The following is a 57,671-nucleotide window of genomic DNA, read 5'->3' on the forward strand; positions in this document are numbered from 1 at the left end:
ATTCATGATCGCCGATCACGATGCCATGCTGATTCACAAAAGGAGCGCGGCTTCCGCGCCCTTCGCGAAATTGCGGCAAAAACTCGATCTCAAACGGATCCAGCGCCGGATCGTCAACATGCTTATTGCTCTCATGCTTATCCGCAGTCACATGATCACCTCCGTACTAGATAGACGGACGGTTAGGTCCATCCAGCTTTTTGTCAAAACCAGCGGACTCTGGCGACTTGCCCTTATCTTCCGCGTTTTTTGCAGCCTGCTGCGCTTGCTCAGCCGAACGGTTTTTTCCTTCTTTTTGCTGTGACAATGCCAACGCCTCCTCCCAACATACTCATAACCTATAATGCGGGTTATCGTTCAAGGGTAGTATGCGACAATCGTTCCTTCCTTATAAATCCTGAGAGAGACGCACCATATCGACAACCTGAATCCCATTCTCATAAATCGATTCCGAATAATGCCTGACAAAAAAATCGCGGTCAATGCTCGTCATTCTAAAACCGCATTTCTGATAAAGGGCAAGCTGGGCCATACCCGAATTTCCGGTCCCAATTTCGATCGTTTTATAGCCTTGAAGCGCTGCATTCTGAATCGCATGCTTTACCAGCTGTTTCCCTATTCCCTTTCCTTGCTCGGGCTCAGCGACTGCAATATTCACGATTTCAACCGTGTCCGGCCTTGTTGGCAACAGAACATATTCACCGACAATTTCGTTATTTATTTCGGCGACGAAGCATTTACCACGCTTTAAATATTGGGAAACGAGCTGGATCGAAGGATCCGCGAGCAACAGCAGCTCCATCGGAGGCTGCTCAGCGTCAGTCAGCTTGCGAATATCCATCTTCAACACTCCTTACTTCTGTTTTTCTATGCAAAAGAACCGTAAATGAACAACATTCATTTACAGCCCAATTCAGGGTAGTCCGCTTAACTGGCCTTCTCCTCTTGCAGGAAGAAGGTTACGACAAACGCCGTTCCTTCGCCCTCCTTGGATTCCACGTCGATCCGTCCGTTATGGCGCTCCGCGATGCTGAGGCAAAGCGGCAATCCCAAGCCAGTACCCTGCGTTTTCGTAGAAAAAAACGGCTCGAACAAATGCTTCATCTGTTCAGGTGAGATTCCAATGCCTTGATCAGCAATTCGCATTTCTACTTTGCATTCATAATAGTTGGTGCTAATAAATAACGAACCTTTATCGCTCATCGATTCCATGCCGTTGCGGGCTAGGTTTAGAAACAGCTGCTTAATTTCTCTTTTGTTCATCATAATGAGCGGCAAATTCTCACAAAGCTCCACTTCAATCGTCTGGCCGCGCAAATTCGCGTCCGCATTGAGCAGCGGAATGAGATCGTAAATAATATCATGCAGCGATGACGGCTCCATCGTAAGCGCCCTATTCTGCGCCAGCGACAAAAAATCGCTAATAATCATATTCGCGCGGTCAAGCTCGTCAATGACGATTCGAAAATATTCCTGCTGATTATTCGGACTCCGTTCCTGAATGAGCTGGATAAAACCGCGAATGACTGCCATCGGATTGCGAATTTCATGCGTGATGCTTGCTGCCATCTGACCGACTAAACTGAGGCGCTCCATTCGGCCAACCTCATCCTTCAACTGACTCAGCTCCGTTATATCCTGTGCTATAAGCGCTGCTCCCGCATTTTGATCCGTCAGAGACGTTCGCAGCGAGATGGTCGTTAACAGCATTATTTTCTCGCCATCTGCAAACGGAACAAGCGAAGACTTCTTGCCATTAAGGGCTTGATTGAGCAGCTTGACACAAGCATCTCCGTATCCGCTCTGAAATACGAGCGGGAACGCAATTCCAAGCATCTGCTTTGCTTCATTATATTCTGGACGCAAGCTAAGCATCAGAGTCGCCATCTCGTTGGAATGTGTGATTTGTCCTTCACGATCAACGACGATCACGCCAAAGGACGTCTCGTTTATAAATTGCTGCAGCTTCTCCACTTCATTTCGATAATTAGCCGATACTCGCTTCACCTCATCATTGAGCAGCTTCTTTTCCTTTACGCTCTCAATCATGAAGATGGACAGCCAAGTGGCCGTTAATGAAGCGGATACAGATAGGATAAGAGCTATGACCATCCTATACGACCATGACACCTCGCTAAAGGAAATAAAGCCGATAATCGTAATGATGAAATAAAGCATTAATACAGACATCAATAGTATGCTCTTATACTCCTTGCGAAGTGCCGAAGCTCGTTGAAAAGGACGTATCGAAAACAGCATGAGCGTTACAAAACCGACGATGAAAATAATGAAGCTGACTATTTCCCATACGCTGTCCAGCATCGAAAATCTTATGGCTATATATATGAAGGTAAGTACAGTCAGTGTTGGCAGCCCTCCATAAAGCGAGCCAAGCAAATAAGGAATTAGCCGAAAATCAACATCGTAGCCGTATACATTTGTAGTTGTCAGCATACAAAGTATCATTGATATACTGCAAAAAATGCCCATAAACAGAGGCATACCCTTCCTGCCCTGCTCTTTATCATGCCAAAGTTGGAAGGCGAAAACAGGCAATAAGGATAAAATGAATTGTAACAGCAATTCCTTTAACACATCTGATCGGTTCCCCCTACTCGCGCTCTGAATGCATGCCTCATATTAAGTTAATAATTCATTACCGAGTATACGTATCTTTAATCCGATTAAAGCATAAAAGGCATCTATTTACAATTGCTCTTCAAGCCAATTTAACATTTCTAAAATCGCTTTCTCTCCTTCGATATCATTGTGAAGCTCATGCATTCCGCCATCCCAGCGTCTGAAGCGGCACTGCTCGCCAAGCGTTTCAGCTAATTGACTGCTTGCATCAAATGAAGTCACACGATCGGCAGTCCCATGCATAAGCAGCAAAGGAACCTGAAGATTTGCTGCATTAGCAAGCGCCCATTCTCCGCCAGCGCCTACCTCCGTAAAAGTATGGAGCGTAATTTTTGTATGACATAACGGATCCTCTACGATTGGCGCTGCCTGATCGTAGCCAGGGCGGTATAAATCAGCAGTTTTTAAGCCGGTCGATTGGTGCATCGTCGGAACAACGGCTGCGAGCTTGCGCCCGACCCACTCCATCGCCGGATGCGGCCTGAACGCCAGTTGCAGCCACGGACTTGTCAGAATGAGTCCTTTGATCGGCGGATGGAGTCGCAGCGCACAGTTAAGCGCCACATTGCCCCCCATGCTATGGCCGTATAAGAAAACAGGCAAGCCAGTGTGCCGTTTGCCTGCGGCTTCAATCATAAGAGCAGCATCGCTTGCAGCTGCGCCTATCGAAGGCAAATGCCCCCGCTTGCCAGTTGAGCGGCCGTGTCCGTGCTGGTCAATCGCAATAAGCGCAATTCCTGCATCCGTAAAGTGTGACGCCACATGCTTATACCGATCGCCATGCTCGCCCATTCCGTGCACAAGACAGACGACAGCTTTTATTTCATGCGCTTCGGGCTTCCATTCCCTCATAAATAATGTGGAGCCCTTTGCACCAGTTAATTGCCATTCATCACGCAGCATTATAACGCCGCCTTTCTTTTATGGTATTATATATACTACTAATAATATAGCAGGTGGAAATAGATGCAATATGATGTAATTGTTATTGGCGGAGGCTCAGCCGGGCTAATGGCCAGTATAGCCGCGAGCAAGGATGGCGCTATGGTGCTTCTTCTCGACAAAGGCGATAAATTAGGCCGCAAGCTAGGCATCTCGGGCGGCGGGCGATGCAATGTAACGAATAATAAAGATTTGGACGAGCTAATCAAGCATATTCCCGGCAATGGACGTTTTCTTCACAGCACCTTCTCGAATTTCAACAACAAGGACATTATCGCTTTTTTCGAAAACCTCGGAATTGCCCTAAAGGAAGAAGACAACGGGCGCATGTTCCCGGTATCGGACAAGGCTAAGACTGTCGTGGATACGCTTGTTAATCAGGTTCGTAACCAAGGTGTCAAAATCATATTAAACGCTCCTGTCGATCATATCATGTATGACGAAGGAAAAGTGACGGGTGTACGCATTAAATCCGGCGAGACGTTCATCAGCCGGAGCGTCATCGTCGCCTCTGGCGGCAAATCTGTCCCTCAAACCGGATCAACCGGCGACGGCTACGCTTGGGCGGAAAAAGCCGGACACTCGATTACGGAGCTATTCCCAACCGAGGTTCCGCTCACGTCGAATGAGCCCTTTATTACAAGCAAGGAGCTGCAGGGCTTATCGCTTCGCAACGTGGCGCTGTCGGTTTGGAGCCCTAAGGGGAAGCAAATTATTCAGCATTATGGCGATATGCTATTCACGCACTTTGGCATTTCAGGCCCTATCGTGCTGCGGTGCAGCCAGTTCGTGGTCAAAGCCTTAAAGCAGTTTAACACAGGCAATATCGAAGTAGCGATCGATCTTATGCCGGAGAAAAGCAAGGACGAGGTCTACAAGGAAACGCTGAGGCTCACCGAGCTCGAATCCAAAAAAACGATAAAAAATGTGCTTAAAGGCTATCTGCCCGAAAAAATGATTCCGATTCTGCTTCAGAAGGCCAGCTTGGCGGATAGCCTTACTTACGACAATATTCCAAAGCAGGATTGGATAGCGCTGTCCCAGCTCATTAAGCATTTTCCAATAAGAGTGTACGGCTCGCTTTCTATAGAAGATGCATTCGTAACGGGCGGAGGAATCAATTTGAAGGAGGTCGATCCAAAAACGATGCAGTCAAAGCTGATGGCTGGGCTGTATTTTTGCGGAGAGATATTGGACATTCATGGCTATACCGGAGGCTACAACATAACCGCAGCGTTCTCGACCGGCTACACAGCAGGCTTAAACGCCGTGCTTCGATAAATGCAGCAAAGGCTGTACCCATCGTCCCAGGACAATGGATACAGCCTTTTTATTATTGTTTATGTAACGAACAGGCAGCTAAATCCGCACATCACCCGAGAAATGGCCATATGTACCGGGATCAGGCAGAAACTCCTCGTTTAAATCCGCTTCATCGTCACGATTGTGCAGCTCCTCGGAAAATTCAGTATCTCCATAGGATGAAGCCCAATCCTCATTCACTAAATGAGCTGGAATGGCGATTGCATCAAGCGAATAAGCGCTGTCCGTTACAGCATCTGCATCGATTTGGGCTTGCTCGACAAGCTGTCCGCCATGCGATTGCGCGATCTCAAGGGCAGATGTCAGGTCGCTTCCCTCCAAATGCACATGCATGCGGCTCCCTTCATGAAGAACGGTCTCGTAGCCGAGCTCCCTCAGCGTTTCACAAGCAAGTGACGCGCTGCCTTCATCATTAAAATCAAATAATAAGGCTGAGTTAATAGACAATTGTATTCCTCCTTTTTTCATTTTGTTTAGCGTGCCCAAACGCCGCAAAATCATGTTAAAAACAAGTGATAAATCACATGTCATTGTTTATTCACAAAAAATGATGTAAGTATGTTAGGTTTTATGACATAATAATTACATTAGGATTGGTATACGCTTTATGATGGGAAGGTGTCATCGATGAATCATTTATTTTATTTGCTTTCAGATCCCATGCTTATCGTCGAGCTCGACGAATCCCGCTGGTCTATTCGCGATGTCAATCAAGCGTTTGCAGTCTTTTCTGGCTTTAAAAAATCGGACCTCATGCTGCTCGACCCAACCACAATCATCTCAACGCAGACGTCAGGGTTTTCCTTCAAGGAAGCCGTTGATCAGCTCTCTGACGAGGATGCCTACTCACCACAGCTCGAATGCAAGCTTGTTACCAAAACATCAACTCCAGCGGATGTGCGCCTATCTTGCCGCAAGCTGCAGCTTGGAGAACGTATGGTTTATGTCATCATATGCAAGGATTTGCGCGAAGCCAAGTGGATAGACGAATATATTATGCACAATAAAATTATGGTCTCATCCATCGTAAATGAACGTTATTTTATTATGAACTTAAAACATTATTACGCGCCTGTGAAGCAGCCTTCTTCCTTGTATATAAACAAATCGATATTTGATCTCGTTGCAGACCACGATCAGAGTAGAATTAAACGGGTATTAGAATTTGCCAAAAATAATCGTACAGTCGAATCCATTGACTTTCAGCTTAAGTTTGATGACCGATATTACAGCGCCGATGCCGTTATCCAACCTTTTTACAATGGCAATCGCAGCTTCAAAAACTTTGTTCTCATCTTGAAGAACCTGCATGTGAACAATCCGGAAGAGGACCCGTCGTACAAGCTCCGGCTGCTTATGCTAAGCAAAAACGTTTCCGTAACCTCTCTCGCGCAATCAACTTTAATCTCGCTTACGACCATTTCCAAAATACGCAACGGAAAAATTAAAAAACCCCAGCGCCTAACGGCTGAATTGATTGCCGGAGAGCTGGGTGTGAGACCTGAAACGATATGGAGCAGCTTTAAGCGGTAAATATCTGCTCTTAGCTCTCCATGATCAGCCGCGATATGGCGCGAGCGCCTCGTTCAAACCGCGCGTCTGCTCATATACCTGCTGATATACCTTGAAGATGCCTGCGTATGCAGCAACCGCATCAGGCTGCGGTGAATACGAAGCCGCATGCTTCACGAATTTATCCGCACATGATTCCAAGCTGTCAAACCAGCCGCTGCCGTAAGCAGCCAGCATAGCTGCGCCTAAGCCTGGACCCTGCTCATTCTCGAGCGCTACGACCGTCGCGTCAAAAATATCGGCTTGCATTTGAAGCCATACCGGATTTTGCGCGCCACCGCCGATGGATATGACGGTATCGACCGTTTTGCCAGCCAGTCTGAACATATCGACCGACTCGTTGAGCGAGAAGGTAATGCCCTCCATAACCGCACGCGCAAAGTGAATGCGCTCATGCGAGCCGTCAACGCCGATAAAGCTCGCGCGAATAACGGAATTCGCATGCGGCGTGCGTTCGCCAACGAGGTAAGGCGTGAACAGCAGTCCGCCCGCTCCCGGCTTCACAGCGCCTACTCCTTCAAGCAATTGGTCAAAGGATTCGTTTGGCGCGAACGTTTTCTTAAACCAGCTAAGGCTGTAGCCAGCAGCTAGTGTAACGCCCATCGCATAAAAGGAATCCTCTTTGCCATGGTTAAAGAAATGCACCTTGCCCGCAAAATCCTTCGATTTATCATTCTCATAGGATAGAATAACGCCCGATGTGCCAATGCTGCAAAGCGTCAAACCTTCGGACAGGATGCCCGATCCAATCGCTCCGCATGCGTTGTCCGCGCCGCCCGCAAACACTTTAGTTGCTGCTTGCAAACCTGAGCGCTCAGCAAACTGCGGCAGCAGCGTTCCGACTAGTCCATGAGACTCGACAAGCGGCGGACAGAAGCTAGCTGGTAGAGCAAAGGCATCAAGCACCTCGCTGCTCCACGCTTTGCCGGCCACGTCTAGAAGGAGCGTGCCTGCTGCATCGGAATAATCCATATGAACCTCGCCGGTAAGCCGGTAGCGGAGATAATCCTTTGGCAATAGGAACAGCTTTGCCTTCGCAAATGCTTCCGGCTCATTCTCACGAACCCATAGCATCTTCGGCAGCGTAAAGCCCTCTAGTGCCGGATTGCGAGTGATGCTAAGAAGCTTATCGCCAAGCGTACGCTCGATTTCACGGCATTGCTGCGTCGTACGCGTATCATTCCAGAGTATTGCATTCCGAACGGGATTGCCTTCTTCGTCCAGCAAGACAAGCCCGTGCATCTGGCCGGAGAAGCTGATGCCTTCAATTGCGCCGGCATCGATGCCAGCATTTGAAGTCAGTTCTCTCAGCGCTTCAATCGTCCCGTCCACCCAATCATCTGCACGCTGCTCGCTCCACCCCGAACGTTCATGGAGAAGCGGGTAGCTGCGAGATGCTTCCGCGGCTACCGTGCCATTGCGGTCAACGAGCAGCACCTTGACTGCGCTCGTTCCTAAATCTATCCCAATAACATAGCTCATTTGGCTGTAATCCTCCCGACCTTAAACGCTGAAAATAACTTCGCTCAGTACGAGGCGAATCCGCTCTTGACGGCCTGACTCGTTTTTGATCGGATTGTTTTGAAGCGCATATTGCTCAAGCGATGCAAGCGTCGCTTTGCCGGACACGACTTCTGCGCCGATGCCTTCTTTGAAGCTGCGGTAGCGGTTATCGACGATATTGTCGAGAATTTTCTCTTCTGTCAATTTCGCAGCTGCTTTCAGCCCCCATGCGAAGCTGTCCATACCCGCAATATGTGCTAGGAACAGATCTTCCGCTTCGAATGAGCCGCGACGAACTTTTGCGTCGAAGTTAATGCCGCCGCGGCCGATGCCGCCAGCTTTCAATACTTCAAACATCGTCAGCGTAGTCGAGTAAAGATCAGTAGGGAATTCATCCGTATCCCAGCCGAGCAATAGATCGCCTTGGTTCGCGTCAAGCGATCCGAGCATGCCGTTGATAGCCGCTGTACGAATTTCGTGCTCAAACGTATGGCCTGCTAGCGTTGCATGGTTCGCTTCAAGGTTCAGCTTGAAGTGATCTTTTAAGCCGTATTTTTGCAGGAATGAGATCGTTGTAGCCGCATCAAAATCATATTGGTGTTTCGTTGGCTCTTTTGGTTTCGGCTCGATCAAGAATTGAGCGTCAAAGCCGATTTCCTTCGCATAAGCAATTGCCATGTGGTACAAGCGGGCAAGGTTATCAAGCTCAAAGCCCATATCTGTGTTAAGCAGCGTTTCGTAGCCTTCACGGCCGCCCCAGAATACGTAGTTTTCTGCGCCAAGCTCTTTACCTACTTCAAGCCCTTTTTTCAACTGTGCGCCTGCATAGGCATAAACATCAGCGTTGACAGCTGTTCCAGCGCCATGCACATATCGCGGGTTCGAGAACATGTTAACCGTGTTCCAAAGCAGCTTTTTGCCCGAGGACTTCATGTTGTCCTTCAATAGCGCCACGATCACGTCGAGGTTTTTGTTCGTTTCCTGCAGCGTTTCGCCTTCCGGCGCAATGTCCACGTCATGGAATGCGTAGAAAGGAATGTTCAATTTATTCATAAATTCAAAATTGGCTTCAACGCGCGCTTTCGCACGGTCAAGGCCGCTATATTGATCCCAGCCGCGAACCATAGTAGGTGCGCCGAAAGGGTCTGTACCATTTGCATTAAACGTATGCCAATAAGCAACCGCGAAGCGAAGGTGCTCTTCCATCGTTTTGCCTAAAATAACTTGATTAGGATCGTAATGTTTGAATGCCAGCGGATTGTCCGAGCCCTTGCCTTCAAACTGGATTGTGTTGATATTTTTAAAATAGCTCATAGAAAATAAAATCCTCCTTCACGGAATTCGATATTTTTGTTAGTGCTTACATTTAGAATAACATGCCTCAACTTAGTTTGTCTATTAAACAAACTAAGATTTTGTGTTACACTAGCCATAACTTATTTCCAGCTTATATCGCCTTAAGGATGAAGCGTCTCTAGCTGCCTCCTTAACCGGCATTTCGTGCTACAATGATAAATATCGTGACTTGGACGGAGGCTTCCAGTATGAAAGTAAAACCAACAGGAGACTTAGCGCTCATCAAAAAAATAAACACGGCTATCGTGCTCGAATCCGTACTGAAGCATGCGCCGCTCTCGCGAACGCAAATATCAGAGCTAACCGGACTTAATAAAGCGACGGTATCCAGTCTCGTTCAAGATTTGATCGACAACCATCTTGTTTTAGAAAATGGGCCAGGACAATCGAGCGGCGGACGCAAGCCTGTCATGCTGTTATTTAATGGAACCGCAGGATACGCTGTCGGCATTGATCTTGGGGTTAATTATATACGCGGCATGCTGGTCGACTTGGAAGGGAAGGTAGTTGCAGAGCATCAGAGCAAGCTCAAGCAGCAGGATGCCGGGCCTGTCATTGGGCAGCTGGAAGCATGCATTGAGCTGCTTATCAATGAAGCGCCCGAAAGCCCTTATGGCGTTGTCGGCATCGGAGTAGGCGTACCAGGCATCGTTGACGATAACGGAACGATTCTGTTTGCTCCGAATTTAAAGTGGCGTCAGGTGGAGCTGCAGTCGCAGCTTGAGGAGCGCTTCAAGCTGCCGGTAACGATAGACAATGAAGCAAACGCAGGCGCTCAGGGCGAACAGAAATATGGCGCAGGGCGCGGCATTCCAAACCAAATTTACGTCAGCGTTGGAATCGGAATCGGAACGGGAATTATTTTGAGCAAGGAGCTGTACAAAGGAGCTTCCGGTTTCTCCGGCGAGCTAGGCCATCTCTCGATTGAGTATGACGGCAAACCTTGCAGCTGCGGCAATCGCGGATGCTGGGAGCTGTATGCATCTGAGAATGCTTTGCTTGAGCGCGCGGCATCGCTGGGCTTCGAAAATTTAGAGGAGCTGCTCCTCGCAGCGGCTGCTGGAGATGAGCGCGTGATCGAGCTTATAGGCTCGGTTGGCGACTATTTGGGCGCGGGCATTGCGAATATCGTCAACGTGTTTAATCCGAATGTCGTCATCATCGGCAACCGCATGAGCCGAGCCGCCGAATGGTTGGAACCAGCCGTACAAGCAGCTGTCGATCAGCGTACGCTTCCGTATCACCGTGAGCGAATGCGCATCCTTTTCGCAGAGCTTCAGGATCAATCCGCTGTGAGAGGGGCTGCATATTACGCCATTAGCAGGTTTTTCACAAAAATTAAAAGCTAAATAGGAAGCAGGAGCTGCCCCGTCGTCTTTTGAGACCAATCGGGACAGCTCCTGTTTGTTTATTGGACACGATGAACGCCCACGGTATTCAGCGCATTCCCATCCATTGATACTTCGACAACCGTCTCCTTGATGGTCCCATTCGAGTAGTAAGCTGTAAATATAAACTGAAGTTTTCCTTGCTCGAGCTCAGCAAAAGCATGATCCCATAGCTCGCCGCTCCAGCTCGTTTGCGCTGCATTGCCCTTATCTAGCGCTTCTGCATAGCTCGACATCTTAACTTCGACCCGCTCAGCCTTCGTCGCTGTTCCTGTCAACGTCGTATCCGCCTCCAGCACAAACTTCTCGCCAGCCCAAAAAACCGAATAACCGCGCGGAGAATCAGGTCTTCCTGTCTTGTCCAAATTGTAATCAATCCGTCGCTCATCCCATAGATCCGTATGCTTCACAAATCCCGTAACATGAAGCGGCAGCACCTGCACCTGCTTGGTTATACTAACCGGATCGGCAATCCCGTCGCTTACCATAATCTTCATGCTCCAGACACCTGCCGCTGCTAGCTTTAGAGAAGGACCTCTTGCCGGATAGGTTGGTCCATTGACCGTGTAGGAATAGCTGCTTTTGACTCCCAACGGGCTCGTCAGCTCATAAGCAATCGAAAGCGCATTGCCGTCCGGATCAGCCGCATTTGAAGAAAAGGTGGTCAAATCTCCCTCGTAAACCGGCTTTGGCGACCAATCAAAATCTGCGGTCGGCGGACGGTTGGTCACAAAATGAATATACGCGTAGTGTCCTTCATTGCCAGCTTCGTCATAATCAAGAACGGTAAGACGATATTGCTGCCCGGCAGCTAAACCTGTTACCTGGTAGGACAGACGGTCTAGCGCTAGCGGGATGCTATACTCTTTTGTTCCATCATTGTTTAGATCAATATTGGCAATACTGCCATCTGCATTTACCTTTTGCAAGTAAAAGGTTCGAGTTGCATGTCCAGAGGATGGAGCAGCATCGCTAAAAGCATTGAACTGCACCGTTACCGCGGTCGGTTCAACAAGCAGCTGTTCATCAACATCAGCCGGTTTAACCGTATCTACAAAGAAAAATCCATTGCTAGAGTACGGCCCCCATAAAAAGCTATCGTTTGCCCTGGCGCGCCAGTAATGCAGCCCTTCCGCAAGAGCTGTCGTTGTGTAGCTGGCTGTAGCTGTGGCCGCGTTCGTGTCTATCACTGTTGCACCGCTCGATGCGCGGAACACCTCATAATCAATCGCGGCAATCGGATGATTCTCAGGATCAACTACAAATGTGCGCAGCTGCGGACGATTCGAATTAGTAAAAATCGGATTGTCTCCATCTGGTCCGTTATACGAGAGTAAATAAGTCGCAGGAGGCAAGTCTAGAACAAAGTATCGAACGTTGCTTACATTCGACCACACGCCTGCAGAGTACACTTGACCTTGTACTTTTACCACGCGGCCAGGTGTGATGGTTTCAGCCAACATTTGATAGCTTAGCGCATTGCCCTCATGCTCAATGTACAAAGCTGTCTCATTATTGTCTACATACGTCATGGATAGACGATAGCTCTCTTGCGGATTTCCCTCTGCATCAAAGTAAGACCATGTAATCGTTGGCTCTTTGATTAGTACGTTTGGAGCTGCTGCCGTTACGCCCGAAGGATATGTGATCGTCATAACGGGCTTCGTTTGATTGATTGGCGGTAAAACGTCCTTATAGACGATATACTCACCCCAATACGACCATGCGCCGTGTATGTCTCTTACTTGCTCCTGTACGATCAACTCCACACCTGGACGGTTGTAATATTCTCGTTTCCCTGTTGTCCATGTGCTTTCATCGGCCCAGCGTGTGCGGAATAGCTTGTCCGATAATAGATGTGCGATGTCAGGATCATAAGAGGTGTCATACGTTTCATAATCAAGCGACTCGCCTTCTGTGTACACTCGCCCAGTGAAACGCACGTCAGGCTGCGCTAGTGGTCTACGGTGGGCGTAAATAATCTTTTTAACCGGCTGTGACCATTTGCGATAGGAGGCTAATCCAGGATTATCCTGCCCACGGAATGTAATCTCATATAAGCCCGCTCGGTCTAAAGCATTGATGGTGCTTGGGAAAGATTGACCAATATACGCACTTAGAGCATCGGGATTCTCGAAAAAGTTTGGATTATGGCTATAACTCCACTCTTCAGCCCCCATTACGTCTTTATCAATATCATTGAAGATTTTCTCATATAGGAGTGGTTCGTTTACTAAAACTGTTTCATACGTTTGTTCGGTGTACGTGTCACCGTAATTTGTTATTTTCACACTAGAGAAGATTGCGTTTGACTGCCCCAGCGCCATAAAACCAGCCGATCCTTTCACATAAGTACCATCGGAAACTTCAAGCAGTTTAGCGTAATTCACATAGACGCGCTGGATGCCGTTGATTGATTCTACCTTGATCGGGTACGTATTGAATGCTGAACGTGCTAATGGTGTAGATTGCAAAAGCGTCTTGTTCCCGTTCACAACACGGTACATGGAAAGGGTATTATTGCTCCACTCCACCGAGTACATATTCCGTTCATTTTGAATCTGAAAGCCAGCACCGATTGTTTTGTCGTTTTTGATGTCGTTTACACTGACGTTAAATTCGAATGCGTAATTTTTCTTTACGGCATTTTGATCGTAAAGCAGGCCGCCCCATTCATCGCCAGATACGCTTATCGTGTTAGGATCAACAGGATTGATTCCGCTTTTGCCCGAAGTAGAGGCAAAAGGGATAACCACAAGGCTTTCGTCAGTTAGATGGAAAACATAGAGTGAACCATCCGGTAAAATAGGAGAATCTTCTTCAGAGCTATTAAAATACCCCGTAACGAGAGTTCCTTCACTTATTAAAACGTTCTTAGTTATGTTAAATAAGCTGTAAATAGAATGCGGATTATCATTTCCGCTAGGTATATATTGTGTGTTTATGGAAAATAGATCACCATTCGGTAATTGAGATACACGCTCGGCATTTTTAAATGTATTAGGATCATAAGGACTCATAATTTTCGTTCCGTCCTTTTTAAAAACAAGAGCATCAGCTCTGTTTCCAGATACGAGTACGTCATCGTTTTTCATCACAAGTATTCGATTCGGCATTTCATCTTCCCTTATTGGATTGCTATAGGTTTGCCCTCCCGTTTTTACTAACGACAAGTTACTAGAATTATAGGTCTTAACTTGAAATGCTAAACGGTAATCGGAGGCTCTCACATAAGTAAATACATATAAATACTGTCCATCGTTTGATATGGATACAGGAGAGACTGTTGGAGCTGATCCCGAATACGCTGTAGTTGTACTAATAAGTCCTGAATCAAGTCTAATACCGTTCGGCGTAATCTTAGTCAATACACGTCCCGAAATATAGGCTGTACCATCGTCCTTATAAGTTATGTTATAATTTGCTCCTTTTAAAGGGATAATATTTCCATTCGCTTCCCATATCAATTGTTGGCTCTCGACCGAGTATTTATAATACTTCGTTTCAACCAATTTATCATCCCAATTAATATACTCAATGCCAATGATAACGTTTTTCAAATCAGGGGTTAGTTTATAGAGAACTAACTTTTGCTGCCTTCCGTCATTTAATATTGGAAAGCCGTTATCCTGCACAGTAGTACCTTGTGGATTTATGATTCGGTATCTGAATTGACTGTTTTCTGTCCAACTTACATGTAGTTGCTCGTCTTTCTGCATCCCTATAATAGTTTGATAATAAGGAACTGACTCTGTAACTGTAAGTGCTGGCCCTATAGGACTTCCTGTCTTTGCGTCTCGTTGATAGTAAGTAAACGTTTTGAGTCCGGTATCGATATCATAATAAATCTGTTGGTACGTATAGATTCGCTTGCCGCCAAAGACGATAGGAACATATTCATGCTTACTCGTACCTCCACCGAAAAGCATCCATTGCGGTTTCGCCACAGTATCGGAAGCATAAGCATTTATATTACGAAAATTAAGTCCTGCGCCAGCATCAGGATACTGTAAATTAAAGTTTGCTTGAACAGCATTTTTTGTCCGAACGTTAGAGTCGGCAAGCCACGCTAGTTTATCAGCATTACCGCCTACATATGGATTCTTTAATACCCATGACCGCAGGATCGATTGCGGTGCAAATTGCGTAATCGGCGGTGAGCTATCCTCTCCTTGACCAGGCTGCTCCGTGATCCCGAATGCATTAAAGTTGACTTCGGGTGCATAGTTCAGAATGTCCGTCTTCGCTAGATTAGAACTGCCTTTTTTGCCGTAATCTTCCGTAACAATAGCGCGGTATTGTCTTTGGCCAACAGACGTATATGTAACGGTATGCGTTGTTTTATATACTCCGTTATAGAGTGTCGTCCATGGCTCTTCCTCAAAATTTCCATTGCCGTTCGAATCGTATCGCTCCTCAAGCATCAAGTGATTGATAGTATCTCCGTCTGGACTTTCCGCTTCCATATAGAGCATGAATGCGTTATTCCGATAGGATTCTTCTGGAGCTGTGATCTGAACGGTTGGCGGCATATCGGGAACAACACTCAGCTGCAGCGATGCCCAATCACTGAAACGGCCTGTCGTGTCGTAAACCTTTCCTTCCAGTATGTAATCCCCTAAAGCAAAATTATTGACCGTAGGGAAGCCGGAAACATAACTAGATCCACTTGCAGGCTTGTATCTTTTTTCTGATTTACTATGATCAATCGTTGCACCACGAAATTCGAGCGGCGTATAGGAATCATTGAGATGAAACGGGACAGGAAATGGCCGACCTTCCGTGATCCGAGTCACCCCTGAGACAATGGCTACAGGCTTTGGATCAATTACCGTTAGTCGAGCCGATGTACTCATTGATCCTCGGTCATTAGTTCCTGTAAATTTGGCTGAATAATCGCCCACCGTGTTATAGGTTACATCTTTAAATTCAAGATTGCTCTTATTCGGAAGGACTGCTTCAAGTTCTGGCGAAAAGTCCCACTCAAAAGTATCGTAGCCGGAAGATGTGTTTAATAATGAAGACTTTTCCCCTGCAATAATCATATCCGGCACAAACCGAATAGCTAGATCCATCGGATTAGGGGTTGGTGAAGGGGGAGAGGTGGGCGTTGCTATAGGCGTGCTGCTCGGAGTTGGCGTTGCGCTTGGCTTCGGCGTAGCTGGAGCGGTTGACACGTTAACGATCAATTTTGCCCAGTCTGACACTTTGTTTTTGCTGTTGGTTACGCGAAGTTCAACAAGGTATTTTCCTAAAGTTGCAAAGTTATTTGTTAAAGGTTTTTTGTTGATGGTATTCCCGTTTGGTGTCTTGTATTTCCACTCGTAAAGCGTGATCGGTTCTTTGCCGGGTGAATAGGATAGCTTATCGTCCAGCTTGGGATCGATCGATGGTTTGATCGTAATTTCAGGCTCGGTTCGATGATCGCCCTGCAGGTGACTTATAATGGCGATTGGCGTTGTTGGCTCGTTTTTCTTGTTAAAAGCGATTTTGAAATCATTTGTGTTGTTCGTCTCATTTGATTCAGCAACGGCTTCACCAAAATCCGCTTTAGCGGTGAAGTTCTTAATACCGCTTGTTGTTGAGGAAACATTCACGGTAACCGTTTTAATCTGTCCAGGAGGTATGTTTGAAATGACTTCTGATTTGATGTTTGTTCCGATGATGCCTACTGTAAATGAACCACTGCCTACCTTTTTACTTTTATTTTCTGTTGTAATTTTTACTGGTACTGAGTCGCCAACCCAAGCATCCGCCGGAATAACTATCTCTTTAATGACAAGATCAGGTTTTGAAGGCGGTGGATCAATTTTTTCTGCTGGTATTGTAAAGACTTCATACCACCAAGAGCCGTCAGGCTGCCATATATTCCACATTTGAACTACGCCTGGAGAGAACTTTGTACGGGCTTGTTGTATAATAACGTAGTCCATGAGAATATCAGCTGTCCAGTTTGTGTTCTTTAATTTGTTATAGCTTTCTAAGAATGTTTTAGAATGCCCATATGGATCTTTCATTTCTGTGAGCCATTTAGTAACATCAGGATGCTGTGATAAGTTTGTAACCTTTATATTTTTCATTTGCCCTGTTGCTGTTTCCCAAGGCAATTTAACCCAGTTTTTCGCTACACTTTTCGTAGCATTTAAATCACTTTCAAACATCCAATTCCGATATAAATTACCTTCAATATCCCATCCAAGATATCGATATTGCCCTTTTTTTATATCTTGGACAGTTTTATCTACATCGGAAGGACAACCGTATACGATGACATTTGAACCAATGTTAGAATGGTTTAGTAGAAACTTCTCATTTAATGCCCGCTTTTTTGAATCCTCTAATGGAATATTATAATATTCCATATATTCTTTCGCCAATTCGCTATATTCAGAAGGTGCCAAGCAATTTGTTGCAGCCTCAACATTAATTGGTAAGATTAGCAAAAAACAAATTGACAGGGCATATAAAAGGGTTCTTTTCCGTAAATTTTTCAACAGATTTAACCTCCAATTTTAATTGAAACACCCATCTCATCACTACCTTTATACACTATGAAAATTTTTCCGTCGTAAGTTGTTTGTATATTACTTCCTTCATCTGTGGATTTTAATTTTTCTACTTTAATATAATTACTATATGCCTTTTCAAAACTACTAGGATAATAGAATTTTAATATATCCTTTACTAAATTTCTAACTTCAGGTGAAGAAATGTATGTGTTAAGTGATATTCTCTTATATTCTTCAACATATTCAATTAAAACAGTGTTATCTGAAAATACATCTGTCCCTTTTAAATTAATAAGTAGCGCTTGTTTCCTACCGAATGTTGTATTCCCCTTAAAACTAGGCAACGACTGAATCAACGCATTCAACTGCTCCTTCGTTTTTGGATAAGCTGTCACTTGCGCGAGAGGATTCTTCGCCGTCAACGTATTCGCAATCATCACCACAGCCTCCGCGCGGGTAGCATTCTTCTCCCCGCCCATCGTTCCATCCGGATAACCCTTCATAATCTCCAGCTTCTTAGCGACTGCCAAATAACCCGACTTTACTCCCTCTGCATCCTTACCAAGCGCACGAATCGTCATGCGAGCGATCTCCTCACGCGTAATCGGAAGATTAGGCTCAAACGTATTCTCTTTATAATCGCCAACCTTAATAATCGATAGCTTCAATCCAGAAGCGATGTAAGAACGAAACCAGCCGGCATCATCCGCAAATGGCGTATCCGTGTCTTCTGCTTTGATTTTCAATGCGGCTATAAGCGATTTTAAAAATTCAGCCCGCGTTATGTTTGAATCTGGTTTAAAGGTTTTGGCATCATAACCATTGATCCAGCCCTGAGCAACTGCTGTATCAATCTCCTTTTTCGCCCAATGGGTCTTCGTATCTATAAAAGCCGCTGCTGCAGCTGCTGCCTGCACGCTCATCAGCAATGTCACCAGTAAAGTTATCACTAGTATGACTCGTCCTATTTTTTGCATATTCAACCACTCCCATTTATATTGTTGACAGCTCTTAAAATACACATTTTTTTACAGCACAACATACCATTTCTTTCCGCCTATCCCTTTTCCCTTCTTTTTTCCTCCCTTCCATCACCAGCTTTTGTCATTTTTCGACAGTCTCGCTTCTCCACCCTCAGCAGGCCCCTCTCCCAGAGACACTACCGACGCAGCACAAAAAAGCACGCCCCTCCCCCATCCGAGGGTGTAAGCGTGCTTCGCCATACGTCATATTCATTAAAATAGATGTTACTTCACAGAGGCAGAATCTGTCAATATCCTCCAATAGACTAATTGGTAGATTGAGCGACAAGCGGCTTATGCTTGAACAACGGGATTAGCAGCAGCATGCCCAAGAACATAATCGAACCTGCTACGATGTAGATGCCGACTAACGGGAATACCACCTTCAGCTGTCCGGAAACGAGCGTCATAATGACCATCATTCCCATAAACATCGGGGTAAGCACGCCATTAACTCGACCCGTATAGGATTCCTCCGACCACTGCAAAATCATCGTGCTAATACCGATTTGAATCATCGGGAAGCCTAGTCCGCTAATAAACTGCAGTACCAGTGTAATTGGAACACTCGTCGATAATCCAGTGCCGATCATGCACAGCGAGCTAAGTACAAGGCCGAGTGCAAGCAGCTTTTGCGGCGCAATCTTTTTGGCAACGACCATGACCGCTCCGCCGCCAACTAGCATTGCAATTCCGTTGACCATCAACATATATTGCAAAAATTCTTTCGGCTGACCCAGTCGTTCAAGCACGATGAACAAGCCAAGCGTTTGGGCAATACCGACCGCCGTCCCAGCCAGAGCGAACGTTCCGCCCAGCGCCTTCAATACCGGACTGCGCCATACATAGTTAAATCCATCCTTAAGCTCCTGCCAAAATTGTCGGTTTGCAACTATTTCGCTTTTCTCTACCTCACGGTCGCGAGGGATACGGAACAAGACGACAGCCGACAATAGAAAGGCAACGCCCATGACGCCGATCGAAATTTCAATGCCGAATTTTTGATAGGACATTACGCCGAGCGACGGCCCGAGTACCATGAAGATCGCAATAAGCGATTGGAACATCGCCATTGCAGATTGCACCTGCTCCGCCGGAATATGCTGCTTAAACAGCTTCATGGCCGATGGCTGCGAGAACTGCGATAATATCGCGGACACGAATGTAGCTAAATAGACCATATGCCATGATCCATATAGAAGCGTAATCAGCACGATAAATACGGATAAGGCGGATAGGAAATCACACCAAATCATCGTTAGACGCGGTTTCCAACGGTCAGCAAACGTTCCGCCAATAAACGAGAATACGAAAATCGGCAAAAATTCCACAAACCCCATCAAACTAATCGCGAACGGATCTTCGTTCGTCTTATCTGTTACATACATCAAAATCGCAAAGTTGCGTACCCAAATCCCGATTTGCAGCAATACATTTGACAGCAAAATCGTTTGAAAAAACTTGTTGCGGAGCAAGCTATCTCCCGCTCCAGCTACCACTTTAGCAGACATACTCTTCCACACTCTCCCTCTTCAAAAATGTTTCTTAACCGTTGCCTTTATCGGCAAGGCCATGGTAGCCTTTTTCCCCGAAGGGCTGCAGCTTCTCTACCCACTGCTCCTTCAAATCTCCCACTCCCCGATTATATTGACGAACCAAATCAACGGGCTGACGGCCTACTGGGTCCAAAACGTCTTTATAATCATAACGAATCTTTTGCTCAAGTTTAACGGTCTCTAGTATGAGAAAAGAAAAATTTTCGCCGCCAAATTGCTTCCATTCCTTCTGAAGCTCACGATTCGGATGTGTATCCATATTAAGAACAAATTGTTCTTTTCCCCATAGCGCATCTAAATTAGTGGAGCCTCCCACATAGATTTTGCCATTGGCATTATTTTTTATCTGAAATACACCCATTGTCCGTTCGCGTTCCTGGTAATCAGCCGTCAGTTGCTTACGCCTTGCCTTATCCATTTTTGTTTCAACCTCCCGTACTTCCTCCTGCTTCTGCTCCTGCTTCTGCTCTTCCTTCGCCGCCTTTTTCTTCCCAGCCTTCCCTTGCTTGCCTGCCGAGGCTGCCTTCGGTACCGCCTGCTCCTGCTGCACTCCGCCTGCGTCCTTGATCCAATAAGTGCTGCCATCGTCCTTGCGGTCCAAGTAACCATATTCAATCAAGTAGCGGCGAAGCGTCGCGTAATCCTCTTCCCAGAAGGTGCTGAGCCGCGCATTCACTTCCTTCTCCGTATATCGGACCCCTCTCTCGAAATATGAAGCAATATGGCGCAGCAGCACAACTTTGCGCTTCTCCTTGCGCGGGAATGATTCCAGCGGGCCTTCCGGTCCATTCGGCAAATATTGCTTCAATAGCTCGTCATACTCAACCTCGGTAATCGCATATCGCTCATCCACCTGCTTCGCCGTGCGGTGCACGGGCACGAAGCGCGGCGCTGCAACGGCGCCTTCCTCCATCATTTCCATAATGGCGAGCAGCAGCTTCGCCTGCTTCGCCTTCTCCTTCAGCACGAACCGATGGTTTCGAATCGTCGAGGCGCTGCCCGCGCCCGTACGGCTCATCATCTCGGTGTCGGACAAATGATCGGCAAACCCGCGGATGAGCTCTTTTTGCAAATCGGTTAAACCCGTCTGCTTCTTATCGAGCTCAAGCAAATAATCAAGCATGGAGCCATGCTCCTGCTTCACATGAAGCGCTGCATATTTGCGAGCCTCATACGAGCGTCCAGCTTGTGCGTCATGAAATATTTCGCCATCCTCGAAGCGCTCACCGCATATGAGGCAATAATAAAAGCCTTCCGCTTCCTCAAACACATAACCCTGTTTCAACTCTTCTATCGTCGATACCCAAAACCGTTCTTCATGATCCATATGCAAACACCTCATTATTCCGTTTGTTAAATTTATAGACATTATATAATTTTGTTTGGTTTATTTCAATATATTAAATTTGCAAACAAAAAAAAGCCGCCCAAAGGAATACTCCTTCAAGCAGCTGTTATTCATTACAATCCACATTACAGAGCTTCTTTCCGGTCCTTTGGCAGCTTAATGGCTAACAGCCCAATCAGCGGCAAAGCGCTGCATGCTAACATAATAAAGCTGAGTGAGCGCGAATCTGCCAAATAGCCGAGAACAACAGCGCCAAGTCCGCCCATACCGAACGCAAGACCAGTGATAAGGCCCGAAGCGGTGCCAACCTTGCCTGGCATAAGCTCCTGCGCATATACGACGCTGACCGAAAAGCCGGTTTGTAAAATAAAGCCTAGCACGACGATCAACGGGTACACCCAGGCCAACGGCAAATGCGGAAGGAGAAGCGCGAACGGCGCTGCTCCGAGAATCGAAATCAGCATCATTTTTTTGCGTCCGATCCGATCCGCCAGTATGCCTCCTAAGAAAGTCCCTGCCACGCCGGCTGCCAAAAATAAAAATAGCGGAACCTGCGCTTGCTTAATCGTCAAATGATAAGTCTCTACTAGGTAAAACTGATAAAAGTTTCCGATAGCGGCAGCATACCAGGAACGAGCAAAAACGATTGCAAACAAGATGGCGAGCGCGAATGCTACGACCTTGGGCGCAAGCGCCGCCTTTACTTTGCCGGCAGCCTTACGCTGCTGCATTTTCCCATCATGTACGGCTAGCTGCGTCTTATACCAAGGAACTACCTTCATTAAAATAATAATGGCCGTAACAGCAAGCAAAGTGCCCCAAATCGCACCCTTCTGCCCAAATGGCAAAAAGATCAGCATCGTCATTAGTGGTCCAAGCATATGGCCAAAGTTGCCGCCAACCTGATAGATCGACTGGGAGAAGGCTCGGCGGTTTCCGGCAGCCAAATGCACGACGCGAGAGCCCTCCGGATGGAACACGGCCGAACCAAGTCCTACGAACACAACCGCAAGCAGCACCATGTAGAAATTGGGGGCAAAAGCCAGGCCTATCATTCCCAGCATGCTGGAGAACATTCCGACCGGGAGCATCCAAGGCGCAGGCCTTTTGTCCGAAATCAAGCCGACTACGGGCTGCATGACGGAGGAGGTCATATTGAGCGTAAAAGCGATCCAGCCGATTTGCGCTAAACTAAGGCTCAACGATTGTTCAAGAACCGGAAACAAGGCAGACACGACCGATTGCATCATGTCATTCATGAGATGCACCGAACTGATGCATATTAATATGGCATATACGGTAGCGGATTTTATTGCCGTTTTATTTGTGCCTGTCGTCGCAAGTGGCGCTGACATAATAAATAGGACCTGCCTTTCCTAACGAAAACATCTTATTTCCGTTGCCTTGTCAAAGTGATTGCTCATGATTTAGAAGAAAATTTAATACATACGGGGCTTGTTAATTGTAGGGACGAATCTGTTTTTGAAAGCAGACCGCTCTCCTCATCTACCGTAAATACGACAACATTGCCCGTCTTCTGATGTGCGACAAGCAAATGACCGCCATCCGGCGAAATGGCAAAATTGCGCGGTGAATCGCCTCCGCAATCGATATGCTGGATCAGCGCGAGCTCCCCGCTGCCTTGATCGACAGCAAATACGGCTATGCTGTTGTGCCCGCGGTTAGTGCTGTACAAATAACGCCCAGACAAGCCCAAATGAATATCTGCGGCATCGTTATAGCCATCAAAGTCAGACGGCAGCGCAGAAATCGTTTGGCCTGCCTTTAAGACGCCGCACTCTTTATCGACCTTAAGCACCGTAATGGTGGAATCCAGCTCATTCATCACGTAACCTGCCTGCAATGCCGGATGGAAAATCAGATGACGCGGTCCAGCGCCGCGATGAACCTTGCTGATCCCATGGTGAGCAAGCATGCGCCGCTCATTATCGTAGCGATAAATCACGACTGCATCGATCCCTAAATCAACTGCGCATACAAAGGGCGAACCATCAAGCGGCACGATGCAATGCGCGTGCGGAGCATCCTGTCTCGCTGCGTTTGGCCCAAGCTCGCCAGTATGCTGCTGAACGGAAGCAGCCGCTTCCAGCTCGCCGCCTGCCGCAATTGGCAATAAGGCAACGTTACCGCCCGTATAATTGGCAGCGAACAGCGCCTTTCCTTCCTCATCCGTGCTTATATAGCAAGGGTGCGCGCCATGCGTTAGAAAGCGATTGCTTGTTTTGCTTAGCAGGCCTGTCGATTCATCGATTTCAAACGAAGCGGCCGAGCCTCCGATTTCGTCTCCCGTTGCTCCCGTCTCGCTTGCCGCATACAAACGGCTGCTGCTAGGATGAAGCGTTAAGTAAGAAGCGTTCTCCAGCCCGTTAACTTGCTGTATAACTTCCAACGCGCCTGTCTTGTTATTGAACTTGCATACGTGAATAGTCGACTCTTCCGCGGTTCCATACGAACCTATGTAAAGAGTCCCGCTTGATGTTGGTTGTCCATTTTGGTTTGTCATTTGCACTCAACCTCTCTGTCTTTTTGGCATTACAGTGACCATAGCACATGCCGCTCCAGCAAACAATGTCTTTTTTTTATAAAAGACTTCACAAAATTCATTGTAACATGTTACAATGTAAGCGCTAACAATCAGTGGTTCACATTTCTAAAGGGGGAAAATGAGATGATGAATGAAGTACTGAGCGGACGGAATGTCTATGAGGATTTCGAGCTTGAGTCGGATGTGCTTTACTTCAAGCTTGGCATGCAAGGGCTCGTAAGCTTCCACGGCAGAAACTATAATATAAAGAAGCGTATGACTGCCGAGCAGATTGACCAGTTAACTCATGAAAGCAGCTTCTACCCGGTCAATTCCAATTGCTACATTAATATCGGCAAAATCAAGACGATCGAAGGCGGCACCATCCACTTCGATTCTGAGATCGCCGATTCGAAGCAAGTTTCGGTTAATCGCCGCAAGCAGTTTGTCATTCAGCAGCTGTTCTCGCAGCGCGCTTCGAGCAACGATTTGCGCATTACGCCGTAGTACACAAACAACCGCCATATTCCCGCATCTTGGGAAGTATGGCGGTTGTTTGTTTGTCCCCGTCCTGCTATTCTTAGTTTGAATATGATTTTCAAACGAATACAACGACGAATAAAGTTTTTCTTCAAAAACTTTTTAGGAGGATTTTCATGTCTACGCAAGGACAAGCATTCGAGCAATTATTTAATGACGAGCAGGCTGTTTGGCTGCAATGGGGAGCTTATGAAGCGGCTGTATTGCCGGCAGTTGGAGCTAATCTCATCGCATTTCGCGATAAAGAAAACAACTTTACCTTTTTGCGTGAGCCTTCAATAGAGGAAATGGACAGCTTCAGAGCAAACCCGGGCATTCATGGCATTCCTGTTCTGTTCCCTCCTAACCGCTATGAGGATGGCACCTTTACTTGGAACGGCAGAACCTATACCTTTCCTGTCAACGAAGCGAAAACCGGCAACCACCTGCACGGGTTTTTCCATACAGCTGCATGGAGCGTAGAGGATTTTGGCACAAACAAAACAGAATGCTACGTATCGCTCAAAATTACCATTGACGAGAGCCACCCGATTTATACGTATTTGCCGCATCGCTTCACCTTGAAGCTTCGCTATTCGTTGAACGAAACAGGACTTCTCCAGCATGTATCGGTACATAATGAAGGAACGGATGCGATGCCATGCTTGATCGCTTTCCACACGGCGATCAATGCGCCGTTCGATCCGGGCAGTACATCTGATGATTATCGCTTCACCCTCACGATCGGCAAGCGCTGGGAGCTTAATGAGCGGATGCTGCCGACTGGCAATTACCAACCGCTTTCTGCTAAAGAAGAAGAGATGAAGACGACAGGCCTCTCGCCTTTCTGGGAGTCGATGGACAACCATTACACAACCGAGCCGCAAAACGGCCGCAACACGATGGAGCTTACCGATACACGCAGCGGCGTTACGCTCGTTTACGATGTCGGAACGGCCTACAAGCAGTGGATGATCTGGAACAACAATGCTACGCCTGGCTTCTTCTGTCCGGAGCCGCAGCTTAATCTGGTCAATGCGCCTAACGTCAACCTTCCAGCCGAGCAAATCGGACTTGTGTCACTTGAGCCCGGCGGCATATGGGAAGAAACGAGCCGCTTATACGTTAAAAAATAGGAAATGCTTTAAGGATAGCAGCGAATTCGCTGGTATCCTTTTTTTTCGGTGATCTATAATCAGCCAAATATAGGACAAGAGTGACTATTGTCGAGAAAGACTGTAAAATGTAAGCATCAGCCCCTCTTATGTCGAAAACTGAAGGGAGAATATGATGCGACAGCCATCGATGAAATCACTCTCGCTTTTATGCTTCTTATCCTTTATTCTCATCGCTATTCCGCAGCCTGCCGCGCACGCTGGCTTCTTTGATACAATCAACGACATTTACAATACACCTAAGAAAATAGAAGAGCTTGAGCAAAAATATATCGAAGCGAAGGAAGCCCTTGCAGGTCAACAGCAGCAGCTCGAGGAGTCTGCCAAGGCAGCAGCGGAATATGCTTTAACGCAACAAAACCTGCTTAAGCAAAATGAGCAGATTCGCCAGCAAAATGAACAGCTTATCGCGCAAAATGCGAGCATGCAAGCAGAGATGGAGCGTATGAAGCAGGACCGTCACTCTGTGTTCAACAAGCTGATCAATACCATTGTCATTATTGTAGCCTTATTTATTTTTTATATCGCAGCGATACGCGTCTGGCGGTATATGGCATGGCGCAAGCATCGCGGCACCCGCGGAAGGGGAATTAGCGGATGAACATAACCGTCCCCGCCCAAACCGGGCATGTGCAGGTCAGCCTTGAAGGCGCGGACAAGCTCCATGTGCTCCATCCAAAATCAATAATTGCTTATCAGGGCGAGCCGTATCATCGGGAGGATCGCTTCATGGATTTGGCCGGAATGTATCGCAAGAAACGTTGGATTCGTTCCCAGATATCCGGTCCCTCCGAGTTCATCATCGGCTTGCCTGCCGGCTGCTCGCTTGAAACGATACAAATCGAAGCGAAAAGCGATTTGCTATTCGATTTTCGCCATGTCATCTTTTTCTCAGATGGCATGCAGCTGAAATCCGTTATTCAAAAGCTTAAAAACGCATGGATCACGAAAGAGTTTGTCCGTATGCGCTTCTCCGGTCCAGGCATGCTCGGCATCATAACAGCCGGGGACGTCAGGTCGATTCAGCTTCAGCCGGACTGCCCTCTGTACGTAGAGACAGGAGCGCTTGTTGCATACCCCGAGCATGCATCCATACAGCTGTCTGTCTACGGCAATAAGCTTGCAAGCCAGCATATGAATGTGCAGTGGGAAATTCGCGGCAGCGGCCCCGTGCTTATTCAAACGGGCTCGCGCGATGCGGAGCTTGAGGAGCAGCTGCAAAACGGCGGATTTATCAAAAGAATTTTGCGCGAGGTGCTGCCCTTTGGAGGCATCTATATCAAATAAAGAGAGGCCAGCCGACCGTCAGCAGACGGAAGACCAGCCTCTTTTTTATCTCCGCTCACCGTATAAATCATGGATAGCAAGGAGGCGGCGGTAGTTGACAGGGGGACAATAGATTAATTTTTTTCTCATAATCGCCTGCATCTCATCACTATAAAATTCACTATATTCACATTAAAGTGTATTGATAATGATAGTTTAATTGCACAATTTTAATATGAAGTATAAAGATATGAATACAAAAACATCGACTGACCAAAATCGTTGACCTGCGAACGCCCAATATTTACCGCTAAATATAAAACGCTTAAGCTATTAAAATGGTAAAGGTGGACACATTTGCTACTTTGAGAGGACGTTACTGCATGAATAAGAGAATAAAACAGCTCGTTTGCAGCACCGCTTTGTTAGCCCTCCTAACCGTTTCACCTGGAATTGGCTCCGCCGCTTCCTACACCGTACAAAAAAATGACACGCTATGGTTAATCGCGACGAAGAACAGCACGAGTGCTGAACAATTAAAAAAACTGAACGGACTTAAATCAGACTCGCTAGTAATTGGCCAGAAGCTCATCTTACCTGACCCGCAACAATTTACGACCACTGCCGTTCTTCCGAACGATTTGATGTGGAAGATCGCACAGCGGCACAATGTTCCACTCGATAAGCTGCTTGCGGCCAACCCGCAGACGAACCCAAACAATATTTGGGCTGGGCTTAGCATTCGAATTCCGAAAAAGCCCAGCCAATTCTTGAACGGTGTGTTCCCGCTCGCAAAAGGAACCTATACGCCATTCTCGAACAGCTACGCAGATGCTCGCTCTTGGTCGGATGCTGGCTCAAAGGTGCGCCCCCATGAAGGCGTTGACGTAATGGCTGCCAAAGGAACAGCTGCTTACAGCGCGATGGCTGGCACGATTGTCAAAGCAGGCTGGAATGACCTTGGCGGCTGGCGGCTTACGATTCGAGTCGACGATAACACCGATTTTTATTACGCGCACTTATCCAAATATGCTGCTGGCATCAAGGAAGGCGTCAAGGTCAAGGCTGGCCAGCTTATTGGCTATGTAGGCAGCAGCGGATACGGTCTCGTAGGAACGGAGGGCAAATTCGTTACCCACCTTCATTTCGGCATTTACAAGCGGACGCCGGACTATCGCGCCATTGATCCATACCTCTATCTCAAATGGTGGGCATTGTAGCATGCTATCTGCATACTTACATTGGCTATCCCAAAAGTAACAATCGTCATAACCTTGGTATCTAGTTCCATTCTTGATGAAAACGTGCTCAGTCAAACAAGTGGGGGGGTAAATGAGTAAGTGTCAGGGTGAGCATACGTTAGCGTCAAACTACACTGGATATAAAGAAAAGAGGCTGTCCCAAACCTTTATCATGGTTTCTTTCGTCCACCGTTGAAGCGTGGATCATAAGAAAGCTACGCCTCCAACTCCACTTTCAAGGTGTGGTTGGAGGCTTTTTCAATTCATATTTGAGACCGTCTTATCCGGTAATACGGTTTTGTGTCAGGGATTTTGAACTCATGAATTTGTGATGAGAGGACTGTAGTTCCGATGAGTGAATTTATCCGATTTTGCTACCCGCTTACCGGTGCTTGCCCTTGTAATCCTTAGGCGTCACTCCCACCATTTTTTTAAACAGCTTATTGAAATAAACCGGATCGCTGTAGCCGACCAGCTGCGAAATTTCGTAGTTTTTCAAATTCGGATGATCGGTCAAAAACTGTTTCGCCTTCTCAATCCGAATGTCGATCAAACAGTCAGTCAGCGTTATACCCGTTTCCTGCTTAAACAGTCGGCTCAAATAATTGGCGCTCATCCCTACCGTTTCCGCCATTCGCTCCATTTCGAAGTTTTTGCCGTACTCCTCCTCCAAAATGGCCTTCATCTGCTCGATAACATGATGTTCTTTTTCCTTCGTAATGGTTTCCTGCGACAGGTCAATTGCACCCGCCGCCGCTGAAGCAGATTCCTGCTCGCTGCGCTCCAGCTTGATCTTAACCAGCAGGTCATATAAATTCGCCTTGTCGATCGGCTTAAGCAAATAATCGCGCACGCCTTGGCGCAGCGCCTTCCGCGCGTATTCGAATTCGCTAAAGCCGCTCAGAACGATGGTCGCAATGGTTCTGCCGCGCAAATGCTCGATGAGCTTCAGCCCATCCATCATTGGCATTTTGATATCGGTTATAAGCACATCCAGCTCGCCTTCCCCCAGCTTTGAAATATGCGACCACGCATCCATTCCGTTGCTGTATGAGCCGATGACTTTAATGTCCAAATCCATTTTCGTTAATATCTTTTCGAGCCCTAACCGTATAAACTCCTCATCATCTGCTATCATGATGTTCATTCCTGCTCGCTCCTTCCGCATATCCCTCCTAGTTTGCGCTAAAATCGGCACCTCCGCAACGTGAAACAAGCGGGCGGCTTATTTCACCGCACCGCTTGTCACACCCGCGAAAATGTACTTTTGCAAGAAAATATAAAGAATGGCAGTTGGAATCATAATAATGAGAATCGCTGAAGATATCATTTGCCAATCGCCGCTATTGACCCCGAAGAAGCGCATAAGCGACGTAGATACAACGACATGCTCAGCCCTCGGCAAATAGAGCAGCGGGATAAACATATCATTGTAGATGCTGATCGTTTTCAAAATAATGATGGTTGCCGTCGCTGGCGCCAGCAGCGGGAAAATGATGGAGCGGAAAATTCGGATAAGCGAAGCTCCCTCCAGCATGGCGCTTTCATCCAGCTCGTTTGGGATATTCCGAATGAATTGCAGATAGATGTAGATTTGCAAAATATCCGCGCCTACATAAATGAGCACAGGGCCCAATAAATTGTTCGTCAAGCCAAGCGCCTGAATCGTTTTGTAGTTGACGACCTGCGTTGTAATGGCCGGGATGATCGTCGCAAACAAGAACAAGCCGACAATCGGTCCCTTGAATTTGAAATCAAAGCGTCCAACCGCGTAACAAAACGCCGATCCGATCAAAATATTCAAAATAAGCGTTATCGCAATGATGAACAAGGTATTGCCAAACGCGTTGATCATATCGGCTTGCTTGAACGCTTGACCGAAGTTTTTGAAATAGAGGAAGCTGTCAGGCAATGAGATGGTTGATTTGCCATGAAATTCATCCTTCGTCTTGAAGGCATTCACAACGATAATATACGGCGGGAACAATATCGCAAATGCAACCAATATGAGGCTGATATATTTGATCGTGTCCCAAAGCTTATTGGATTTATTCATCGATCATTCCCCCTTTCCATTCAACAAGAAGCGTTGAATCGACAATACGATTACAACAAATAGCAACAAAACTACGCTCATCGCGGATGCTAAGCCATAGTTGTTAAACTGGAAGGCCGTCTCGACGATTTTCATAACAAAGGTTTCGCTCGATCCGGCAGGCCCGCCCTTCGTAAGAATATAAGGGAGATCAAACACTTCCAATGCGCCGGTAACGGTCAGGAACAGATTAAGCTCGATAATTTTGTAAATGTTCGGCAGCGTAATGCTGATGAACTTCTGCCAGCCATTCGCGCCGTCAATCGATGCCGCTTCATATATATCGCTCGGAATGGACTGAAGCGCCGCCAAATAAATGACCATGTTGAAGCCCATAAAACGCCAGAAGCCGATGGAAGCCAGCGTATAATTGACGAATGACCCGTTCCCAAGCCAGCTCGTTTGGGACAAGGCGTCAAAGCCTAGCTGTCCAAGCAAGTAATTCAACGATCCATTTGTCGTATCGAACACGTAACCGAATAAGTATGCTACAGCAACGCCATTAAGGATGTACGGCAAGAAGAGCAGCAGGCGAAAAAAGTTTTTCCCTCTCAGCTTGCTGTTCAGCACGACAGCGAAATAAATCGCCGCAATGTTTTGTACGATTCCTACAGCGAAATAGGCAAAGTTATGTTTAAAGACACCGAATATGGCTGGATTTTCAAATACCTCTTTATAATTCGACCAGCCGATCCAAGGTTTATTCGGACTTAGTCCGTCCCAGCTTGTAAAACTTAAACGAATAAGCTCAAGCGCCGGATAATAGGCGAATGTCAGCAGCAGCAGCAGCGGCAATGCGACAAATCCAATGATTACGTAATTCTTTTGCGTTTTAAAAGGCAGCCTGCTAAACATGAGACAACCCCGTCCTTCCTGCGTCTTTCTAATCGGAAGATGCAGGATGAATAACCTGCTTGCTGTCACCCATCCTGCACGCTACCCTTACAGACCTAGATCTTTTTTCGCTTTCGCCCAAGCGGTATTCACTTTGTCGAGCACCTTCTGAGGATCTTTGGACAATACGAACTCTTGAACGACAGCAGCTTGGTCAAGCTGTGCTTTGTTTTGAATTTCTGTCGCAGCATCTACCGGTGCTGCTGGCTCAAAGAATTTAGGGCTTAAGCTGTTGAACTCAGCAAGCTGCGGCAGCTTGGATTCTTTGTCCTTCAAAGTCGGGATGAAGCCTGCAAAATCGTCATAGCCGGATTCCTCGATCATCCATTGAACGAATGCCTTGCCTGCTTCAACGTTTCCGTTTTTGTTAACCGCATAGAAGAAATCCGGGTTAAGCGGCGCTTTCGCCTCGCCGGAGTTGTCGGCAGGGAATGGGAAGAAACCTACGTCCTCGGCTGGAGCGCCGTTCTCGATAACTTGGTTGATAACCCAGTTGCCAAGCAGGTACATGCCGAATTTACCGGATGCGATATCTTTTTTCGATTGCTCCCAGTTCGTGGAGTTCACGTCTGTTTCCAGGAAGCCTTTTGTATACAATTCACGAACGATGCCCCATGATTTGCCGTATGCATTGTCAAGCGTGTAAGGCGTATCGGATTCTGCCCGTTTGTTTTGGTGATCGGATGCTCCGCCGATAAGCGTCGGAATATCGTATACCCAAGTATCAAGCGGCCATTTGTCTTTAAAGTTCGAAGCTAGCGGCACGATGCCTGCATCTTTCAGCTTTTGCGAAGCGGCAAGGAACTCGTCGTATGTTTTCGGGAGCGCCGCAATGCCCGCTTTCTCGAACGCTTTTTTGTTGTAGACGATACCGACTGTCGAGCCGCCGGAGGATATGCCGTACATTTTGCCTTCCTGAGCCTTCAAATCCTTGAAATGAATGTCGCCGGAGAACGCGATGTCATCAAGTGGAGCAAAGTAATTAGGAAGCTCTGCGTTTGGAATTGTCGGCGTGAACACGACATCCGGGAAATCGCCGGAAGCGATGCGGATTTTCAACGTTTTATCGTAATCCGTAATCGCCTCGAATTTAAGATCCACGCCAGGATATTTCTCTTCAAAGCGTTTCTCGTAATCCACGTATTGCTTGTCGATCATGTCTGTGCGGTTTGTCAAGAATACAACCTCGCCTGTTACTTTGGATGCTTCTTCCGCCCCGCCATTTTCCGGCTTGTTCGTTGCTGTGTCGTTAGCAGCCGGCTTGTTCGTTGCTGCATTGGAGTTCGAATTCGTATTGTTTTCACCACAAGCAGCTAACGTTGTTAGCATAACTACAGAAACAAGTGCTAACGAAATAGTTTTTTTCATTTTGTAAATCCCCCTCAGCTCGTTTTGATTCCGCTTACATTTGAATGATACTGCATAAAAAACGGTTCTAAAATGGTTTAAAATATTATTTATAGTCTTCAACTGACATTTGTTGAAAACGCTATCTTCCGTTTAACAGCTCGTTTTACTAACTAAACAGGCCATTAATCCGGTTATTAAAGGAAGCTAAATTATGAAGTGGCACAGGGTTGAAGAAAGGTATTGCAAACAAAGCAGGAATCATGTTTACTTGGTACATAACAAAATTATTTATTAGCGATAACAAAAATATCAAAATTAAAGCGAGGCGACTCAAATGACGAGCAAAGCAGCCTATATAGGCGGAATGACATGGGGCTGGACAGGCGTGCGCGGCACATGGACTGGAGCTTTGGCAGACCGCTCCATGGAGCTGATGACCGAGCGTTTAAGCGTGAATTGGACAGCTATTGCACTTGGCGCCCTTCAGGACCATGCGCAATCGACAGAAATCAAATTTCGGGAAGCGCCTACCGTCACCGATGATGAGGTACGTCATGCTATTCACAAAGCGAAAGAGCTTGGGCTTCAGGTTTGCTTGAAGCCCGTTGTCAATTGCGCAGACGGCACTTGGCGCGCGCATATCAACTTCTTCGATCTCGACGTTCCGTGCGAGCCTAAATGGTCCGATTGGTTCGCTTCCTATACCGAATTCATTTTGCACTACGCGAGAATCGCCGAGGAAACCGGCTGCGAAATGCTGTGCGTAGGCTGCGAGATGGTTCAAACCGATCGGCGCGAAAACGAGTGGCGCCAGCTCATCGCCGCGGTTCGCGAGGTGTATTCCGGCATCGTGACCTATAACTGCGACAAATACCAAGAGAGCCAAATCAACTGGTGGGATGCTGTGGACTTCATTTCCTCCAGCGGCTATTATCCGATCGATGCTTGGGAAGAGCAGCTGGATCGAATCGAGAAGGTCGCAGCCCAATTCGATAAGCCTTTCTTCTTCATGGAAGCAGGCTGCCCAAGCCGTGAAGGCTCTCAGCATATCCCAAATGACTGGGGACTTGAAGGTGCGCCAAGCGAGGACGTACAGCGCCGTTTCTATGAGGCCATGTTCGCCTCCTCCGATAAACGCGATTGGGTCGGCGGCTTCATGCTATGGGATTGGCCGGCTCGTCTTTATGAAGAAAGCGAGGCTGCTTCCAATGACGATTATTGCATGTACGGCAAGCAAGCCGAGCAAACCGTTCGTGACTACTACGCTGCGAAAATTGAACAATCCATCAAGGAGGGCTCTGCCAAATGAGCGACAGCAACCAGCAGTGGCTAGACAGTATTAAGCATGAGCTTGAATCGAACATTCTCAGCTTTTGGATGGAGCATACCCTTGATGAAACAAACGGCGGCTTCTATGGCTTTATCAGCAGAGATCTGCACATTAGTCGAGGCGCTGGCAAGAGTCTGGTGCTCAACACGCGCATTTTATGGACCTTCGCCTCTGCTTATCGGATAACCGGAAACGAGCAATATTTACAAATCGCCGAGCGTGCCTATCGTTATGTGAACGAGCATTTTATGGACCCGGAATACGGCGGTTTATATTGGATTGTGGATGCAGCGGGCAAGCCATCCGAAACGAAGAAGCAAGTATACGGCCAAGCGTTCGCGATCTACGCTTTCTCCGAGTATCACCGCGCAACAGGCAATGAAGCTGCGCTTCAGCAAGCGATCGAGCTGTTCCATACGCTCGAGAAATACAGCTATGATCAGCAATATAAGGGCTATTTCGAAGCGCTGACCCGCGAGTGGCAGGAAACCGACGACAACAGTCTGAGCGAGAAGGATTTGAACGAGAAAAAATCGATGAACACTCACCTTCATGTCATGGAGGGCTATACGAATCTATACCGCGTGTGGAAATCAGATGAGCTTCACGCCAAGCTGAAGGAGCTCATTGAAATTACGATGAAGCACATTATTAATGAAGACAACGCGCACTTTATTCTTTTTTTCGACGAGCAGTGGAACGGCAAATCGAAGCATATTTCATTCGGGCATGACATCGAGGGAAGCTGGCTGCTGGTTGAAGCTGCCGAGGTGCTTGGCGATAAGGAACTGCTTGCCTCCGCCAAAACTATTGCAATCCGTATGGCTGAAGCGACGCTAAATGAAGGCGTGGACGAAGACGGCGGTTTGCTTAACGAGGCAGGCCCAAAGGGCTTCATTGATACGGACAAGGATTGGTGGCCGCAAGCTGAGGCGGTCGTCGGCTTCTATAACGCCTATCAAATGACTGGCGAAGACAAATATCGCGAGGCTGCCATGCGGTCATGGCGGTTTATTGAAAGCTGCATGGTAGACAAAGAGCATGGCGAATGGCATTGGAGCGTAAAGCGCGACGGCACTCCTAGCGAAAATATCGAGAAGGTCAGTCCTTGGAAATGCCCTTATCATAACGGCCGCGCATGCTTTGAAATGATTGAGCGCCTAAGCGGCACATCAACTTCACATTAATGGAGGTTTAACCCATGAGTAAGTTCAATGAACGAAAGCAGCTGCTGACTGAGCGCTATGAGGCGCTTGTGCAGCGCAAAAACGAGCCGGAAGCGCTTGGCAACGGTATTTTCGATCGATACATTCATCCTGTCCTGACAGCAGCGCATGCTCCGCTTGTTTGGAAATATGATTTTAACCCGGAGACAAATCCTTATTTCATGGAACGGCTTGGCGTACACTGCGTTTTTAATCCCGGCGCGATCTTGTTAAACGGCAAGTACCACCTCGTTGCGCGCGTAGAGGGCAATGATCGCAAATCCTTTTTTGCCATCGCAGAAAGCGACAGTCCAGTTGATGGCTTCCGCTTCTGGGAGCGTCCGATCCTGCTGCCGGAAACGAGCGATCCCGATATTAACGTCTACGATATGCGCCTCATTCAGCATGAAGACGGCTGGATTTACGGCCTATTCTGCACCGAGCGAAAAGACTCATCTGCGCCGAAGGGAGATCTATCAAGCGCCATCGCGCAATGCGGCATCGTTAGAACGAAGGATTTGAAGCAGTGGGAGCGTCTTGCCGATCTGAAGACCGCCTCCAATCAACAGCGCAACGTCGTGCTTCACCCTGAATTTATCGATGGCAAATATGCCTTCTACACGCGTCCGCAGGACGGCTTCATCGACACCGGTTCAGGGGGCGGCATTGGCTGGGGTCTCTCCGAAAGAATCGAGAACGCCGTTGTTGAAAGTGAAATCATTATTGACGAGCGTCATTATCATACGATTAAGGAAGTAAAAAACGGCCAGGGACCCGCTCCAATCAAGACGGACAAAGGGTGGATCCACATTGCCCATGGCGTTCGCAACACGGCGGCAGGCCTGCGCTATGTGTTGTACGCATTCCTCTCTGATTTGCAGGAGCCTAATAAGGTTACGCATCGCCCAGGCGGCCATTTGCTCGCGCCGATGGGCACCGAGCGCGTCGGCGACGTATCCAACGTTGCCTTCTGCAATGGCGTGATCGCACAGGATAACGGCGATGTATACATTTACTACGCTTCATCGGACACTCGCTGCCATGTTGCCGCAACTACCGTCGATCAACTGCTCGACTATTGCCTTCATACGCCGGAAGATCCGCTCCGCTCTCACGCTTGCGTCGAGCAGCGCATCGCATTGATTGATCGTAATTTGCAGCTTCAAGCATAGAAGCACAGAAAAGGGAGTGCTTGCATGAAGTCATAACAGACTTTATGCGGCACTCCCTTTTCCCTCGCCAAGCAGCTATTGCGCCGCCGGAATTCGAACGGATACCCGATCAACATGAATGGTCGAGTTGTCATCATACCAAATGCGGAACTGATAGGCATGCCCCGTCACAAAATCAGCGTCGATTACAAAATCCTGATAGCTGTCGGCTGCTGCAAAATCGGTACGGAGAATCGCTCTCTCGCCAACGACCTTATTGCCCGTTCCGTCATAGATGTCCAGATTCAAAACCCGATTCGAATCGCCTGCATTCGCGTCGATCTTCAACCGGAAGCTGACCTTATGGCTTCCGGAAGGCAGATCGGATACGCCAGGTCCGTGCAGCATATGGCCTGCGCCGTGGTCTGCTGCATTCGCAGACCAGCTGTCCCCGTCGGCTGCTCCGGTATTGTGGCCAAATGCGCTTTCAGCTTCGAATATGCGGTTATCGTACGTATCCGAAACCAGAATTGGCAGCTCAGCTTCCAGCCCGTTATAGGCTGCTTTGACGATCGCTTCTCCGCCGCCAAGCACCGTCAGCACGCCGTCCTCGCTGATACGAACGGCTTCGCTTCCGCTAGCGAGCGACCATGCGGCATCCGCTGTCAAATTGACGTCAGGCTTCCCTGCCTGAGCAGCTTTTCCCCATGCTTGAAGCTGCTTCTCGCCGGAATCAACGCCAAAGGACAAAGCTTGCACGTCGCCTCCGCCAAACTTAAAGTAAATGCCATTCGTTTCGGATGCGACCTGCTCAGGCAGATCAAGGCGCACATGATCCAACTTGATATCCGCCGCATCATTAAAATAAACTCTAAATTCATAGGTGCTGCCAAGCGAGAATAGGACGTCGATAAGCGTAAAATCCTCGTAAGCGTTGGCGGCTGCAAAATCACTTCTCTTCAGTTCCTTGGAAGCGACGACCTGATCGAGGCTTGGGCTGTAAACATCGAGCAGCGCGACCTGATCATCGGCTCCCATGATGCTGCCGATCATCGCCTTGAAGGTAATATCATGGATGCCGCTCGGAATATTTGCCACATACGGCCCGTAAAGCATATGGCCAGCGCCATGCTGGTCCATCTGCGCCAGCCAGCCGTCTCCGTCCAGCTTTCCAGTATTGTGGCCAAAATCGTTCTCCGCTTCATAAATTCGCTGCGCCAGATTGCTTTCCATAATGACCGATACGCTGTCAATTTTGACACTCGCATTACCATCGTACCAGACGCGGAATTCATAAGAATGGCCTAGAACAAAATCAGCCTCCATGACGAGATTTTGATAGGCGCCAGCCTTTTGGAATTGCGATCTAAGGACCGCTTTCTCCGCAATTACGCGGTTATCGGCAGTATCGTAAATATCGAGATTCAAGACCCGATTGTTGTCGGCCTCGCGGTTGTCGATCATCGCTTTTACCTTCACCTGATGATGGCCTGCGGGAATATCCGCAGCTCCTGGTCCGAACAGCATATGGCCCGCTGCATGCTCCGCTGCGTTAGCCGACCAGCCGTCTCCATCCTGCTTGCCCGTCTGATGACCAAAGTCCGTCTCCGCCTGATACACTTTATTCTGCACATCGTTGCTGATTTGCGGCACCTGCTCCTTGATAAGCTCCACCATCTCAACCGGCGTAACGACTCTAACATCGTCGCCAAGCTGATCGATTACCGATTTTACGTCGTCCATCGATTTGGACCAAGCATGGACGAGTACGAGCGAGTAGCCTGCCGCGCTCTTCGGATTGCGAGGCGCGGCATTGATATGATTGATAACGGATGCGTTATCGCTGCCTGCATTGCCTTCCCACAGCATCTCTCTCGGCGTAACAATCGGTTTGCCGTTAGCCCATTTGAGCGCGCCGTTAAGCGCCTTATGATTGCTGTATTCCAAATAGATGACGCCGTCTACATTCGGCTGCGCCGTATATTTGTCCCATAGCTCGGTATTGTTAAACGCGTTGAAGTCAATGACCTCAACGAGCCCCAAATCCATTTTGCCCATATAATCGTTAAGACTGTTCAAATGCTGATCAAGCTCCGCTGCCGGATACCGGCTCGGATACATGTAGCCGCCGCCTGACGGCCCCACTACAAACGCATCCCCTTCGGACGCATCCTTATAATACCGTTCTGCAACGGTAGGAGCCAGATCGATCATGCTTGGCGATATTGCCCAGCCCATATCGAAGCTGCCGCGATTCGCGTTGCCGAACCAAGGCTTGCCCTTCTCAGCCAGATCGTTCAGCATCCACTGAATATTATCGCCATCGGACATGACGAACGACACATAATGGACATTGTCCTCCACCGCAGGCTTAACTGCCTTTTTCTGCTCGAGCTTCTGAAGCTTGAAGCCGCTAAGTACCGATAAGTTGAACGCGTGATCGGCCGGCAAGGTAAACACGCCTGCATCCGAGCTTGGCCTAATAAATTGATCCTCTCCGCCCGACGCATCTCCCCAACCGAGCACGACCGAGTCCGGATCAGCGTCAGCCATTACCGTTTGACGAAATTCGCTGTTGCCGTCATAAAACGTAAAGGCTCCCGTCATCGCCGCATAATCTCTAAGCTTCGCTCCCATTTCCTCCTTCTGCTCGATGAAGAGACCATGCTCCAGTTTATTCCAATAATTGGACTTCACCCAAGCCTCGTCCTTGCCGGTGAGATCCAGCACTTTCTTGTAGCCCTTGGACTTCGGCACATCGCTCTGCTCGACCAGCACGGACTGCTTAATATGAGCGAGCGAGGAAGCCGCATTAATGGAGCTGTCGCCTTTTTTCCAAACCAGATAGCCGTCAACATATTTTTTGTAATTTTTCAGCAGCTTCCATGGGTCGTCATACGACTTCGTTTTGACGCCATAATGGTCCTTTAGGTCTTGGAGCCATTGCCCGTAGTTCCCGGAATCAGGCAAAATATAAATTTGCTCCGACGTTTGATTGGCGATCAATCCTTGGAGCGTAGCGATCATGACGCTTTCTGATTCAGACATGTCGGCAAGCTTAATCACGTTCAGCTTCTTGGCCCGATAAGCCGCTTTCTCGTAATAAGTATCCTGCGTACCCGTGTCCGGGCGCGGCTTGGCCGATATAGGGGTAAGACCTGTAAACAAGGAGCCAAGCAGACAAATCGATAATGCCAAAGATAGGATGCTTTTTCGCATAAATGCCCTCCTTCGAATCGGTTTGGATAATGAAAATGCCGGCATCATCAGTTGCCGGCATTTCTTGAAGCAATCGTATTACCACGCTACGCTAACCGTAATTCCTTCCGGTACACCTGGATAACGAACCAGTACCGTGCCCGACTCCGCATCATACTGGAAGGAAGCCGCCTGCTTGCCAGCCGTAATGCTGCTAGGCTCGCTCGGTATTCGCAGGCGAGTACTAACGGTGATATCCTCCGGCGATTCCGACACAAAGGACATTTGATTCTCCGTTATCCGTTCATCGCGAATGCGCGATGAGCTTATGAGAATTCCGGCTTCCCCCTGCGCAGCATCGAAGTAGTTTAAATCAAACAGCAGGCTGTCCTCGCCTGATTTGATTTCCACGGCATGCTTTACCGGCAGGCTCGCTTCAAACAAATCAATGAACAAGCCTTCCAATAGAACCGATTTCTCCGCTTCCAGTTCATCCAGCACATGAGTGATGACATAAGGCCCGCGTCTCATATGCAGCGCAACGCTTTCCTTGTAATCAACCGTTTCACCGCGGATTTCGAGCGACCGCTTGACTGCGCTTCTGACAAGCTCCGCGCCATCGTCGCTTCGGGACAGCACGGCCGGGTTTTCCCTATAGAACAGGACAGCCCCATCGCCTACCTTATGCTCTCCTTCTTCCGGGCTGCGGCTAAGTCCAAGCGATTCGAATAGATGCTCTTCAGGACGAGCATAGATACGGCGGCTGTTGTCGCGGTTCCACCATTCCGAAACGGAATGGAACGGGTCCGAGCCGTCCCCGACATAGATCAGAATGCCGCCCTCCCTCACCCATTGCCCAATCGATTGATGGATGCCCGGATGCTCCGGCTTCATAAATTCGTAGCTGAGCAGCAGCACCCGGTAGCCGTCCAAATAACCTGGAAAGGTCAATATGTTGTCGAGCTGCACCGGTCTAAGCGGGATGCCCGCTTTGACGAGTGGCAGCGCCAATCCGTAAAAGGAGGACCAGTCAAGAAGCTCCTTCTGCTCCGCATCCAGCTCTTCCGGGGAGGTTGTGCCGTCATATTTGACCGCCTCGCCCATTTGCTCACCTTCACGGACAACGTCGCCCCGCTGATACATGGCAGAGTTGGACAAACAAAGACCTACTCCTCGGGTGTAGAGATCTTCTCCGCGTGCCTCCTCATGCTTATGCATGTCGCGCAGCACATTCATAATGGTCAGAAGCACAGTGGCATAGTCGCCGGGAATCGTTTCTTTCCCTTTCCCGTCCTCGGTCGGATAGCTGCCCTCGAATAAACGGCGCGGCCAAGGACAGACCTCGTACTGCTTCACCTCTGGATGCAAAAGGGAGGCAACGACGGTAGAACAGTAGTTTTTGCGATAGTCGCTCCAGCTGTACCTAGGGTTATCTTCAATAGGATCGTGAAGAAACCACATATCTCGTCCAGTCCCCCTCGTAAGCTCCTGCATGATTCCATACTCTAGATAAGCCGTCTCGAAGGTCCGCTCTCGGCGCAGCCCCTTAAATACGTTGGGCGTGCGAGCCGTCCCCGTCCAGATTTGGGCGATGAAGCCATCGCAGCCCGGCATCGAGACAAGCAGCGCCTCAGGGCTAATAATTCGCCACTGCGTATAATTGATCAAGCTGTGGGTTGGGACATAGAAACGTACTGTCCTGCCATAGGTTACAAGCGAATACTCCTTCATTTGACTGCAAAGCCGGTCGAGCGCCCGGTAATACATAGCCGCCTTCAGCTTCGAAGCCCGGTACTGGGCATCCGGCGAGGAGTGGGGAGGAATCCAGTCCTCCCCGTAATAATTAAGCCACTCCCGCTTGAAAGCGTCTGAATACCCGGAGGCCGCCCAAAATTCAGGCTCCTCCAAATGAATCGCCTCCACGCCGCAATCGATCGCAAGCTTGATATGGGATGCCAAATATTCAGCGAATGCGATCGTCGGTACCATGTAAGGAACATCCTTGCCATGCAGCAGATGGTTGCCGCTGCGGTCCTTCTGAGCCTCATCCCAGTGCTCCCGTCCGTCGAAACGCCCGTACAAGTAGTCCTGATACTCACCCCAGGATACGCCCGTCATCAGATGGATCGTATAACCTGCTTTCTTCCAGCCCTCTATCCGCTGCGGCAGATCCTTCGAAATGCCGTATACCATAACAAAGTCAGCTCGCAAATCATACTTCGGACCATACGGCCTCGACTCTTGAAAACCGGTCCACTCGGCCCTCACTTGCGCTTTGCTCGTCAAATGGTGAAGCCTCCTTTAGTTAGGCATTCCAAGCAACACGACTTCCTTGCCCTTCAAGTTTTCGTTCGTAAATTGGATCGCATCTTGATAACCCGTCTTGTTCATCTGTCCGCGCAGATCATTAATGATCTTGAGCGCCGCTTCGTCCGATTTGGCAAAAATCGCTTCCTTCCATACGTCGCCGATTTTGTCCATGGACGGCTTCAGCATTTCCCATTGCGTTGACTTCATCATGACATCGCCCGGGTTGTAAGCCGCAATAACGCTGATGCCGTTAGGACGCAGAATTTTGCGCGCATTGTCCATTGCAGCAAGGCGGTCCTGATCTGCCCAAATGTCTCCGCCGCCGACAGAATTAATGCGGTCTTGACCGGAGAGGCTTTCCAAACCGATGCCGATTCCTTCATTTTTCTTCATCTTGCCCGTTGTGTCTGCTGTAAATTTATCAAACCATTCTTTCTTCGCTACCGGCTTGCCGTTTTCCATATCCCAGTGAACGCCTTGTACGCCGTATCTCACAAGAAGGAAGCCTTCATCGGAAGCGAGATAGTCAAGCAAGCGGAGCGCTGCGTCCACGTTTTTCGATTTTTTCGGAATGATGGTTACGTTGTTGCCTTGAATGGAGAGGTCGGCAGGACGGTCCGCTGCAGCGCCGGCACGCTCCAAAGGACCAACAGGTACATAATCACTGCCCGGATGCGCTTTCACGTAGTCCTTGGAAGCATCAAGAATAGCAGGATAGTGAGCGGCCAGCACAGCGATGCGGCCCTGCTTGATTTTCTCGTTCGCAATCGGGTCTGTTTGCGTGAACGCTTCTGGATCCAGAAGACCTTCAGCTAGCATTTTACGGTAATAAAGGGTGTATTCCTCATAAGCTTTTGAGAAAAAGGTGTGCTCAAGCGTGCCTTCGCCCTTATCGATATAGTCAGAGCCGTAGAACATCGAATTGCCGATGCCGACAGCCCAGCCATTATGGAAGCCGCCAAGCGGAATGACAGGCATGCCGCTCTCCTTAAGATCGGCGTCCTTGATCTTTTTCAGAAAGCTGTATAGATCGTCTTTGGTTTTGATCGATTGCGGATCAACGCCGACCTTCTCTGCAATATCCTTGCGGACATAGAAGCCGTAAAGCCAATCCATCGCATCCTCAGGCGTAGCCGGATGATTCTGGTAAAGCAAATACTGCTTGCCATCGTAGGCATCGAACGCTTTCTCGTAAAGCGCAGGAGGAACGTTCTCCTTCGCAACCGCTTTAGCGAGGTTAGGATACTTATCGAGCTTATCGGACAGATCAACCAGTTGATCCTCCTTCGCCGCTTTGATAATGCCGTCTAATTCCCCGCCCCAAGCTGGACCTGTATAAATATCAGGCAAATCCTGTGTCGCAAAAATGGTGTTTAACTTCTCGACCTCGCTGCCTTTTGTATATTCCCATTCAATGGTGATCCCGGTTTTTTCTTTAATAACCGCTTCGATAGCTGTTGTATCTACATCTCCGCCGGCGGAGCCATTCCAGTTGTGAAGGACTTTAAGCGTCACTGCTTTCTGTTCTTTACCGCCGTTGTTCGTAGTGCCGGCATTTTCTGAAGGCGCATTCACATTTCCGCCGCCGTTGTTGTTATTGCTGCTGCACCCAAACAGTGTCGTAACTGCCATCAAGGCAACCGCGAGCCATACCGTCGTGCTTTTTCCTTTTTTGTTCTTCATAAAAACCCTCCCATAAACTTTTTATGAAATATGATAAAGTCCCGACCTGCGGACGATTACCCTTTGACGGAGCCAATCATAACGCCCTTGACGAAGTAACGCTGCAAAAACGGGTAAATGCATAAGATCGGAAAAACCGTAATGACAAGCAGCGCCATTCGAAGCGATTCCGGCGTTGCGCCCGCCATATTGACGTTGACGGTCTGCCCGCCCTGCTGTGCGGCCCTCTGCATGGAAGAAGATAGCGCTTCAGCCTCAGACAGCATTTCTTGCAGCAGCGTCTGAACGGGAATCAGGTCTTTATTGGACACGTAATAGGCGCCCGTGAACCAGTCATTCCAGTGGGAAACTCCGATGAACAAAGCGATTGTGGCTAGAACCGGTCCCGAAAGCGGCAAAATGATTTTCATGAAAATTTGGAAATCGCCGTACCCGTCGATGCGGGCCGACTCCTCCAGTTCCTCAGGGATGCCCTGCAGGAACGTACGAAGAATGACGATATGCATGAAATTGAACAGCATCGGAATGACATAGACCCAGAAGCTGTTAATGAGATGCAGCTTTTGCAAGGTGATGAAGTATGGGATGAAGCCTGCGCTGAAAATCGTCGGTAAAAAAATGTAGTACGTAAAAAAGGTTCTTCCCGGCAGCGTCTTTTTGGATAGCGCATAGGCCATCAGCGTACAAAGTCCCACATGCAAAATCGTTCCGATAACGGTACGCAGCAGCGTAATTTTGTAGGCCTGCCATATGCGAGCGTTTTCAAATACCTCCGCGTAGTTGTGCAGCGTAAATTTGCGGGGGAAGAAATAAAGCGCGCCCATCATAGAGTCTTTTCCATCGTTGAACGAATAGACCAGTATATAGATGAACGGATAAATCATCGACAAGCCGAACAAGGTCAAAAAGATATAATTCAAGCAGCTAAAAATTGAAAATTGGCGTTTCACCATATCAAACCACTCCTTAGAACAGGGATACGTCGCTCACTTTACGGGCAATTCTGTTGACAGTGACAATAAGAATGAGCGCAATTGTGCTCTGGAATAATCCGACTGCGGCTGCATAGCTGAGCCTGCCTTCACCGATACCGGAGCTGATGACATGCACGTCGAGAACGCTGCCTATTGCCGCGGTAGCCGGGCCATTCAGCAGGAGCAGCTGCTCGTAGCCGGCGCTCATTAGGCTGCCGACCGAGAGAATGAACAAAATGACTGCGATATTGCGGATACCCGGGAGTGTAACATGCCACATTTGGCGAAAACGCCCGGCACCGTCGATTTTGGCCGCTTCGTAAAGCTGCTGGTCGATGCCAGCTATTGCAGCCATATAAATGATCGAGTTCCATCCGATATTTTTCCAAATATCAGAGCCTACAATAATTTGATAGAACCACGATGTATTGTTCAAAAATTGGATCGGCTCCATACCGATAGAGCCAAGCAGATCGTTGACCGGCCCGCCGTAAGGCGTCAAAAGCCGCTGCATCAGCGTTACAACAACGATCCAGGAAACGAAATACGGCAAATACGAAAGCGTTTGCACTGTTTTCTTGAATTTAACGTTGCGAACCTCATTAAGCAGGATAGCCAGTAAAATGGGCATCGTAAATCCGATTAGAAGCTTCATAAGGCTGATGACAATCGTATTGCGGATCAATTCGAATGACTGATAGTAGCTGAAAAATTGCTGGAAGTACTTCCAACCTGCCCAGGGACTTCCAGTGAAGCCCCCGGAGAACATAAAATCACGAAATGCAACCTGTACGCCAAAGAGCGGAACGTAAGAGAATAGGAAAAACCAAATGATACCGGGCAGCATGAACAAATAAAATAGCTTGTGGCGCCAAACTCGCTTCCAAAGTATATTTTCTGTCATCAATTCTGCCTCCTTGCCAAACGAATGGTCTTAATTTCGAACGGAGTAAAGGAAAGCGGGTACGCTCCATCCTCCGCTTGCAGCTTATCGCTAGGCGTTTCCATCAAATCGGCAAGCCATGCTTCCGATCGATTCATATCGATAGAGATTTTTGTCTTCAAGCGGGTGCCGGCCGTTTCGTATAAACGGATAATCAGGTCATCGCTGTCTTCTGCCTGCTTCACCGCTTCTACCATAACGTTCGGATGATCCACGCTTATAAATGATTTAGCTGCCGGCAGCTCTGATGCCGCGTCGCCTGCGTTCACGCGAACCGATCGCAAAGGCACGTTCAGCTCATAGCCGCGTTTATAAACCTCAGCCTGTACATGGTCTCCATTGTGCGGGTACAGCGTGTAGGTGAACTCATGCTCCGCACGGTCAGCCTCAGGATCCGGATAAGAAGTGCTGCGCAATAGATTCAAATCCATCACGTTTTGTGAAACCCGGTGTCCGTATTTGCTGTCATTAAGCAGCGCTACACCGTAATCCGGCTCCGATAGATCGATCCAATGATGCGCGCAAATTTCATCCTTCGCATAATCCCACAGCGTATTGCGATGCGTTTGCCGCTTCAAATAGCCAAACTGGATTTCACAGCTTACGCTGTCTGACCGTACATCAACCGGGAACGATGTGCGCAGCATTTTCGCAGATTCCTGCCAGTCGACCTTTGCCTTAAAATCGATGCGGCGGCTGCCATGCGTCAGAATGACCTTTTGAGTCAAAGTAGATTGCCCGAACCGATATACGAGCTCAAGCCCTGTCGTTGGTCCGTCCTGGAAGACTGCCGACTCCACTGGTTGAAGAGGAACTCCGCCTGATTGCCGGTAATCTTGTTTGAAATCCCAAGCATCGCCCTCGTCATGATACAAGCTCAGCACATTGGCCTTTTGCCCCTGCGGAATGACTTCCCTGCCGTGCTCCTTATCCTTAATCGATACGATCGTGAAGTCCTCAGCGAACGTAATCGCAAGCAAATCATTTTCCAAAATCCGGTCGATTGCCGACGCTCTCATATCAGGAAAAGCAGGAGAAGCTACTTCGGCTTCCGGTGTGGCGACAGCTTCGGCTTCAGCTGCTGCCGTCTCGGCCATCGCCAACGCTTGCTCATTGGCATTCACCAAAGCGTAACCCATCGCAGGAACTCGGACGCGCATCCAGCTGCCATTGTTCTGAACCCATTCGTCCCGCTCCCAAGACAAGGAGTTGAAGAATACGTCTGAGTTTCTGCCAGCAGGAAGAGCTTCTGCAGCGGTGCCGTACGCCTCCTCGATTAATTGCTCTACTCTTTCGAGCAGCGCCGCGTAACGCTCCAGTGATTCGTCGTATACACGCTTGATCGAGGATCCCGGTAAAATATCATGGAACTGGTAGAGGAGGACTTCCTTCCAAATGAGCTCCAGCTCCTCTGCCGGATAGGCTTTGCCCTTCGTCAGCCCTGCAAGGATAGCCGCATATTCGAGCTCGCGCAGCGCTTTCTCCAGCTTCCGGTTATAGCGTTTGTTTCTCGCTTGACTCGTAAGCGTTCCTTGATGCTTCTCCAGATAAAGCTCGCCGGACCAAGACTGATAACGTTTTGAATCCTTTGCCAGCTTCTCGAAAAATTGCGAGGAATGCTCTTGGACAACTGGGCTAAGCCCCTGCAAATTTTTCTCCCGCATCAGCCGTTCAAGATGCTCCTCGCCTGGACCGCCTCCGCCGTCGCCGATTCCAAACAGCATCAAAGCATTTTCCGATACGTTTTTGTCCAAATAGTCATTCTCCGCCTTGACGATCGAGCGGGGCGCCGCCGGACTGTTATACGTATCCTCTGGCGGCATATGCGTGAGAACACGCGAGCCATCGATGCCTTCCCAGTGGAAGGTGTGGTGAGGATGGCGGTTGTATATGCTCCACGACAGCTTCTGCGTCATCATGTAGTCAACGCCCGACTTCTTCAAAATCTGCGGCAGGCTCGCTGTATAACCGAATACATCCGGCATCCAAAGCGACTTCATCTCCTGCCCGAACTCCGCTTGGAAATACCGTTTTCCGTATAAAATCTGTCTTACTAACGATTCTCCGCTAGGCACATTCGTATCCGATTCAACCCACATCGCGCCTTGCAGCTCCCAGCGCCCTTCCTGTACGCGCTCCTTGATGCTCGCGTAGAGCTTCGGATAATGCAACTTCATCCAGTCGTACAGCTGCGGCTGGCTTGCGCCGAATATATAATCGGGGTAACGCTCCATCATCCGCAATACGGTAGAAAAAGTTCGAGCCCCTTTGCGGATCGTTTCCCGAATCGGCCAAAGCCAAGCCAAGTCCATATGCGCATGGCCGACGGCGCTAATCGTAAGCGAAGGATCGCCGCCTCGCTTCGCCAGCTGCTCTTGCAGCATGCGCGACACCTGTGCGACACGCTCCTCGGTAAACGCAATTAGCAGGTTCGATGCAACATACAGCACCTGCAAAATACGCTCTCTTCGCGCCGACCCTTCAGGCATTTGTTCCGCAGTCTCGAGCAATACTTCCGCGTCATAATACACTTGGCGGATGTCCTCGCGGCAGATGGCGATCTGAGCTTCCTTCAACGTTCCGCTGCGGTAGCGGCCGAACAGGTCATTGCAGCCCGCGTCTCCCCACAAGTCGATCGTTTCGTCCCCTGTCGAGCTTTCGCTGATATGGACAACCCGCTTGCCGGGAAGCCCTAGCGAATAATCGAATTCCGAATTGATATTCGTAAGTCCCTGCTTTGGCGTTCCCTCTTCATCGACGAGACAAAGCTCTCCATTCACATCAATAAGCAGCACGAGCTTTAAGCCCTTCGCCTCCTCCGTTGCCTTCCCGCTAAAATGGAACCATGCGCAATCCCAAAGGTTCCCCCAGCGGTCGCCTGGAGCAAGCTCGATTTTCCGGCCTGACTCCCTTGCCTCGTAAGGTACCGGCTCCTGTGTTACCCAAGCCGTAGCTTTCAGTTCCGAGACTGGCTTGTATATTTGGTCCTTCAATTGCTCCAGCACTGATTTAAGATGCTCGGTTTTCACTTTATCATATGGCATTTGCAGGTCTCCTTTTTCATCCGGTTATATCCTTCATAGCATTGTTCATCTTCGCAGGCTTATCGCCATAAATTCGAAAGCAGCTTTACGTTCATTCGTTGCGATCTTTCATCCTTTTCTTCGAATCCAGATATTCACGTTCCTTGCCTTTCCCAACAACATCTTATGTATAATATAATATACACATTTAATATATTCAATATATAAATAAAAAAATCTTTTCCTGGTTTAGGAAAAGATTTTTTTATCACTACTATTTTTTGGATTATTTGACGGTGATACGGCCAGTCGTTTGCTTGACTACCAACTCAGGCTGGATTAAGGTCTTCGTATATTTGCCGCTGCGGCCCTGCCCGCCTTCAATGATTCCGAGCAGCGTTTGCGCGGCCTGATAGCCCATCTCATGCTCAAACTGCTTAATATGCGTGAAAATGCTCAGCTCTTCAACGATTGACGTCGGATCATCGAAGCTTATGATCGACAGATCCTCCGGCACTTGCAGCCCGGCTTTACGCGCCATTTGGTAAATTTGAACGCCAAGCCTGCCATTAAGCGTAATATAAGCCGTTGCCATTCGGTTGCGAATATAGCGAAACAAAGGGTGTTTCTCCGCATCCTTCATGTTTCCCACCTGGAAGCCGGTAATCATATGGGCTGGATTGATAAGCGCTCCCTTGTTTTTCAAAGCATTCATATATCCGTCGATCCGCTCCTGAACTGTTATCGTTTGCAAAGGCGAGTCCGAGCAAATAGCGATTTCCCTATGCCCAAGCTCCCACAAATAATCGACCGCAAGGCTTGTGCCGAGCCTTCCATCCGCAGCGATATAATTGGTCTCAACACCTGGCAGAAATCGATCGATCAGCACAAACGGATAACCGCTGAACTTCATGCTTATGATTTCCTCGTTGTAGTTTTCTTCGTCTACCGGGAAAACCAGCAAGCCGTCTGCTCCCATTTCCTTGAGCGTTTTAAACGCCTCTTTCTCTTTATCGACTTCGCCATCGGATAGCAATATCACACTGCGGTAGCCCTTCTCGCGAAGCGCTCTCTGTACGCCCTCGATCAAACGAATAGCGAAATAATCATATAAGGATGGCATGACAAGACCGATGATGCGCGTCCTGTTCTCGATAACCGTCCGTTCCGTGCTCATTACCGGCTGTGCTGGCGCTATTGATGCTGTCGATTCTTCCGCATCTTCAGCCTCAACAAGCTCTTCGTCGCTAACGAAACTCCCTTTGCCCGGGACCCGCGTAATGATTCTATCGTTTGCTAAACCAACCATCGCATTCACAACTGTAATTTTACTGACGTTAAAGAGCTTCATAAGCTCTTTCTCCGTCGGTATGCGGTCCCCCGCCTTTAAGCCCTCCGTTGCAATCAGCTCGCGGATATAATCTTGAACCTTCTGATAAAGCGGCGTACGGACTGTTGAATTCATTTGCTATCACCAAGCTTCATATTGATATTTGTATATATAATATATGGTTAAAATCCTTAATGCGCAATACTAGTACATTTGTCGTAAAGGGTTTATTCTCTGTAGTCAAAAATAGCGAAACGACCTGCATGGCGCTCTATTTCTGGAAAGAGCTGCTCCCAACGTTCCGACTATTTTGTCGCTTGTTATTATATATATATATAAAATATATTATAATTTCATTCTTAAATCATATATATAAATATATACTTCTGTTAAGACTTCTGTTTAGGTTTGGGTAGAGGCATTAGTTGTGATTCCAATTGTGACTTCTGTTGAGACTTCTATTGTGACTTCTATTGTGACTTCTATTGTGACTTCTATTGTGACTTCTATTGCGATTTTAATTGGGACTTTTATTAAGACTTCAGTTGTGGTTTTTATTAAGGCTTCTGTTAGGAGTTGGGGAGAAACTTCGCATATAGCTACTTGAAACACATTTAACAGGAAAAACTCCCGCTATTTCGTGCGATTTGTTGTTAAAACCCACATTAGAAGGATTTTCTCCCGTTAATTTTCCGTTTTTTGCCTATATGGAGCAAAAGTGGTCAAATTAGCGGGAGTTATTCCAGTTAAATGGATTCAGATGCCTTTAATAGCAGTATTTAGATGGAGAAATTCCTGTTAAATTCGTCCTAGCAGTAGCAGTAGTAGCAGCAGTAGCAGCAGTAGCACCAAGCAGCAGTAGCAATAGTAGCAATAGAAGCAATAGTAGCAATAGTAGCAATAGAAGCAATAGAAGCAATAGAAGCAGTAGTAGCAGCAACGGCTGACTAAGCTGCTTTTATTACTCCCGACAAGCTAAACGAGCCTAAGTAGCGACAAAAAGCTCGTTTGCTGCAATCTTTTGATCGGACATTCTTCATCAGCTCCTAATGGAGATCGTTATCTATCATTCTAGCCCGTTTCACTTCATTAAGACTTCACGCCTGCAGTCGATTCCCGGTAGAGCAGCTCGCCTGCCACAAGCAGCTTCTCCATCGGCTCCTGCTTGCTCGCGATTCTGCCGATCAGCCTCTCAACCGCGCGCTTTCCGAGCGCTTCCTTCGGTACATGCACCGTCGTAAGAGCAGGAGTCATCCGGTACGAATCGTCGATGTTATCGAAGCCCGTGACCGATACCTCCTCCGGCACCGAGATTCCAAGCTCCTGCAGCGCGTGAACCGCACCGATTGCAATCATATCATTCGCGCACAGCAGCGCGGTTGGCAGTGTCTTCGCCTTCAGCCGCTTAGCAGCCCACTGCTTGATCGGCTCACGAAATTGCTCATGCTCGAAGCCCTCGACAGGCAGTAAACAATCATCGCTGACGCCGAAGCGCGGCGTGCTGCCCGCCTGCTCCTCTATCGCGCTGCGGAAGCCTAAGAAACGATCCTTAAAGCTCCGTGAATAGTTGATATCGCCGACAAAGCATAGCCGCGCATGCCCTTTGCCGATTAAATGCTGCGTTAGACGATACATCGATTCATAATTGTTCGTAAACACCGTATCACTTGGGATAAGCATGTCCTCATGATCGACCAGCACCATCGGCAGACCGAATCGATGCACCTCCAGCAGCAGCGGTGTCGATATTTCGCCAACGCCAATAAGACCGAGTATGCCGTTCGGATTTAGAAAATGCAGGAAATGGTCGACGCTCTGTTCAGACACGATAACCATGCCATACCCGCCCTCTTCCAGTCTCGATGCGATACCGTCCAAAATCCGTCCCCAATAAAGCGATTCCTTCGTTTGAAAACGGATATTCGGCATAAGCACAAGCACGGATTGCTTGCCTGCGGCTGGCACCTTCGGAAGCTGCTCCAGCTTCATCGTCTTGACATAAGCGTTTTTTTGCGAAAAATAGCCTAGCTGCGAGGCCGCTTGTATGACCCGCTCCTGTGTCGACTCGCTGACGCCGCCCTTGCCGGAGAGCGCCTTCGAGACGACAAACTTTGAAACGCCCAAATAGTCGGCAATTTGCTGCATCGTGACTTTCTTTGACATAGGATTACTCCACCTTAGCTTTCGGTAATAGTTCTTGCTTTCTTCCAGCGCTCATTATATTGCTTAAAGACGACCTGCAAATCCGGCGCAGCGATCCATTCTTGAATGTAATCTCCTGACCAGAATGCGATTTGCGCTGTATTTGCGATTTCGAGAAATTGATCGCTCGGGACGCGGCGCTCCAGAAACTCGCTGTTGAACGATAAAAACTGCTTGAACTGCGGCAGGGACGGCTGTTTATTTTCGATAACGGGCAAAAAACCTGAATCATCCACATAGCCGGATTCGGTTACAAAAAATTCCACCCAATCCTCGGCTAGCTGCTTATTATCGCTGAATTTGCTTACGCCGACGAACCAATCCGGACTCAGCGGCGCGTAGCGCTTCTCGCTGTTATCGTAAGGAAACGGAAAAAATCCGATATCTTCCGATTTCGCCCCTGCTGAAATGACCTGATTGATTACCCAATTTCCCATTAAATACATCCCCGCTCTGCTATCCGCAAGCTCCGTTTTTGACGTTTCCCACTGATTGGAGAGAAGCTGCTTCTCGACATAGCCCCGATCAATTAGCGTTTTGACGATGGAGATCGCTTGTCCCCACGCATTGTCAATCGTCCATGGCTCATCCATATTGACCATATTATTCATATAATCGGCATCTCCGGTCATATAGCTGACTAAATCCTCACCCCAGATCATAAGCGGCCACTGGGCACCGTAATTCAAATAAATCGGCACAATGCCCGCTTTCTTCAACCGCTCGCATGCCGCATAAAACTGCTCCAGCGTCGTCGGAATTTTGTTTATGCCAGCCCTTTTAAATGCTTCCTTGTTATAGACAATGCCTGTCGTGGAGGCACCTGTCGCAATGCCAAAGCGTTTTCCCGCATGCGCTTTAAAATCTGCAAAATGGATATGCTCGAACAAGCTATCGCTAAGCGGCTCAAAATAATCGGGCAAATCTTCATTTTTTATATTGTTTGGCAGCAGCAGGACGTCACCTAAATTGCGGGTGGATAAACGAAGCATAATATCGGAGGCGTAGTTCGTTATGCCTTCGAATTTCACCTTAACGCCCGGATGAAGCTCAGCGAATTGATCGGCATATTTTTGAAAGACGCCATTCTCAATGAGATCAACCCGGTTCGTCAGTACATTCAAAGTCACATCGCCGTCGATCTGCTCCCCTTTGTTAGCGGGCTCGGCTTCCGCATCCTGGTTGACCGAAGACTTCTGACAGCCCGCAAAGCATATGCCGCACAATAGAACAACAAGCACGAGCATACATGTGTATTTGTTCATTCTGCGACTCTCCCTAATTCTAATGGAAGCTGTAAAATGACCTCAGTGCCAAGGCCCCGAACGCTTGTTACTTTCAGCCCATAGGCGTTTCCGTAGTGAAGCTTGATGCGTTCATTTACATTTTTCAAGCCGATTCCGCCAGATTTGCGCTCTACGATTTCCTCCGCGCCTGCAAGCGAACGGTTTAAACGTTCGAGCGTCTCCTCATCCATGCCAAGGCCATCATCCTTGATAAGGAGCAATAATCCAAAAGCCGTGCGCTCGCTTCTCAGTTCAATTCGCATCGACGGCTTATTGTCATCCATGCCATGATAAATCGCATTTTCGACAATCGGCTGCAGCACGAGCTTAATGATGGGATAATTACGCAGTTCATCCGAAATGGTCGTCTCCAGCTTGAAGCGATTCGGGTAACGGTAATTGAGCATTTCCACATAGTTGCGCATATGCAGCACCTCGTTTTCAAGCGTCACTTCCTCATGCAAATCGCTTATGCTGTAGCGCAGCAGCTTGCCAAGTATCGCAATCATATCCGCCGCGATCTGATCATCGTTCAGCTCCGCCGCCATTCGAATCGACTCCAGCGTGTTATACATAAAATGCGGATTGATTTGGCTTTGCAGCGCTTGCAGTTCCGCTTCCTTCTTCTTCGTTTCCATTAAATAAATATCTTGGATGAGATGGTCGATTCGAACGATCATCCGGTTGAACTGATTGCCAAGCTGCCCAACCTCGTCCCGATACTTCACCTGGAACTGAACGTTGAAATCGCCTTCCTGCACATTTTTCATCAAGCGCATCATTTTGCGAAGCGGATTCGTCAAAGCAAACGAGAAGACAACCGATATAAAGAGCGCCACGATAATGGTAATGATCGTCGCGATCCAGGTCACATTGCGAATAACGACGGCATCCTTCGTTAGCTCGCTGACCGGAATCGAGGTCATAACCTTCCAATTCGTATTGGGCGAGGTCGTGTAAATATAGAGACGGTTCAAGCCATCGCGCTCAAAATAAAAGCTCCCTTTCGTCCCCGTTGCTTGCACGACAGCTCTGTCATTCATAATATTGGTTGCCATTCGCTGCTTGTCGCTGTCGTAAACGACGTTTCCAAGCTCATCAATGATGACCGATTCACCATTTGTTACCTTGTCGAGCTCGCTCATCTGGTCTTCGATCACGCTAATATTCGCATCTACCGCAATCATCCCAAGCGGCTTTAGCGATTTATCGATCACCTTGCGGACGACTGTAAAAGCATATCTGACGCTTTGCAAGTTGCTCGTATATTTTTGCGTACTGAACAGCATCGCCTCTCCGCCCGAGGTTTGTACGCGCTCCCGCCATTTTTCATAGCTTTCCTTCACGTTAAGACGAACGCCGCCGCCACCAGTCGAGTAGTAGCCGTTGCCGTACTGATCAAATATATAGACCGAGTTGGCGCCGCGTTTGATCGTATTGATAAAAGAGATATTGCCCTCAATCCCGCGCTGAATCGAGAGCAGCAAATTAAAATCGTCAGGCACTTGATTGTTGTCGCCTGCCGCCGTCTGCCGCTGCTCGTAATAGCTGTTCGAGAGAATCAAATTTTGCTTAATATCGTTCTGGTAAGCCGGAATCGAGGATATGCGAACCATGTCCTCGATATAATCATCTACACGTATCATCATATTTTCCAGCATTTTAGTCGAATAAACGATCGTCTTTTCCTCAATTGAGCGGGAGTAATTGCTATAGGAGATGTAGCCAATGAACGACAACGGCAGCGTGATCAGCAGCAAAAAAACGATAAACAGCTTTCCTTCCATTCGCATGCCGCCGAAAGCCGCCCATATGCGCCACAATCGTTTCTTTAGACCCATCCTCTTAATCCCCTATTCTTAAATGGCCGGCATGACGTTTCCGCCGTTTACAGGAATGTAAGCGCCTGTAATGAAGCTGGCCAAATCCGATGCCAAAAAAGCGACCGTATTCGCGATTTCTTGATCCGTCCCTCTGCGCTTGAGCGGAACGTTTTGGGAATAGCCGCTGTTCTCCTCCGTGCCGCTCGCACGATCGCGATCGCTAATAGTCCACCCTGGCGCAACCTGGTTGACAGTAATTTGATGCTCCCCGGCTTCCTTGGCTAATACGCGATATACCCCGTCCATGCCGCGCTTGCCAGCTGTATAAGCGGATTGTCCGGCAAAATTTTGCATCGCGCACTCCGTATTAATGCCGATAACTCTACCGCTGCCCCGCTCAATCATTGCGGGAACGAACGCTTTTGCCAAATACACGCTTTGCAGCACGCAGGATTCAAACTGACTTACATAATCGGCTATTGGCTGCTCAAGTATACTTGTCCATTGATACTGAATGACGGCGTTCGCAACTACGATATCGACATGGCCGAGCTCTTCCGATACTTTCGCTTTCATTTCATTGATGTGCTGCTCGTTCGTAACATCCGCTTGCACGATCATGGCCCGTCTTCCGAGAGCCCTAATTACCTGCTGCAGCTCTTTCGCCTTGGCTTCGTTATTATTATAGTGAAGCACGATGTTAGCGCCGCAGCCTGCGAGCGTTCGAGCCATCACTCGCCCCAAATCGCCTGTTGCTCCCGTTATGAGTGCCGTTTTATTCGAAAGATCAATTTGCATTGCTCTAATCACCCTTCTATTTAAATCGATTTTGTTATATCATTTATTATTAATTATGCTACCAAAATGTCAACTGTTTTATAAAGCGCATTCAAAAAATAAGGAGAAGCTCCCATTCAGGGGGCTTCTTTTGTAATAGAGCGATTGGATTAGCACATTCAAAAGTTCTATCAAATCTGAGAAAAAAAGGGTTGAATCCGCATTAAAACAGTGTTAGTATCTTAAACATACAATTCCACTAGGAATAATATGTTAAATGCTTGGCACCTATAAATTTCAACCGGACAGCCGGAGAGATCGCTTGTTGCGATAGCTCCGGCTGTTTTTTTATATGCCATTTGGCTTCAGGAGCTGCAACTCGAAGCGGCATCAAACGAAAGGAGGCAAGAACGATGTCCATTAGAGGGCACGAGCAAGACGAGGGAAGCACATTTCCTGGCAGAACCTACGCTGAGGCCGTACTTGCACCTGCATATGATCAAGCGAAGCTGGAGCTGCTTCAGCCGATGATTGCTGTGCATAAAGCCCATCTCATTATGCTCTTTGAACAAGGATTGCTGACGAAGGATGAAGTCCACCGTATCGCAAACGCTCTATTAACAATAGATCTTGAGCAGCTGCGCAGAGGGAAATATAATGGCCAGTTTGAGGATTTGTTTTTTGAGGTCGAACACAAGCTGCTGGAGCTGTCCGATGAGGCGTCCGGCAGTCTGCATCTTGCCCGCAGCCGCAACGATATGGGGATAGCCATATACCGGATCACGCTGCGCAAAAAGCTGCTAAGAGCGATCGAATCTGCGCTAGAGCTGCATGCAAGCCTGCTTGCGCTAGCCAAGAAGCATACGGGTACGATCATCATTGCACATACGCATACCCAGCAAGCGCAGCCGACGACGCTCGCCCACTATATTGCGGCGGTGACCGACTCGCTGGCCCGTGACGTCCGAAGGCTTCAAGCCGCCTACGGAAATTGCAATCTAAGCAGCATGGGTGCTGCTGCTCTGACGACATCGGGCTTTGCCATCAGCAGGGAGCGTGTAGCATGGCTGCTAGCATTTGACGGTCTGATCGAGAACGCCTATGACGCTGTGAGCGGCGCCGACTACGCTGGCGAGATCGCCGCAGCCGTTCAGCTCGCGGCCGTTAATCTCGGTCGGTTCACGCAGGAGCTGCTGCTGTGGTGCACGCAGGAATTTGCCGTTGTTCAGGTTGCCGACCCTTACGTTCAAATAAGCTCCATCATGCCGCAAAAAAGAAATCCGGTATCTATCGAGCATATTCGCTCCCTTCTATCGAGCATCGCCGGGAATGCGCAGACGGTGCTGACGATGATTCACAATACGCCGTTTGGCGATATTGTCGACACTGAGGACGACATGCAGCCCTATGCTTGGAAGAGCCTGGATACGCTCGAAGCCGTCTATCGGCTGTTGTCCAAAGTCATCTCCACCTTGCATATCAAGGAGGACGTGCTGCACAAGCGTGCCGCCGGCAGCTTCGCGACTGTTACGGAGCTGGCGGATACGCTCGTCAGAGAGGAGGGCTTATCCTTTCGCAAAGCACACTCGGTCGTAAGCAAGCTTGTTACGCTTGCTGCTCAGCGAGGCGATCACGTAAGCGATCTGAGTCTTCAGGCTCTCAATGAAGCAGCGATCCAGACGATTGGAATTCCGCTTAGGCTAAGTGAGAAGCAGCTGAAGCTAGCGCTCGACCCGAACCATTTTGTGCAAATTCGAACGCTGCGCGGCGGGCCTAGCCCAACTGAAATGAATCGTTCATTAAACGCGCAGCAAAAACGGCTGACCGGACTAAACCTTTGGCTTAAGGAGAGAGCTGCCAGACTTGAAGCTGCCGCAGCGGAGCTCAATTTGATTTTGTCCAGCTGGCTCATCAAGTAAACACGAATGGAGAATGGAGTGAGTGAAGCTATGTTTCGAAATCCATTTAAAGTGTTTGATATTCACGGACATCTCCCCTACCGGCTGCTGCTTGGCGGCGTTAATAGACATGAGTTGATTTCACGCTATGGAGCAGAGCGAAGCGAGAGGATGCGGCTTACCTGGGATTTCCCCGAAGCTGTGCCAGCCGGTCATAAACATGATAATGAGACGACCCCGTTAATCGATCGATGGGTAAAGGAGCTCGATAAATACGGGATAGGCGGCCTCAAC

At 48.3% G+C, this 57,671-nt stretch carries 41 protein-coding genes and 1 pseudogene (2 of these 42 only partly in view); 13 read left to right on the forward strand and 29 right to left on the reverse strand.

The features are described from left to right. From AC1TPC_RS01620 to AC1TPC_RS01640, 5 genes are all read right to left on the reverse strand, one after another. Positions 1–151, reverse strand: the start of a protein-coding gene (locus tag AC1TPC_RS01620) for a DUF3905 domain-containing protein (RefSeq protein WP_482065122.1). The gene continues 227 nt to the left of window position 1, outside the view; 151 of the gene's 378 nt are visible here — the first part of the coding sequence; the start codon lies at positions 149–151; its stop codon lies beyond the left edge, outside the window. 15 nt (positions 152–166) lie between these two features. After that, positions 167–307: a hypothetical protein gene (locus AC1TPC_RS01625; RefSeq protein WP_482065123.1), complete on the reverse strand. Its 141-nt coding sequence runs from the start codon at positions 305–307 to the stop codon at positions 167–169. Between the two features lie 81 nt (positions 308–388). After that, a complete protein-coding gene (locus AC1TPC_RS01630) occupies positions 389–841 on the reverse strand; it encodes a GNAT family N-acetyltransferase (protein ID WP_482065124.1) in 453 nt (150 codons plus the stop codon). Positions 842–927: 86 nt separating this feature from the next. Further along, a complete protein-coding gene (locus AC1TPC_RS01635; RefSeq protein ID WP_482065125.1) occupies positions 928–2,454 on the reverse strand; it encodes an ATP-binding protein in 1,527 nt (508 codons plus the stop codon). 252 nt (positions 2,455–2,706) lie between these two features. After that, positions 2,707–3,543 carry an alpha/beta hydrolase gene (locus AC1TPC_RS01640; protein WP_482065126.1) on the reverse strand — a complete coding sequence of 279 codons (837 nt, stop codon included), beginning with the start codon at positions 3,541–3,543 and terminating at the stop codon, positions 2,707–2,709. Between the two features lie 63 nt (positions 3,544–3,606). Here AC1TPC_RS01640 and AC1TPC_RS01645 point away from each other — a divergent pair, with 63 nt between their 5' ends. Continuing rightward, complete coding sequence (locus AC1TPC_RS01645; protein ID WP_482065127.1) at positions 3,607–4,863, forward strand: BaiN/RdsA family NAD(P)/FAD-dependent oxidoreductase; 1,257 nt, start codon at positions 3,607–3,609, stop codon at positions 4,861–4,863. A gap of 78 nt (positions 4,864–4,941) precedes the next feature. On the opposite strand, the gene AC1TPC_RS01650 is transcribed toward AC1TPC_RS01645, so the two are convergent. After that, positions 4,942–5,352, reverse strand: coding sequence for a hypothetical protein (locus tag AC1TPC_RS01650; protein WP_482065128.1), 411 nt, complete (start codon positions 5,350–5,352; stop codon positions 4,942–4,944). Between the two features lie 180 nt (positions 5,353–5,532). On the opposite strand from AC1TPC_RS01650, the gene AC1TPC_RS01655 reads away from it, so the two are divergent. Then, on the forward strand, positions 5,533–6,438 hold the full coding sequence (locus AC1TPC_RS01655; protein WP_482065129.1) for a helix-turn-helix domain-containing protein: 906 nt from the start codon (positions 5,533–5,535) through the stop codon (positions 6,436–6,438). A 24-nt stretch (positions 6,439–6,462) separates the two neighbouring features. Here AC1TPC_RS01655 and xylB read toward each other — a convergent pair whose 3' ends face one another. Next, positions 6,463–7,959 carry a xylulokinase gene (xylB, locus tag AC1TPC_RS01660; RefSeq protein ID WP_482065130.1) on the reverse strand — a complete coding sequence of 499 codons (1,497 nt, stop codon included), beginning with the start codon at positions 7,957–7,959 and terminating at the stop codon, positions 6,463–6,465. 21 nt (positions 7,960–7,980) lie between these two features. Next, positions 7,981–9,294: a xylose isomerase gene (gene xylA / locus AC1TPC_RS01665; protein ID WP_169083557.1), complete on the reverse strand. Its 1,314-nt coding sequence runs from the start codon at positions 9,292–9,294 to the stop codon at positions 7,981–7,983. A 230-nt stretch (positions 9,295–9,524) separates the two neighbouring features. Between xylA and AC1TPC_RS01670 the strand changes: the two genes are divergently transcribed. Continuing rightward, positions 9,525–10,685, forward strand: coding sequence for an ROK family protein (locus AC1TPC_RS01670; RefSeq protein WP_482065131.1), 1,161 nt, complete (start codon positions 9,525–9,527; stop codon positions 10,683–10,685). Positions 10,686–10,744: 59 nt separating this feature from the next. Here the strand turns inward: AC1TPC_RS01670 and AC1TPC_RS01675 are convergent, their stop codons facing one another. From AC1TPC_RS01675 to AC1TPC_RS01700, 6 genes and pseudogenes are all read right to left on the reverse strand, one after another. Further along, the gene (locus AC1TPC_RS01675) at positions 10,745–17,086 is read right to left on the reverse strand and encodes an Athe_2463 domain-containing protein (RefSeq protein ID WP_482065132.1); all 6,342 of its coding nucleotides are present in this window, start codon (positions 17,084–17,086) and stop codon (positions 10,745–10,747) included. Between the two features lie 137 nt (positions 17,087–17,223). Continuing rightward, on the reverse strand, positions 17,224–18,210 hold the full coding sequence (locus tag AC1TPC_RS01680; RefSeq protein WP_482065133.1) for an S-layer homology domain-containing protein: 987 nt from the start codon (positions 18,208–18,210) through the stop codon (positions 17,224–17,226). 311 nt (positions 18,211–18,521) lie between these two features. Continuing rightward, positions 18,522–19,766: an MFS transporter gene (locus AC1TPC_RS01685; RefSeq protein WP_482065134.1), complete on the reverse strand. Its 1,245-nt coding sequence runs from the start codon at positions 19,764–19,766 to the stop codon at positions 18,522–18,524. A gap of 607 nt (positions 19,767–20,373) precedes the next feature. Further along, positions 20,374–21,153: pseudogene (locus tag AC1TPC_RS01690) on the reverse strand (DUF2087 domain-containing protein); the annotation flags it as partial. 131 nt (positions 21,154–21,284) lie between these two features. Further along, complete coding sequence (locus AC1TPC_RS01695; protein WP_482065135.1) at positions 21,285–22,514, reverse strand: MFS transporter; 1,230 nt, start codon at positions 22,512–22,514, stop codon at positions 21,285–21,287. 65 nt (positions 22,515–22,579) lie between these two features. Next, positions 22,580–23,683, reverse strand: a complete 1,104-nt coding sequence (locus AC1TPC_RS01700; RefSeq protein WP_482065136.1) for a lactonase family protein — start codon at positions 23,681–23,683, stop codon at positions 22,580–22,582. 165 nt (positions 23,684–23,848) lie between these two features. Here AC1TPC_RS01700 and AC1TPC_RS01705 point away from each other — a divergent pair, with 165 nt between their 5' ends. The 5 genes from AC1TPC_RS01705 to AC1TPC_RS01725 all read left to right on the forward strand — a co-directional run bounded on the left by AC1TPC_RS01705 (position 23,849) and on the right by AC1TPC_RS01725 (position 27,884). Continuing rightward, a complete protein-coding gene (locus AC1TPC_RS01705; RefSeq protein WP_482065137.1) occupies positions 23,849–24,211 on the forward strand; it encodes a LytTR family transcriptional regulator DNA-binding domain-containing protein in 363 nt (120 codons plus the stop codon). 149 nt (positions 24,212–24,360) lie between these two features. Further along, positions 24,361–25,359: an aldose epimerase family protein gene (locus AC1TPC_RS01710; RefSeq protein WP_482065138.1), complete on the forward strand. Its 999-nt coding sequence runs from the start codon at positions 24,361–24,363 to the stop codon at positions 25,357–25,359. A 151-nt stretch (positions 25,360–25,510) separates the two neighbouring features. Continuing rightward, the gene (locus AC1TPC_RS01715; RefSeq protein WP_482065139.1) at positions 25,511–25,999 is read left to right on the forward strand and encodes a hypothetical protein; all 489 of its coding nucleotides are present in this window, start codon (positions 25,511–25,513) and stop codon (positions 25,997–25,999) included. Next, positions 25,996–26,685 carry an AIM24 family protein gene (locus AC1TPC_RS01720; RefSeq protein ID WP_482065140.1) on the forward strand — a complete coding sequence of 230 codons (690 nt, stop codon included), beginning with the start codon at positions 25,996–25,998 and terminating at the stop codon, positions 26,683–26,685. The genes AC1TPC_RS01715 and AC1TPC_RS01720 overlap by 4 nt, the downstream gene beginning before the upstream one ends. A 362-nt stretch (positions 26,686–27,047) precedes the next feature. Then, positions 27,048–27,884 carry a LysM peptidoglycan-binding domain-containing protein gene (locus AC1TPC_RS01725; protein WP_482065141.1) on the forward strand — a complete coding sequence of 279 codons (837 nt, stop codon included), beginning with the start codon at positions 27,048–27,050 and terminating at the stop codon, positions 27,882–27,884. Positions 27,885–28,287: 403 nt separating this feature from the next. On the opposite strand, the gene AC1TPC_RS01730 is transcribed toward AC1TPC_RS01725, so the two are convergent. The 4 genes from AC1TPC_RS01730 to AC1TPC_RS01745 form a co-directional block, all read right to left on the reverse strand. Then, entirely contained in the window at positions 28,288–29,052 is a 765-nt protein-coding gene (locus tag AC1TPC_RS01730) for a response regulator transcription factor (RefSeq protein WP_482065142.1), read from the reverse strand. A gap of 78 nt (positions 29,053–29,130) precedes the next feature. Then, entirely contained in the window at positions 29,131–29,961 is an 831-nt protein-coding gene (locus AC1TPC_RS01735) for a carbohydrate ABC transporter permease (RefSeq protein ID WP_482065143.1), read from the reverse strand. A 3-nt stretch (positions 29,962–29,964) separates the two neighbouring features. Then, on the reverse strand, positions 29,965–30,855 hold the full coding sequence (locus AC1TPC_RS01740) for a carbohydrate ABC transporter permease (protein ID WP_482065144.1): 891 nt from the start codon (positions 30,853–30,855) through the stop codon (positions 29,965–29,967). An 87-nt stretch (positions 30,856–30,942) separates the two neighbouring features. Then, entirely contained in the window at positions 30,943–32,262 is a 1,320-nt protein-coding gene (locus AC1TPC_RS01745; protein WP_482065145.1) for an ABC transporter substrate-binding protein, read from the reverse strand. A 316-nt stretch (positions 32,263–32,578) separates the two neighbouring features. On the opposite strand from AC1TPC_RS01745, the gene AC1TPC_RS01750 reads away from it, so the two are divergent. The 3 genes from AC1TPC_RS01750 to AC1TPC_RS01760 are packed head-to-tail and all read left to right on the forward strand — an operon-like array spanning position 32,579 to position 35,951. Beyond that, on the forward strand, positions 32,579–33,553 hold the full coding sequence (locus tag AC1TPC_RS01750) for a glycoside hydrolase family 113 (protein ID WP_482065146.1): 975 nt from the start codon (positions 32,579–32,581) through the stop codon (positions 33,551–33,553). Further along, a complete protein-coding gene (locus tag AC1TPC_RS01755) occupies positions 33,550–34,761 on the forward strand; it encodes an AGE family epimerase/isomerase (protein ID WP_482065147.1) in 1,212 nt (403 codons plus the stop codon). Before AC1TPC_RS01750 ends, AC1TPC_RS01755 begins: the two co-directional genes overlap by 4 nt. Before the next feature lie 14 nt (positions 34,762–34,775). Next, complete coding sequence (locus AC1TPC_RS01760) at positions 34,776–35,951, forward strand: glycoside hydrolase family 130 protein (RefSeq protein WP_482065148.1); 1,176 nt, start codon at positions 34,776–34,778, stop codon at positions 35,949–35,951. Between the two features lie 75 nt (positions 35,952–36,026). On the opposite strand, the gene AC1TPC_RS01765 is transcribed toward AC1TPC_RS01760, so the two are convergent. The 11 genes from AC1TPC_RS01765 to AC1TPC_RS01815 form a co-directional block, all read right to left on the reverse strand. Further along, a complete protein-coding gene (locus AC1TPC_RS01765; RefSeq protein ID WP_482065149.1) occupies positions 36,027–39,149 on the reverse strand; it encodes a GxGYxYP domain-containing protein in 3,123 nt (1,040 codons plus the stop codon). A 78-nt stretch (positions 39,150–39,227) separates the two neighbouring features. Beyond that, a complete protein-coding gene (locus AC1TPC_RS01770; RefSeq protein WP_482065150.1) occupies positions 39,228–41,414 on the reverse strand; it encodes a hypothetical protein in 2,187 nt (728 codons plus the stop codon). A 15-nt stretch (positions 41,415–41,429) separates the two neighbouring features. Further along, on the reverse strand, positions 41,430–43,121 hold the full coding sequence (locus tag AC1TPC_RS01775; protein WP_482065151.1) for an extracellular solute-binding protein: 1,692 nt from the start codon (positions 43,119–43,121) through the stop codon (positions 41,430–41,432). Between the two features lie 56 nt (positions 43,122–43,177). Further along, entirely contained in the window at positions 43,178–44,074 is an 897-nt protein-coding gene (locus AC1TPC_RS01780) for a carbohydrate ABC transporter permease (protein ID WP_482065152.1), read from the reverse strand. Between the two features lie 13 nt (positions 44,075–44,087). Further along, complete coding sequence (locus AC1TPC_RS01785) at positions 44,088–44,999, reverse strand: ABC transporter permease (protein ID WP_482065153.1); 912 nt, start codon at positions 44,997–44,999, stop codon at positions 44,088–44,090. Further along, complete coding sequence (locus AC1TPC_RS01790; RefSeq protein ID WP_482065154.1) at positions 44,999–48,082, reverse strand: alpha-mannosidase; 3,084 nt, start codon at positions 48,080–48,082, stop codon at positions 44,999–45,001. The genes AC1TPC_RS01785 and AC1TPC_RS01790 overlap by 1 nt, the downstream gene beginning before the upstream one ends. Before the next feature lie 265 nt (positions 48,083–48,347). Further along, on the reverse strand, positions 48,348–49,526 hold the full coding sequence (locus AC1TPC_RS01795) for a LacI family DNA-binding transcriptional regulator (protein WP_482065155.1): 1,179 nt from the start codon (positions 49,524–49,526) through the stop codon (positions 48,348–48,350). Between the two features lie 954 nt (positions 49,527–50,480). Next, positions 50,481–51,554: a LacI family DNA-binding transcriptional regulator gene (locus AC1TPC_RS01800; protein WP_482065156.1), complete on the reverse strand. Its 1,074-nt coding sequence runs from the start codon at positions 51,552–51,554 to the stop codon at positions 50,481–50,483. A 14-nt stretch (positions 51,555–51,568) separates the two neighbouring features. Further along, positions 51,569–52,858, reverse strand: a complete 1,290-nt coding sequence (locus AC1TPC_RS01805; RefSeq protein WP_482065157.1) for an ABC transporter substrate-binding protein — start codon at positions 52,856–52,858, stop codon at positions 51,569–51,571. After that, positions 52,855–54,720 (reverse strand): cache domain-containing sensor histidine kinase, encoded by a 1,866-nt coding sequence (locus tag AC1TPC_RS01810; RefSeq protein ID WP_482065158.1) that lies wholly within the window; start codon positions 54,718–54,720, stop codon positions 52,855–52,857. Before AC1TPC_RS01810 ends, AC1TPC_RS01805 begins: the two co-directional genes overlap by 4 nt. Before the next feature lie 18 nt (positions 54,721–54,738). Beyond that, positions 54,739–55,500, reverse strand: coding sequence for an SDR family NAD(P)-dependent oxidoreductase (locus AC1TPC_RS01815; RefSeq protein ID WP_482065159.1), 762 nt, complete (start codon positions 55,498–55,500; stop codon positions 54,739–54,741). Positions 55,501–55,892: 392 nt separating this feature from the next. Here AC1TPC_RS01815 and argH point away from each other — a divergent pair, with 392 nt between their 5' ends. After that, positions 55,893–57,398, forward strand: coding sequence for an argininosuccinate lyase (gene argH / locus AC1TPC_RS01820; RefSeq protein ID WP_482065160.1), 1,506 nt, complete (start codon positions 55,893–55,895; stop codon positions 57,396–57,398). 30 nt (positions 57,399–57,428) lie between these two features. Beyond that, positions 57,429–57,671, forward strand: the start of a protein-coding gene (locus tag AC1TPC_RS01825; protein WP_482065161.1) for an amidohydrolase family protein. 726 nt of this gene lie beyond the right edge of the window; 243 of the gene's 969 nt are visible here — the first part of the coding sequence; its start codon is at positions 57,429–57,431; its stop codon lies off the right edge, out of view.

The organism is Paenibacillus sp. Y280 (genome assembly GCF_056786335.1).

Bases quoted from the DNA above. Each gene is read 5' to 3' on its own strand.
- AC1TPC_RS01630 (WP_482065124.1), bottom strand. From the start codon at position 841: ATGGATATTCGCAAGCTGACTGACGCTGAGCAGCCTCCGATGGAGCTG.
- AC1TPC_RS01635 (WP_482065125.1), bottom strand. From the start codon at position 2,454: ATGCTGACAACTACAAATGTATACGGCTACGATGTTGATTTTCGGCTA.
- AC1TPC_RS01640 (WP_482065126.1), bottom strand. From the start codon at position 3,543: ATGCTGCGTGATGAATGGCAATTAACTGGTGCAAAGGGCTCCACATTA.
- AC1TPC_RS01645 (WP_482065127.1), top strand. From the start codon at position 3,607: ATGCAATATGATGTAATTGTTATTGGCGGAGGCTCAGCCGGGCTAATG.
- AC1TPC_RS01655 (WP_482065129.1), top strand. From the start codon at position 5,533: ATGAATCATTTATTTTATTTGCTTTCAGATCCCATGCTTATCGTCGAG.
- xylB (WP_482065130.1), bottom strand. From the start codon at position 7,959: ATGAGCTATGTTATTGGGATAGATTTAGGAACGAGCGCAGTCAAGGTG.
- xylA (WP_169083557.1), bottom strand. From the start codon at position 9,294: ATGAGCTATTTTAAAAATATCAACACAATCCAGTTTGAAGGCAAGGGC.
- AC1TPC_RS01670 (WP_482065131.1), top strand. From the start codon at position 9,525: ATGAAAGTAAAACCAACAGGAGACTTAGCGCTCATCAAAAAAATAAAC.
- AC1TPC_RS01675 (WP_482065132.1), bottom strand. From the start codon at position 17,086: ATGGAATATTATAATATTCCATTAGAGGATTCAAAAAAGCGGGCATTA.
- AC1TPC_RS01680 (WP_482065133.1), bottom strand. From the start codon at position 18,210: ATGCAAAAAATAGGACGAGTCATACTAGTGATAACTTTACTGGTGACA.
- AC1TPC_RS01685 (WP_482065134.1), bottom strand. From the start codon at position 19,766: ATGTCTGCTAAAGTGGTAGCTGGAGCGGGAGATAGCTTGCTCCGCAAC.
- AC1TPC_RS01695 (WP_482065135.1), bottom strand. From the start codon at position 22,514: ATGTCAGCGCCACTTGCGACGACAGGCACAAATAAAACGGCAATAAAA.
- AC1TPC_RS01700 (WP_482065136.1), bottom strand. From the start codon at position 23,683: ATGACAAACCAAAATGGACAACCAACATCAAGCGGGACTCTTTACATA.
- AC1TPC_RS01705 (WP_482065137.1), top strand. From the start codon at position 23,849: ATGATGAATGAAGTACTGAGCGGACGGAATGTCTATGAGGATTTCGAG.
- AC1TPC_RS01710 (WP_482065138.1), top strand. From the start codon at position 24,361: ATGTCTACGCAAGGACAAGCATTCGAGCAATTATTTAATGACGAGCAG.
- AC1TPC_RS01715 (WP_482065139.1), top strand. From the start codon at position 25,511: ATGATGCGACAGCCATCGATGAAATCACTCTCGCTTTTATGCTTCTTA.
- AC1TPC_RS01720 (WP_482065140.1), top strand. From the start codon at position 25,996: ATGAACATAACCGTCCCCGCCCAAACCGGGCATGTGCAGGTCAGCCTT.
- AC1TPC_RS01725 (WP_482065141.1), top strand. From the start codon at position 27,048: ATGAATAAGAGAATAAAACAGCTCGTTTGCAGCACCGCTTTGTTAGCC.
- AC1TPC_RS01730 (WP_482065142.1), bottom strand. From the start codon at position 29,052: ATGAACATCATGATAGCAGATGATGAGGAGTTTATACGGTTAGGGCTC.
- AC1TPC_RS01735 (WP_482065143.1), bottom strand. From the start codon at position 29,961: ATGAATAAATCCAATAAGCTTTGGGACACGATCAAATATATCAGCCTC.
- AC1TPC_RS01740 (WP_482065144.1), bottom strand. From the start codon at position 30,855: ATGTTTAGCAGGCTGCCTTTTAAAACGCAAAAGAATTACGTAATCATT.
- AC1TPC_RS01745 (WP_482065145.1), bottom strand. From the start codon at position 32,262: ATGAAAAAAACTATTTCGTTAGCACTTGTTTCTGTAGTTATGCTAACA.
- AC1TPC_RS01750 (WP_482065146.1), top strand. From the start codon at position 32,579: ATGACGAGCAAAGCAGCCTATATAGGCGGAATGACATGGGGCTGGACA.
- AC1TPC_RS01755 (WP_482065147.1), top strand. From the start codon at position 33,550: ATGAGCGACAGCAACCAGCAGTGGCTAGACAGTATTAAGCATGAGCTT.
- AC1TPC_RS01760 (WP_482065148.1), top strand. From the start codon at position 34,776: ATGAGTAAGTTCAATGAACGAAAGCAGCTGCTGACTGAGCGCTATGAG.
- AC1TPC_RS01765 (WP_482065149.1), bottom strand. From the start codon at position 39,149: ATGCGAAAAAGCATCCTATCTTTGGCATTATCGATTTGTCTGCTTGGC.
- AC1TPC_RS01775 (WP_482065151.1), bottom strand. From the start codon at position 43,121: ATGAAGAACAAAAAAGGAAAAAGCACGACGGTATGGCTCGCGGTTGCC.
- AC1TPC_RS01780 (WP_482065152.1), bottom strand. From the start codon at position 44,074: ATGGTGAAACGCCAATTTTCAATTTTTAGCTGCTTGAATTATATCTTT.
- AC1TPC_RS01785 (WP_482065153.1), bottom strand. From the start codon at position 44,999: ATGACAGAAAATATACTTTGGAAGCGAGTTTGGCGCCACAAGCTATTT.
- AC1TPC_RS01790 (WP_482065154.1), bottom strand. From the start codon at position 48,082: ATGCCATATGATAAAGTGAAAACCGAGCATCTTAAATCAGTGCTGGAG.
- AC1TPC_RS01795 (WP_482065155.1), bottom strand. From the start codon at position 49,526: ATGAATTCAACAGTCCGTACGCCGCTTTATCAGAAGGTTCAAGATTAT.
- AC1TPC_RS01800 (WP_482065156.1), bottom strand. From the start codon at position 51,554: ATGTCAAAGAAAGTCACGATGCAGCAAATTGCCGACTATTTGGGCGTT.
- AC1TPC_RS01805 (WP_482065157.1), bottom strand. From the start codon at position 52,858: ATGAACAAATACACATGTATGCTCGTGCTTGTTGTTCTATTGTGCGGC.
- AC1TPC_RS01810 (WP_482065158.1), bottom strand. From the start codon at position 54,720: ATGGGTCTAAAGAAACGATTGTGGCGCATATGGGCGGCTTTCGGCGGC.
- AC1TPC_RS01815 (WP_482065159.1), bottom strand. From the start codon at position 55,500: ATGCAAATTGATCTTTCGAATAAAACGGCACTCATAACGGGAGCAACA.
- argH (WP_482065160.1), top strand. From the start codon at position 55,893: ATGTCCATTAGAGGGCACGAGCAAGACGAGGGAAGCACATTTCCTGGC.